Below are 55881 nucleotides of genomic sequence, written 5' to 3'. Positions count from 1 at the left end.
ACCATCACGACCCGTTCCGAGGCCCACTGCGTGCGCGTCGGCGGGTCGGGCACCCGCTTCACGGTCCGCGTGCTGAGCGACGACCCCGACGGCCGGCCGGTGCTCGAGCAGTACGTGACCATGTTCATCCGCGGCATGGCCGACGGCGAGAGCGGCGGGCCCGACGCCCCCGACCACACCTTCCCGGAGGCGGCTCGGGCGCATCCCGTGGGCGAGCTGGCGGTGCACGTCGACGACGACCAGACGTACCGCTACCGCGACGCCTCCGGCGACCTGATGCCGATCCACGTCGACGACGCCGTCGCCAGGAGCGTCGGGCTGCCCGGGATCATCGCCCACGGGCTGTGCACCATGGCGATGTGCAGCCAGGCCGTCCTCACCCTGACGGCCGACGGCGATCCCGGCCGGCTGGCGCGCCTGGCCGTGCGGTTCGCGGCCAACGTGTTCCCCGGGAACGACGTCGTCACCACCGTGTTCGACGCCGGCGACGGGCGGTACCCGTTCGAGGCGTCGAGCGCAGGGGCCGTGGTCATCAAGAACGGTCTCGCGGTCCTGCGGCCGTGACCGGCTGACCGACGTGGCCGTCCTCCGCCTGTTCGCGTCGGCTCGCGAAGCCGCGGGTCGAGCGCGTGACGACGTGGGGGGCGCCACCGTCGACGAGGTGCTGGCCGAGGCGCGGATCCGCTACGGCGACGGCTTCGGCGCGGTGCTCGGGCTCTGCCGTGTGTGGGTCAACGGTGAGCCGGCCGACGGGGCCACGCCCGTGGGCGACGGCGACGAGGTGGCGGTGCTGCCACCGGTCTCGGGCGGGTGACCGCACCCCCCGCGCCGCGCCGCCGCGACCCCGAGGGTGCGGCGACACCGACGCGCCGCCGGCCGGTGGAGGGTGCGCCGACGCCGACGCGCCGGCGGCCGGTGGAGGGTGCGCCGACGCCGACGCGCCGGCGGCCGGTGGAGGGTGCGCCGACACCGACGCGCCGGCGGGTGACCGACGCGCCCGCCACCTCGGTCGGCCTCCAGCGGTCCGGAGCCGTCCCGGCAGTTCGTTGGCCCGCCGAGCGGTCTCGGCGGGCGGGGGCGGCGCCCGCTCCCCCCGCGCCGCCACCCTGGCGTCGGGGCCGAGGTGGGCGGCGGGTCGCCCCGCCGGCCCCGGCCCCGGCCCCGGCCCCGGTACCGGCCGCGGCCCCGGTACCGCGCGCAGCCCCCGCGCCGGGCCGTGCCGGCGATCCCCTCGCCCGGCTGCTGCCGCCGTACGACGTCGACGGACCGCGCGTGCGGCTCGGGGTCCTGTGGTTCCTCGGGGTCATCGGCGCGCTCGTCCTCGGCCCGCCCGCCCTCGCGCTCCTCTACGGGGTGACCGCGGCAGGCGCCGGGGCCCAGGCCGCGGGGGCCTGGCCCCCGCTGGCCGGGCGCCCCCTGCGGCTGGCCGCGGGCGCCCTGGCGGCCGCCATGGCCGCGGCCGCGCTGCTGAGCGCCCCGGCCGTGGGCCTGGTGGTGCTCGTGGGCGCCGTGGCCACGGTGGTGCTGGCGGCGAGCGCTCGACCGGCGCCGGCCGCGCTCGGCGTGACCGGTCTGCTGCTGCCCTGCTGGCTGGCGACGGGCCTGGCCGCGGCGGCGGTGGTGCTCATCGACCGCCTCGACACCGGCGCCGCGGTCACGCTCGTCCTCTTGGTGAGTGCCTACGAGTCGGGCGACTTCCTGATCGGCTCGGGCGCCACGAACCGCTTCGAGGGGCCGGTGGTCGGGATGGTCGCGGTGCTGGTGGTGGGCTTCGCCACGTCGGTGGTGGGCATCCCGCCGTTCGAGCTGCGCGACACCGTCGCCTTCGCGTGCATGGCCGCCCTGCTGGCGCCGGTCGGCCAGTGGGTCGCCTCGCTGGTGCTGCCGACCCCGTCCAGCCGGGCCCCGGCACTGCGGCGGCTGGACTCGCTCCTGGTGCTGGCGCCGGCGTGGCTGCTGGCCGTCGATCTGTACGTCCGGAGCCACTGAGCGGGCCGCGACCGCCCGGCGCGGACGGTGCCGTGGCCGGATAGCCTCCGACCAGGGTCCTCATCATCGACCGTCACGAAGGAGACGAGATGGCGCAGTACACGCTGCCCGACCTCCCGTACGACTACGGCGCGCTCGAGCCCCACTACTCGGGCCAGATCGTCGAGCTCCACCACGGCAAGCACCACGCCGCGTACGTCACGGGCACCAACACCACCCTCGAGAAGCTGGAGGCGGCCCGGGCGTCGGGCGACTTCGCCGCGATCGTCGGCCTCGAGAAGACCCTGGCGTTCAACCTGTCGGGCCACGTGCTCCACTCGATCTTCTGGACGAACATGAGCCCCGACGGCGGGGGCACGCCCGACGGCGAGCTCGCCGCGGCCATCGACGAGTCGTTCGGCTCCTTCGACGCCTTCAAGGCCCAGCTGTCGCAGGCCACGACGCTCGTCCAAGGGTCCGGCTGGGGCGTGCTGGCGTGGGAGCCGCTCGGCGGGATCCTCACCGTCCAGCAGGTCTACGACCACCACGGCAACGTAGGGAACGGCTCGGTGCCGCTGCTCGTGATCGACGCCTGGGAGCACGCCTACTACCTGCAGTACAAGAACGTCCGTCCCGACTGGGTCGCCGCGTTCTGGAACATCGTGAACTGGCCCGACGTCTCCCGCCGCCTCTCGGCGGCCCGGGCACTCAGCCTGGCGTAGCGGTGCCGGCGGGGGCGGCCCGACCGGTCGCCTCCGGCCCCGCCCCCGCCCCCGCCCCCGCCCCGGGTCGGCTCATCCGGAGGTGCCATGCACGCCGACGACATCGACGTGATCCTCGCTCCCGACTACCTCGACCACCTCGCCGAGTGCCCCCTCGACGAGGTGCGGGCGAAGCGGGCGCACTGCGTGCGGGCGGGTGACACCCTGTCGTACGTGCGCCGGCTCATCCACGGGCGCATCGACATCCTCGAAGCGGAGCGGATGCGCCGCGTCGAGGGCGGCGACCCCGGGGACCTCTCGGAGCTGGTGGGCCGCCTGGCCGAGGCCCTCGGCGAGGGTGGACGGCCTCACGGCCCGGGCCGCCTGCCGCAGCGGGTCGCCCCGCCCGATCACGACCCGTCGTTCACGGCCGAGCTCGACGAGATCGTCGATGCCGTGGCCGGACAGCTCCCCGACATGTCCGAACCGGAGCTCGAGCACGTCCTCGGCGATCTCCGGGAGCTGGAGCGGAGCGTGTCGGGCCGGCGGCGGGCGGTCCACGATCGGGTCGACGCGCTGCAGGCCGAGCTCACCAGGCGCTACCGGACGGGCGAGGCGACCGTCGATTCGCTCCTCGGGTGACCGCGCTCGCGCCCGCACGCCGCGCGCTCGCGGGTGTTGCGTACCCTGAGGGCGTGAAGGAAGAGCTCGAGAGCCGGTGGAACGACGTGGGGCAGTTCATCCGCGAGCAGCGGCACCTCGGTCACCTGTCGCTGCGGAAGCTCTCCGAGATGGCCGGGGTGTCCAACCCGTACCTCAGCCAGATCGAGCGGGGCCTCCGCAATCCGTCGGCCGAGATCCTCCAGCAGATCGCCCGGGCCCTGCGCATCTCGGCCGAGAGCCTCTACGTCAAGGCCGGCATCCTCGATCCGCGTGACGAGCCGGTGAGCCTGGTCGACCACATCCTGGGCGCCCCCGAGCTCTCCGACGACCAGAAGCACACGCTGGTGCGCGTCTACCGCTCCTTCTGCCTCGAGAACGCCCCGGACCAGCCGGCGCCGGAGCCGGAGCCGGAGCCGGAGCCGGAACTGGAGGCGGAACTGGAGCCGGAGCCGGAGCGTGCGGGCCCCTCGGCGGAATCACCGCCCGCCGGTGGGCGTTGACCCGCCCGTGCGCCGCATCGCCGTCCTCTCCCTCCACACCTCCCCGCTGATCCAACCGGGCACGGGTGACGCCGGCGGGATGAACGTGTACGTGCGAGAGCTGGTGGCCGCACTGGCGCAGGCCGGGGTCGACTCCAGCGTCTATGTGCGCCGGTGGCGCGACGATCTGCCCGACGTGGTCACCGTCGAGCCTGGCTTCACGGTGGTGCACGTGCCGGCCGGCCCCGTCGACCTCCCCAAGGAGGCGCTCCCGCGGTGGTGGATCGCTTCGCCGACGGGGTGCGCGACCACCTGCAGGTCACCGGCGGCGTCGACGTCCTCCACGCCAACTACTGGCTCTCGGGCGTTGCCGCCCACCGCCTGAAGCACGAGCTGGGCCTGCCGCTCGTGTCCACGTTCCACACCCTCGCCCGGGTGAAGGCCGAGACCGGCGACCCCGAGCCGCAGGGTCGTGATCGGGCCGAGGCCGAGGTGATCGGCTGCGCCGACGCCATCCTCGCCAGCTGCACCGAGGAGGCCGCCCAGCTCGAGCGCCTGTACGCGGCGGCGCCCGGCCGGGTCGAGATCGTGCCCCCGGGTGTCGACCATGCCTTCTTCTCGCCCGGTGACCGCCGTGGGGCGCGTGCCGCCCTCGGTCTCGGCGACCACCCGGTGCTGCTGTTCGTGGGCCGGATCCAGCCCCTGAAGGGCCTCGACGTGGCGGTCCGGGCCCTCGACGCGCTCGGCCGGACCGACGCCGTGCTGCTGGTGGTGGGTGGGCCGAGCGGCCCTCAGGGGAGGGCCGAGGAGGACCGCGTGCGCGGCCTGGTCGCCGGGCTCGGGCTGGCGGACCGGGTGCGCTTCGTGCCGCCGCAGCCCCACCACCTGCTCTCGACGTTCTACCGCTCGGCCGACGTGGTGCTCGTGCCCAGTCGCTCGGAGTCGTTCGGGCTGGTCGCCCTGGAGGCGGCCGCCTGCGGGGTCCCCGTGGTGGCCGCCGCCGTGGGCGGGTTGCGCACCCTGGTCGATCACGGCCACACCGGCTTCCTGGTGGAGGAGCGCGACCCGGCCGTCTTCGCGTCCCACGTCGGCGAGCTCCTCGACGAGCCGGCCGTGGCGGCCGCCATGGGTGCCACCGCCGCGGTGCGGGCCCGCCGCTACACCTGGTCCACCACCGCCGCCCGCCTGCGGCGCCTCTACGCCGATCTCACCACCGCGGCCCTGGTGGAGTGCCGGGCGGCATGAGCGCCGAGCCGGCCAGCCCCGCCGAGCTGGACGTCGTCGAGGCCCGCATCTCGGCGTGGCTGGGCCAGCAGCTGGCCGACAACCCGGTGGTCGCCGCCGTCGATCGGGGCGAGCCCGGCGAGCGCCGCTGGTACGTGCGGCTCCGGGGCGAGGAGAAGGACGTCTCGACCATCTGGCTCACGCTGGGCCAGCGCACCCTCCACCACGAGACGTACGTGCTGCCGGCGCCGATGGAGCAGCACGCCCGGTTCTACGAGCACCTGCTCCGGCGGAACTACCGGCTCTACGGCGTGCAGTTCGCGATCGGGCCCGAGGACGCCGTGTACCTCGTGGGGCAGGTGCCGGTGGCGTCGCTCGACGAGGCCGAGCTCGACCGGGTGGTCGGCACGGTCTATGCCACCGTCGAGCAGACCTTCCGCCCGGCCCTGCGGATCGGGTTCGGCTCCCACCTACCCGGCCGGTGAGCACCTTCGGTCAATCTCGGTAATTCTCGGTCATCTCTGATCCCTTTCGGGTACGTTGCCGGTCGAGCCCGGGGAGCGGCTCGGGCGCACCCGATCGGGGAAGTGCGGGAGCGCCGGGTTCGCCCCCCGGGCTCGACCGCGGCGGCGAGCCCTCGAGCCGACCTCGTCCTTTCGAGCCCGGCGCGTCTCTGGTACGGTCCGCCGACCGTCACGTGGTCGTCACGCCACGGCCACGATCCCGTCATGCGCTCCCTCCGGTTGACCCGACCTCGATGACCACGCCGACCCCGCTCCCATGACCGACCGCTCCGTCCGAGGGGCGCGCCTGCGGCGAGCCGGGGTCGCGGCCTTCGTCGGTGTGGCCCTGGCCGCGTCCCCGGCCTGGGTCCGGGCCGACAGCGTCGGCGACGCGCGGGCCCGGCGGGAGCAGGTCCGCCAGGAGCGGGCCCAGGCCGCGGCCCGGCTCGATCCCCTCCGCTCCTCCGACCTCGAGCTCGAGGCCGCCATCGGCCAGCTCGACGGGCTCATCGCCGTCCAGGAGGCCCAGGTGGCCGACGCCCGCCAGGCCGCCGGCGCCGCCGGGCGCGAGGCCGAAGTGGTCGACGCCCGGCTGGCCGAGACCGAGGCTCGGGTCGCCGAGCTCCGGGCGGCGGCGGTCGACCGGGCGGTCCAGGCCTACGTGTTCCCCGTCTCGGATCTCGTCGGCGACCTGGCGACCAGCGCCGACTGGAACGCGGTCACCCGGCGTGAGGCGCTGCTCGACCACGTCAGCGGCCGCCAGCGCGGCACGCTCGACGAGCTGCGTGCCGCCGAGGAGGACGCCACCTGGCTGCGAGCCGCCGCCACCGAGGCCGCGGCCCGAGCCGAGGAGCGGCGGGCCCTCGAGGAGCAGCGCCTCGTCGACCTGCAGGCCAGCCGGGATCGCCAGGCGCAGCTGCGGGCCGACCTCGAGGTGCGGATCCAGGAGCTCCTGGCCGAGATCGACGAGCTGGAGCGATCGGACGCGGCCCTCGCCCTGCTCATCCGCGAGGCGCAGGCCGCCGCCCGGCCGGCGGCCACGGGCGCCGCGGCCTCGCCGGGGGGTGCGGTGGCCCCGTCGGGCGGCCGAGGCACGTCGGCCGGGCCCGGCGGCGCCGTGTCCTCGGTGGGCCTCCAGTGGCCGACGAGCGGCCCCGTCACCTCCGAGTACGGCCAGCGCTGGGGCCGCTTGCACGCCGGGATCGACATCGCGCCGCCGGCGGGCACGCCGATCTACGCCGCCGCCGCCGGCACCGTGATCCTGTCCGGCTGGCAGGACGGCTACGGCAACGTGATCATCATCGACCACGGCGGGGGCATCAGCACCCTCTACGGCCACCAGAGCGAGCGGGTGGCGCAGCAGGGCCAGCAGGTGAGCCGAGGCCAGCTGATCGGCTACGTCGGCTCGACCGGGCGCGTCACCGGACCCCATCTCCACTTCGAGGTGCGGGCCGGCGGCACGGCCCAGAACCCGCGCAACTACCTCCCCTGACGGCCCCCGCCCCGGTACCCTCCCGGCCATGACGACCCGGCTCCTGCTCGTCGGCGGTGGACGCATGGGGGAGGCGCTCCTCGGCGGCCTGCTCGCCAGTGGCTGGTCGGCCGGCGAGCTCGCCGTGGCCGACCTCGTGGAGGAGCGCCGCCACCAGCTGGCTGGCCGGTATCCCGGCGTCACGGTCACCGACGCCCCGGTTGCCGCCGAGGCGGCCGTGCTCGCCGTGAAGCCGGGCGACGTCCCCGGTGCCTGCGCCGGCCTCGCCGCGGTGGGCGTGCCGCGCGTGCTGTCGATCGCGGCGGGCGTCACGCTCGCCGCGCTGGAGGCGGCCCTCGGCCCCGGTGTGGCCGTGCTGCGGGCCATGCCCAACACCCCTGCCCTGATCCGCAGCGGGGTGTCGGCGCTCGCCGCGGGCTCGGCCGCCGGCCCCGGCGATCTGGCCTGGGCCGAGGAGATCCTCGACGCGGTCGGCGTGGTCGTGCGGGTGCCCGAGCACCTGCTCGACGCCGTCACCGGGCTCTCGGGATCGGGCCCCGCGTACGTCTTCCTGGTGGCCGAGGCCCTGATCGAGGCCGGGGTGCTGGTCGGCCTGCCCCACGACACCAGCCGCACCCTGGTCGTCCAGACGCTGCTGGGCTCCGCCCGCCTCCTCGCCGAGTCGGGTGAGCCGCTCTCGGTCCTGCGCGCCGGGGTCACGTCGCCGGGCGGCACCACCGCCGCCGGGTTGCGGGCCCTCGAGTCGGGCGGGGTGCGGGCCGCGATCCTCGACGCCGTCGTGGCCGCCACCGAGCGCTCGCGCCAGCTCGGCCAGGGCTGACGGCGCCGCCCACCCCGGCCGTCCCCTCTGGCACCACTTTCCCCACCAGCAACGTTGGCGTACAGTCCCCCCTCGCGGAGGAAGGGGTGGTTCCCTTGGCGTTGTCGCAGCACGCCCGGTTCCTGACCGTGGCCGAGGTCGCCGAGATCATGCGGGTGTCGACCATGACGGTGTACCGGCTCATCAAGGCCGGCGACCTGGCCGCCACGCGGGTCGGCAAGTCGTACCGGATCGAGGAGGACGAGGTGCACCGGTACCTGTCCAGCCGGTACACGGAGGCCGGGTAGCGCCGCCGGCGCCGCGCAGGGTCGCCGGCCGGAGGCGGCCGGTAGCGTGGCCCTCGCATGTCCCACCGCTACGACACCGTCTCGTTCCTGTCCGACTACGGCACGGCCGACGAGTTCGTCGGCGTGGTGAAGGCGGTCCTGCGCGACCTGGCCCGCCACGCGGTGGTGATCGACCTCACCCACGAGATCGCCCCCCACGACGTGCGCGCCGGCTCGCTCGCGCTCGCCCGCTGCGTGCAGTACGTGCCCGCCGGGGTGGTCCTCGCGGTGGTGGATCCGGGCGTGGGCACCGACCGCCGGGCGGTCGCCGTCGAGGTGGGGGACGGGGTGGGCGTGTTCGTCGGCCCCGACAACGGGCTGCTCGCGCCGGCGGTGGCCATGGCCGGTGGGGCGACCCGGGCGGTGGCGCTCACCGACGCCGAGTACCACCTCCCCGCGGTGGGGGCCACCTTCGCCGGTCGGGACGTGTTCGCGCCGGTGGCCGCGCACCTGTGCAACGGCGTCCCCCTCGGGGCGTTCGGGCCCGAGATCGACCCGGCGGGCCTCCTGCCCGGGGTGGTCCCCCTCCTGCGCGCCGAGGGCGGCGAGCTGCACGCCGAGGTGCTCTGGGTCGACCGGTACGGCAACGCACAGCTCAACGTGGGCCCCGAGGACGTGGCCGACCTGGGGGAGCGGATCGCCGTGCGGTCCGGCTCCCAGCTGCGCACCGCCCGGCTGGCGGTCACGTACGGCGAGCTCGAGCCGGGCCAGCTCGGGCTGGTGGTCGACTCGTACGGGTTGCTGTCGCTCGCCTTCGATCGCCAGCCCGCAGCCGGTGAGCTGGGGATCCGGGCCGGCGACGCCGTGCGCCTGTCCGAGCCCGAGGGCCCCGAGCCGGGCGTCACCACCAGGGTCGCCTTCCCCGGGGGCTCCGGCGCGCCTCGCCGCTAGGGTGGCCGGGTGCGGCCCGCCACGACCATCGCCATCGCGGCCCTCCTGCTGCTGATCCTGGGCGCGGCGGTGCTCCAGCTGTTCGTCCTGGCCCGCTGACCGGCCTCGGTGGCGTGGCCCGCCGGTCAGACCCGCACCGTGCAACTGGGGCTGGGCGTACGAGCGGCGCAGCCACGAGTCACCGCGTGAGCACCCGGTAACGCGACCCTGGCATCTCCGACCGGCCCAGCGCGCCCACCGCATATCCGCCCATACCGGGCGCCCCATACCGCTCACGGCGAGACGAGCGGGGAGTGCCCTCTGCCGCCGGATAGGCGCCGCTTTCGGCCGTCATTTCGGTACCGGCTCCCGTCGCGCACCAGCTGCTCGGCATCCGCTGTTCTCGTGGCCGTGCCACCGTGCCCAGCCGCGGTTGCCAGACCGGCTTTCAAGATGCTATCTGTAGCACATGACGAGTGTGGGAGTGCGGGAGCTGCGACAGCGAGCCAGCGAGCTGCTCCGACTGGTGGAGCGCGGCGAGACGATCGAGATCACCGACCGGGGTCGGCCGGTCGCCTTGCTCAGCCCGCTCCCCGAGGGGAGTCCGCTCGAACGCCTGCGCGCGGCGGGCGACGTGGAGGCGGCCACTGGCGATCTCGGCGACCTTCCCCCACCGCTCCCATCGCGCGGAGCCGTGTTGCCATCAGCCGTCCTGGGCCGCCTACGACAAGACGAGCGCTGATGCCAGCGGCGTACCTGGACTCCTCGGCCCTGGTGAAGCTGGCCGTCGAAGAACCCGAGTCTCGAGCACTGCGCCATCACCTGCGCCGGCGGCGGCCGGTGGTGTCGAGCTCGCTGGCCCGTACCGAGGTCCTTCGTGCACTTCTCGACGAGGGGGACGAGGCGCTGGCCCGAGGCCGGGCCCTGCTCGCCCGGGTGGAGCTCGTGCGCGTGAACGACCGGGTGCTCAACGCAGCAGCGGTGCTGTTGCCCTCGGATCTTCGCTCCCTCGATGCCATCCATCTCGCCACCGCCCAGCTGCTCGGTGGGGACCTCAGCCACGTCGTCACCTACGACGAGCGGATGCTCGCCGCTGCCACCCACCTCGGGCTCAGGACCGCCACCCCCACCTGAGACGGCCAGATAGGCGCCGCTATCGGCGGCCTCAGTCGGCCGCGGAGTCACTCGGTATCGACGCCAGCCGGCCCGTCCCCGACCAGTGGCCCGCCGATCAGAGGCTGGCAGCCAGCTGGTCGCGTGAGAAGCGGCGCAGGCCGCCCCTGAGCAGCCAGAGCGCCACCACCCACACCACCGCGCCCACCGCCACGGCCACCGGTACGGCCACCAGGAGGAGCCCGGTGGCCTGGGCCAGCGCCAGGAAGATCAGCGGCAGGATCACCGCGCCGCCCAGCTGGTTGGCCTCCTGGGTGGTGCGGGCGCGGGCCGACACGCGCACCATCACGCCCAGCCCGAGCAGGGCGACCGCTGGTGCGACCCAGAGGATGACCACCAGCCAGAGCATCGTGGGCACGAACACCCGGTGCAGCAGCGGCCAGGCGACCGTGTTCGACACGACGGCGAAGCACGCGAACCCCAGCCACGACACGACCAGGGCCGGGAGGAGGGCGGCGAGCATCTTGGCGACGAACAGGTCGCGGTCGGTGATCGGCAGGTGCAGCAGCCCCTCGAGGGTCCGGCGCTCCTTCTCGCCCGCGAACGCGTCGGCAGCCAGGACGGCCGACACCATGAGCGGGACGATCAGGAACAGCGGGGCCAGCAGGTAGCCGTTGACGAGCACGATGAGCTGCTGGCGTTCGGGCAGCTCGAGGATCGGCCGAGCCAGGTCGCCGGGCATCGAGCCGAGGAGGCGATCGAGGTCGGTGGGCCCCGCGCTCCTCGCTGCCAGCCCGATCACGAGGGGCAGCACCACCAGCAGGAGCACCGGCACCAGGAGCATCGGCAGCACCACGGCCTTGGAACGCTTGACGGCGACCAGGTCCTTCCAGAGGACGAAGCGGATGGCGCCCCAGTCGGGCGCCCGGCCCCTCACGCCGCCCCCTCGCCCACGTCCTCGAGGACCGCGAAGTACACGTCCTCGAGGGTCGGGGGCCGGGGCGTCACGGCGTACACGTGCTCGCCCGCGCCCACCAGGGCGGCGACGAGGGTGGGGAGCACCTCGCGATCCTCCACCCGCACCCGGGCGCCCTCCCCGCTGGGCGCGACCTCGAGCACGCCCCGCACCCGGCGCACGGTGGTCAGCGCCTCGGCGCCGGCCGGCGCCCCCAGGTCGAGCACGGTGTCGAGCCCCTTCCAGTAGCCGGTGGCGATCTCTGCCGGCGTGCCGAACGCGTGCAGCCGCCCGCGGTGCAGCACCGCCATCCGGTTGGCGAGCCGCCCGGCCTCGCCGAGGAAGTGGGTGCACAGCAGGATCGTGCGGCCGTGCTCGGTGGCGAGCGACGCGATCAGATCGACGACGTCGCGTGTGGCGGCCGGGTCGAGGCCCGACGTCGGCTCGTCGAGGAACAGCACCTCGGGCTCGTGGAGCAGCGCCCGGGCCAGCGCGATCCGCTTGCGCTGGCCGGTGGAGAACCCCTGCACCTGCCGGTCGGCCCGATCGGCCATGCCGAAGCGCTCGAGGAGGCCGTCGACCCGGCTCCGGGCGGCGGCGCCCCGCATGCCCCGGATGCCGGCGACCGCGAGCAGGTTCTCGCGGGCGGTCAGGCGATCGTCCAGGCCGGCGTTCTCGGTGAGCACGCCGGTGCGGCGGCGCACGTCGTCGCCCTCGGCGGCCGGATCGAGGCCGAGCACGGTGGCCCGGCCCCTGTCGGGTCGCAGCACCCCGTTCAGCAGCCGCACGGTGGTGGTCTTGCCGGCGCCGTTCGGTCCGAGCAGCGCGAGCACCTCGCCCGCCCGTACATCGAGGCTCAGCCCGTCGACGGCCAGCTGGCCGCGGAACCCGCGGGTCAGCTCCTCCGTCTCGATCACGGCCGGCACGCCACCAGCCTCCCCGACGGGGCCCGCCGCCGCACCGTCACCCTGGTGCCGTCCCGCTCATCCGCGGGGGTCGAGGCGGCGCAGCTGGTCGAGCACCGCCGGCACCACCGAGGGTGCGGCGGGGCCGGCGTCGCCCGTCGAGGGGGGCCCGGCGGTGGCGTCGGTGCCGCCCGGGGCGGTACCGGAGGTGCTGGGCCCGGCGGCGGGGGTCGTGCTCGTGCCGCCTGCCGCGGTCGTCGCGGTGGTGCCGCCCGGGGCCGTGGCGGTGGTGCCGGTGGTGGTGGGTGGGGCCGGGGTCGGCGCGCTGGGCGCCGGGGTCGTCGGCGGGTTGGTGGGCGGCGCGGTGGCCGCCGGGGTCGTGGGTGGCGCCGTGGGGGTGGGGGCGGGGGCGGGTGCGGTGGGCGGTGGCGCCGTGGGTGCGGGTGCGGTAGGCGGCGGCGGGGCCGCCGTGGTGGGGGGCGGGGAGCCCGCCTGCAGGAAGCGGTGGGTCGTGTACAGCAGGTCACCGGCGCGGATCACGCACACGCCGACCTCATCGAAGGCGGGGTCGACCAGGTTCGCGAGGTGGGTCGGGCTGGCCACGAAGGCCTCGAACAGCGCCTGGACGTCGGGGCCCTTGCCCACGTTCTCACCCGCCCGGCGCCAGCCGGGGTCGGCCGCAGCCGCGGCGGCGGCCAGGTTCGGGTCGTGGGAGATGGCCCCGTCGGCCACCATCCTGCGGGTCCAGTCGCACGCCGTCGCCGCCAGGGTGGCGTTCACGCGGAGCGCGCCCGCGCCCCTCGAGGCGCGCAGCTGGTCGATCAGCTCGACGAACCGCTGCTCCTCGGCCGGCGAGTCGGCCGCTGCCGCCCTCGCGCCCAGACCCGCCGAGGCGGCGAGCAGGGCCAGGGTGAGCAGCATCCGGGCCGCGCGTCCGGTGACCGACATCGAACCTCCCCCCAGCAGATCGGCCCCGACCCGACGCGCCTTGAGCCGTGCTCGTCGGTTGCGGGCCCATGGCGCGAGGTAGGGTCTGCCCGAGGGGGCGCAGGCCGACGGCGGGTCGTCTCCGCGCCCTCGACGAGCAAGGAGCGTTCGGGGTGAACCTGGCCACGATCATCGAGCCCCACCCGGGCGAGGCCGTCGCGGTGGTGAGCCGGGGCCACACGATCACCTACGGCGCGCTCCGCGACCAGGTGGCCGGGCTGCGGGGCTCGCTGGTGAGCCTGGGCATCGAACCGGGCGACCGGGTCGGGATGCTCTGCGCCAACAACCCCTACTTCGTGCTCTCGTACCTCGCCATCCTCGGCGCGGGGGCCGTCGCCGTCCCGATCAACCCGCTGAGCCCGGCCGCCGAGATGGCCCAGGAGCTGGCCACGGTGGGTGCCCGCGCCGTCGTGGTGGGCCCCCGGGCCCGGGCCGCCTGGTCGACGGTCGACCGGTCGTCGCTGCCGGTGCTCGAGCACGTCATCGCCAGCCAGGGTCACGGCCTGCGCGACGCGCTCACCTTCGAGGACCTCCTCGCCGGCTCCCCGACGCCGCTGGTGGAGCGCCACGACGACGACGTGGCCGTGCTGATGTTCACCAGCGGCACGGCCGGGTCGCCGCGGGCGGCCATGCTGAGCCACGGCAACCTCCGGGCGAACCTCGAGCAGACCCAGCTGGCCCCGGGCCGGGCGCTCGTCCCCGGAGACGTCGTGCTGGGTGTCCTGCCGCTGTTCCACATCTTCGGGCTGAACGTGGTGCTCGGCCTCACGCTGTTCGTGGGGGCGTCGGTGGTGCTGGTGGAGCGCTTCGACCCCTCGTCGTCGGTCGACACCATCCGCGAGTGGGGGGTCACGGCCGTCTCGGGGGCACCCCCCATGTGGACGGCGTGGGCCGGCCTGCCCGATGTCGACCCCGCGGCCTTCGCCGGCCTGCGGATCGCGGCCTCCGGCGCAGCCAAGCTCCCCGAGGACGTGGCCGAGCGCTTCGAGGCCCGGTTCGGCGTCGCCATCTCGGAGGGCTACGGGCTCACCGAGGCCGCACCCGTCGTCACGTCGGCGGCCGGGCTCACGACCCGGCACGGATCGATCGGCGTGCCCCTGCCCGGCGTCGAGCTGCGGCTGGTCGACGAGCAGGGCGACGACGTCCTCGTCGGCGATGCCGGCGAGATCTGGGTGCGCGGACCCGGCGTGTTCAAGGGGTACTGGAACGATCCCGAGGCCACGCGCGCGGCCCTCACGGCCGACGGCTGGCTCCGCACCGGCGACATCGCCGTGGTCGCCGACGACGGCCGCCTCTTCCTCGTCGACCGGATCAAGGACCTCATCATCGTCTCGGGCTTCAACGTGTTCCCCGCCGAGGTCGAAGAGGTGCTCCTCGAGCATCCCGACGTGCGCGAGGCGGCCGTGGTGGGCGTCGCCCACCCGTACACGGGCGAGGCGGTGAAGGCCTACGTGGTGGTGGAGGGCGGCGCCTCGGTCGAGGAGGACGAGCTCATCGAGTTCTGCGCCGACCGGCTGGCCCGCTACAAGTGCCCGTCGAAGATCATGTTCGTCGACGAGCTGCCCCGCGGCCTCGGGGGCAAGGTGCTGCGCCGGGTCCTGCGCTAGACGGCTGCGGGCTCGCGGGCCGGCCGGGTCGGCGGGACCGTGGCCGTGGGGCCGGTGGCCGGTCGCGCCGCCGAGGTCGCCAGCAGGAAGCCCGCGAACAGGATCGACACGCCGACGACCAGCGTCACCGAGAAGGCGGTCATCTCCCCGAGCCGGGCGTTGAGCGTGCCGCTCAGCGACAAGGTGATCGTGCCGGTGGCGATCAGCACGTTGCCGAGCGCGAGGCGACCGCGGGGCACCGGCGCCCGCCCGGACGGGCCCGGCCGAACCGGGCCGCGCGCCAGCCGCACGGCGCTGGTCAGCGAGCCCACGATCACCACCAGGCCGCCCACGCCCGAGGCCACCGCGGCCAGGATGCGGGGCCCGGCTCCGAACAGGTCGGACGCGTGGGGAAGGCCGTCGACCGGCACCGGACCGACGAAGGGCGCGGCGACCACGACGCCGGTGGCGAAGGCCGCGAACAGGGTGACGGCGACCGCCCAGCGGTCGCCGGTGCGGGGCCCGAACATGAGGTACAGCTGGCCGAGGGCCAGGTAGGGCACGTTCAGCACCGCGCCGAAGAGGAAGAACAGGCGGAAGGTGGGCCCGTCCCACCCCAGCGACGCGCCGGCCCACAGGGCGGCCGAGGCCGCGGCGAACATCGCCAGCGACACGGTCCAGGCGCCCTCGTGGCGTCGCCGACGGGCGAGCCAGCGGTCGAGCAGCGAGCCGGCGAAGGCCAGCGCGACCAGCGTCGCCGCCGCGGCCAGCGCGGACTCGACGGTGAGCACGGCGTCCAAGCGTAGAGGAGCCGGGGACGATCTCGTGAAGCCGGGCACGGGGGCGCCCGAGCGCCCGGCGCCGGGTGGCGGGCCGGTTCGTGAACGCGTGCACGAGCGGGATAGCCTGCGGCCGCCATGGGCGAGCAGACCCGTCGCCGGATCCCGGAGGCCACGGTGGCGCGTCTGCCCGTGTACCTGCGGGCGCTGCTCGAGCTGGCCGAGGCCAAGACGCCGACGATCTCGTCCGAGCGCCTGGCCGAGCTGGCGGGCGTGAACGCCGCGAAGGTCCGAAAGGACCTCTCCCACCTGGGGTCGTACGGCACGCGGGGGGTCGGGTACGACGTCGAGTACCTCCTCTACCAGATCGGCCGCGCCCTGGGCCTGCCCACCGACGCCCCGGTCGTCATCGTCGGTCTCGGCAACCTGGGGCAGGCGCTCGCCAACTACGGGGGGTTCTCCGCCCGTGGCTTCCCGGTGGCAGCCCTGGTCGACGCCGACCCGGCCAAGGTCGGCGGCCGGGTCGGTGACCTGGTGGTGCGCCACATCGACGAGCTCCCCGAGATCGTCGCCGGTGACCGCGCCGCCATCGGGATCATCGCCACCCCCGCCTCGGTGGCCCAGGAGGTGGCCGACCGGCTGGTCGCGGCCGGCGTCACCTCGATCCTGAACTTCGCCCCGTCGGTGATCACCGTCCCGGCCGGCGTGTCGCTGCGGAAGGTCGACCTCTCGGTCGAGCTGCAGATCCTCCGCTTCTACCAGCAGCACCCGGTCGGTGCGGCCACGCAGGGCGGCGCGGGGGAGGCTGCGGCACGGGCCTGAGCCGCACCTCCCGCCGCCCCCGGCCGGGGCGACCCTGGTCGCTCGACTGGCGGTGCGGCGCCGATTCGGAGATGCTGGTCCGGCTCGTGGGGGCGCACGGTCGCCGAACGAGGAGCTCTGACCCGCGTGTCCATCGTCGTCATCGGCTTGAACCACCGCACGGCGCCCCTCGACCTGCTGGAGCGCACGAACGTCGACGACGCGCACCTGCCCAAGGCCCTCCACGACCTCCGCACACGCCCCAACGTGAGCGAGGCGGTGGTGCTCAGCACCTGCAACCGCACCGAGGTCTACGTGGTCGCCGACCGCTTCCACGGTGCCACCCACGACGTGCGCCTCTTCCTCGGCGAGCTGGCCGACCTGGCCCCCGACGGCCTGGGTGACCACCTCTACACCCACTACGACGAGTCGGCGGTGGCCCACCTGTTCTCGGTGGCGTCGGGGCTCGACTCGGCGGTGCTGGGGGAGAGCGAGATCCTCGGCCAGATGAAGGCTGCGTGGGAGCTGGCGCGCGGAGAGGGCGCGAGCCGATCCGGCCTGAACCTGCTGTTCCGCCACGCGGTCGAGGTGGGGAAGCGGGTGCGCACCGAGACCGGGATCGCCCGCAACATCACCTCGATCTCGCAGGCCGCGGTGGCCCTCGCCGCGGAGCGGCTCGGCACCCTCCGGGGGCGGCGGGTCCTCGTGCTCGGCGCCGGCGACATGGGCGAGGGGATGGCCACGGCCCTGGCCGGTGCCGGGGTGGCCGGGGTGGTCGTCGCCAACCGCACCCTGGAGCGGGCCGAGGCGCTGGCCGATCGGGTGGGAGGCGAGGCGGTGGCCCTGGGTGACGTCGGTGACGCCCTGGCCGGCGTCGACGTGCTCCTCACCTCCACCGGCGCCACCTCGATCATGCTCGAGCACGCCGACCTCGCACCCATCCTCGCCCGGCGACCGGACCGGCCGCTGCTGATCGTCGATGTGGCCGTGCCGCGTGACGTCGACCGGGCGGTGGGCGAGCTGCCGGGCGTCACCCTGCTGGACATGGACGACCTGCGCGCCTTCGCCCAGGCGGGGGTGGCCGAGCGGTCGCGCGAGGTCGGCCGGGTGCGGGCGCTGATCGACCTGGAGGTCGAGCGCTACCTCGACACGCGCACCGCCCGCGAGGCGGCACCCCTGGTGGCCGGGCTCCGATCGCACGCCGAGCAGGTCCGCCGGGCCGAGCTCGAGCGGCTGCGCGGCCGCCTCGACGGCCTCGACGAGCGCCAGCGCGAGGCCGTCGAGGCGCTCACCAAGGGCATCCTGGCCAAGCTGCTCCACGGGCCGACGGTCCGCCTCAAGGAGGTGGCCGGCAGCCCGCGCGGCGAGCTCCTCGCCGAGGCGCTGCGCGACCTGTTCGATCTGTGAGGGTGCCGTGAGGCTGCGCGCCGCCACGCGCGGCAGCGCCCTGGCGCGCTGGCAGACCGACCACGTGGCCGCGCTGCTGGCGGCCGCGCACCCTGGCCTCGAGGTGGAGCCGGTGGTGGTGGAGACCACCGGGGACCGCCGCACCGACCAGCCGATCTGGGAGCTCGGCGGGCAGGGCGTGTTCGTCAAGGAGGTGCAGGCCGCCGTCCTCGACGGACGGGCCGACGTGGCCGTGCACTCGGCCAAGGATCTCCCCTCCGGGCCGGCCGCCGGTCTGGTGCTGGGGGCGGTGCCGGAGCGTGGCGACCCGCGGGACGCCCTCGTCGGCTGCACCCTCGGGGCCCTGGCACCGGGCGCCACCGTGGCCACGGGCTCGGTGCGGCGGCGAGCCCAGCTGGCCTCGCTGCGGCCCGACCTCACCTTCGTCGGCCTGCGGGGCAACATCGCGACCCGCCTCGAGAAGGTGCCCGACGGCGGCGCCATCCTGATGGCCGTCGCCGCGCTGGCGCGCCTCGGCCTGGCCGACCGGATCGACGAGGCGCTGGCCGTCGACGTGCTCGTGCCGCAGGTGGCGCAGGGTGCCCTCGCGGTCGAGTGCCGGGCCGACGACGGCTCGGTCCGGGCCCTCCTGGCCCCCATCGAGCACGACGCCTCGCGGCGGGCCGTCGACGCCGAGCGATCCTTCCTCGCCACCCTCGGCGGGGGGTGCGAGGCGCCGGTGGGCGCCCACGCGGTGGTCGACGAGCGCGGGTCCGTGGTCCTCGAGGCGATGGTGGCGGCCCTCGACGGCAGCCGCATCCTCCGGGAGCACGTGCAGGGGGTCGACGCCGTCGCCGTCGGGGTGGAGGCGGGCGAGCGCCTCGGCCTGACGGCGGGCGCCCTGGGCCTGCTCGATGCGGGCCTTCGCGGTCGATGACCGCGCCGCCGCCGCTCGCCGGGCGACGGGTCGTGCTCACGCGCGCCGCCGACCGGATCGAGCCGCTCGCGACGCGCCTCGCCCGGCTCGGGGCCGCGGTGGTCGAGGTGCCCGTGCTCGCGATCGCCGATCCCGTCGACGGCGGCGAGGCCCTGCGGGCCGCGGTGGCGGGTCTCGACGGCTTCGACTGGGTGGTCGTGACGTCGGCCAACGGCGCCCGGCGCCTGCTGGCGGCCGGACCGGTGGCCGGCCGGCGCGCCCGCGTGGCGGCCGTGGGCCCGGCCACCGCGGCCGTGCTGGAGGCGGCCGGTGTCACGGTCGACCTGGTGCCCGACCGGGCCGTGGGCGAGGCGTTGCTGGCGGCGCTGCCGGCCCCGCCCCCGTCGGGGGGTCGGGTGCTGCTGGCGCGGGCTGCGGTCGCCCGCGAGGTGCTGCCCGACGGTTTGCGGGCGGCGGGGTGGGAGGTCGAGGTGGTGGACGCCTACCGCACCGTCGCCGTCGTCCCCACCGCCGAGCAGCTGGCGCGGGCCCGCCGGGCCGACGCCATCGCCTTCACGTCGTCGTCGACGGTCGAGCACTTCCTGGCGGCCGCGGGCCCGGCGGGCGTGCCCCCGACCGTGGTGTGCATCGGGCCGATCACGGCGGCCACGGCCCGCCGGCTCGGCCTGTCGGTGGACGCGGTGGCCGCCGAGCACACGGCCGAGGGCCTGGTGGCGGCCCTGGTCGGGGCGCTCGGCCGGTCCGGGCCCCCGTAGGCTGGCCGGCGTGAGCTTCCCCGAGCGCCGGATGCGCCGGCTTCGGCGAACGCCGGCCCTGCGCCGGCTGGTGGCCGAGACCCGCCTGGGCGTCGACGACCTGGTCGCGCCCCTCTTCGTGCGCGACGGGATCGACCGCCCGGCCCCGATCGCGTCGCTGCCGGGCGTCGTCCAGCACTCGGTGGCCTCGCTCCGGGCCGAGGCGAGGGTGCTCGCCGATCTGGGCGTGCCGGCCCTGATCCTGTTCGGCGTCCCCGCCACCAGGGACGCCGAGGGCTCCCAGGCGTGGCATCCCGACGGCATCGTGCAGGTCGCCCTGAACGAGCTGCGCGACGACCTCGGCGACCGCATGGTGCTGATGGCCGACCTCTGCCTCGACGAGTACACCGACCACGGGCACTGCGGCGTGCTCACCCGCTCGGGCGAGGTCGACAACGACGCCACCGTGGAGCGCTACGCCCGGGTGGCGGTGGCCCAGGCCGAGGCCGGCGCCGACATCGTCGCCCCCTCGGGGATGATGGACGGCCAGGTGCGGGCGATCCGTGCCGCGCTCGACGCGTCGGGCTTCCCCTCGGTCGCCATCTGCGCCTATGCGGCCAAGTACGCCTCGGCGCTCTACGGGCCCTTCCGCGACGCCGTCGACGTCGCCATCGCGGGTGGTGGCGACCGCAAGGGCTACCAGCAGGACTGGCGCAACGCCCGCGAGGCGCTCGAGGAGATCCGCCTCGACGTGGCCGAGGGGGCCGACATCGTGATGGTGAAGCCGGCGGTCACCTACCTCGACGTGCTGGCGCGGGCCCGGTCGGAGGTCGACGTGCCCCTCGCGGCCTACCACGTGTCGGGCGAGTACTCCATGATCAAGGCCGCCGCCGAGCGGGGCTGGATCGACGGCACGGCCGTCGCCATCGAGCAGCTGACCGCCATCAAGCGGGCCGGCGCCGACCTGATCCTGACCTACCTGGCCGCCGAGGTGGCGGCCTTCCTGTGAGGCGAGCGTGACGGCTGCTGCCCTCCCCCCCTGCGATCCCCTGTTCTGCTCGCCGGCGCGTGGCTGCTCCCCCGGTTCGTGCGGCAACGCCGTGCTCTACCAGCGGGCCTGCACCTCGATCCCGGGCGGGGTGAACTCGCCCGTCCGCGCCTTCCGCTCGGTGGGGGGGTCGCCGTACTTCGTCGCTCGGGCCGAGGGTGCCCACGTGTGGGACGTCGAGGGGAAGCGCTACACCGACTTCGTCCAGAGCTACGGGGCGATCATCCTCGGCCACGCCCACCCGAAGGTGGTGGAGGCGATCGCCAGGGCCGCGGCCGACGGCACCTCCTACGGCGCGCCGACGGCTCGCGAGGTGCTGCTGGCCGAGGAGATCTGCCGGCGGGTGCCGTCGGTGGAGCAGGTCCGCCTGGTCAACAGCGGCACCGAGGCCACCATGACGGCGGTCCGCCTGGCTCGGGGCTTCACCGGCCGGCCCCGGGTGCTGAAGTTCGCCGGCAACTACCACGGCCACGGCGACGCGCTGCTCGCGGCCGGGGGCAGCGGGGTCGCCACCCTCGGCCTGTCGGGCTCGGCCGGCGTGCCCCAGCACGCGGTGGCCGACACGATCGTGGCGCCGTACAACGTGGTGCCCGAGGTGGGGTCGGACGTGGCGTGCGTGATCGTCGAGCCCGTGGCCGCCAACATGGGCCTCGTCCCCCCTGCGCCCGGCTTCCTCCAGGGCCTGCGGAAGGCCTGCGACGACGCCGGGGCCCTGCTCGTGTTCGACGAGGTGATCACCGGCTTCCGCCTGGCCAGGGGCGGCGCCCAGGAGCGCTACGGCGTCCGTCCCGACCTGTCGTGCTTCGGCAAGGTGATCGGTGGCGGCCTCCCGATCGGGGCCTTCGGGGGCCGCGCCGATGTGATGGGGGCCCTGGCTCCGCTGGGGCCCGTCTACCAGGCGGGCACCCTCTCGGGGAACCCGCTCGCCACCGCGGCCGGGCTGGCCACCCTCGACCTGCTCGACGAGGGCGCCTACCTGATGCTCGAGGGCCGGGCCGCGCAGCTGGCCGAGTGGCTCCGGGAGGTGATCGCCGAGGCCGGGCTGCCCGTGCAGATCCCGGTCGTGGGCCCGCTGCTGGGCCTGTTCTTCGGCGACGAGGCACCGGTGGACCTCGATGGGGCCCAGCGGACCGACGAGGTGCTCTACGGCCGGTTCTTCCACGCCATGCTCGACCGGGGCGTGGCCTTCGCCCCGGGGCCCTACGAGGTGGCGTTCCCGAGCCTGGCCCACACCAAGGACGAGCTGGAGCGGGTGACCGACCTGGCCTCGGCGGCGGCGCAGGCCGTGGCCGCGTCCGGCTGACGTCGCTGCGGGGGGAGAGGGGGAGAGGTGCCCGACGCACCGACCAGCGACGTCCTGGTGCTGTTCGGCGCCACGGGCGACCTGGCCAGCAAGATGATCTACCCGGGCGTGTACCGCCTGGCCCGGACCGGCCGGTTCGACGGCCCCGTGGTCGGGGTGGCGTCGTCGGAGTGGACGGTGGACGACCTGCGGACCCGCATCCGGGAGTCGGTCCTCGCCCACGACCCCGACTGCGACCGCTCGCTGCTCGACGCCCTGGCGGGCCGCACCGCCTACGTGAGCGGCGACTACCGGGACCCGTCGACGTTCGACCGGCTGAGCGAGGTGCTCCGGGGCCACCAGCGGCCCATCTTCTACCTCGCCATCCCGCCGGCCCTCTTCGACGACGTGGTGCAGGGGCTCGGCCGGGTCGGGCTGAACGCCGGTGGCCGGGTCGTGGTCGAGAAGCCCTTCGGGCGCGACCTGCCCTCGGCCCGGGAGCTGAACCGCTGCCTCCACGAGGTGTTCCCTGAGGACGCGGTGTTCCGCATCGACCACTACCTGGGGAAGGAGGCGGTCGAGAACCTGCTGGTGTTCCGCTTCGCCAACGAGCTGTTCGAGCCGGTGTGGAACCGCCACCACGTCTCGAGCGTGCAGCTCACCATGGCCGAGAGCTTCGGGGTGGAGGGGCGGGCCCGCTTCTACGAGACGGCGGGCGCGCTGCGAGACGTGGTGCAGAACCACCTCCTGCAGCTCGTCGCCCTGTTGGCCGGCGAGGCGCCCATCGGTCCGGGTGCCGACCTCCTCGCCGACGAGAAGGTGCGGATCTTCCGCCAGATGCGCCCGGTGGCCCCCCACGAGGTGGTGCGGGGCCAGTACCGGGGCTATGTCGACGAGCCAGGGGTGACGCCCGGCTCCGACACCGAGACGTTCGTGGCCCTCCGCCTGTGGATCGACTCCAACCGGTGGTCGGGCGTGCCCTTCCTGCTCCGGACGGGCAAGAACCTGGCGGCCACGGCCACCGAGGCCGTGGTCGAGTTCCGGGTGCCGCCGCGGGCCTGGTGGTCGCCGGCCGGCACCACGTCCCTCGCGCCGAACCGGCTGCGGTTCCGGCTGGGCCGCGGCGACGGCGTGACCCTACAGCTCCAGGCCAAGGCGCCGGGCGACCGCATCGTCACCCGCCAGGTCGATCTGGACGTGTCGTTCCAGCGCGTGTTCGGCGACCGCCAGGGCGCGTACCAACGCCTGCTCGACGACGCCATCCACGGCGAGCGCATCCGCTTCGGCCGCCAGGACGCCCTCGAGGAGCAGTGGCGGGTCGTCGAGCCCGTCCTCGAGGACCACGCCCCCGTGGTGCTCTACCGCCGGGGCACGTGGGGGCCCGAGGAGGCGGCGCGGCTCATGCCGGAGGGCACGTCGTGGCTGGAGCCGATCGTCGACCACGGTGAGCCCGCCGCCGGCCGTCCCGGGGAGCGCGGGGCCGAAGCAGCGCCGGGGTGAGCGGCGCGCCCGGGGTCAGGCGGCCGGGTCGGGGACCAGCTTCACCAGGCCGGCCACGGCCCGGTAGGCGGCCTCGGCCGGGCCCAGCTCGTCGTCGCGGAGCAGGTTGGCCATGATCCGCAGCACCCACTCCATGAGGCTCCGGCTCTGCATGCCGACCCGGGTGAGCTCGCGCATGAGGGCAGGCTTGCCGATGATCACCGCGAACAGGCGGGCGACCTTGTAGTACAGGGCGAACCGCCGGTCGAGCTCCTCGGGGTAGCGCTGCAGCGCCATGCCGTCACCGGTCACCAACGCCTCGTGCAGCACGTCGGCGGCCAGCCGGCCGGTCTCGTACGCGTAGTCGATGCCCTCCCCGTTGAAGGGGTTGATCGACCCGGCCGCGTCGCCGACCACGAGGAACGTGGGCCCCGCCTTCGGGCCGACCGAGCCGGCCATGGGCAGGCGTCCCCCGGTGGGCTCGCAGGTCGCCGTCTCGGGAGAGATCCCCCAGTACGCCGGAGCGGTCGCGGCGAACTCGTTCATGAGGTGTGTGGTGTTGACGTTCTTGAAGTCGCGGAACGTCGACAGCAGGCCGACGCCCACGTTCACGGTGCCGTCGCCGACGGGGAAGATCCAGCCGTACCCCGGGAGCGAGCTGCCGCTGCGGTCGCGCAGGTCGAGTGCGCTCTCGATCCACGGGTCGTCGTGGCGGGGGCTCTCGTAGTAGCCGCGGATCGCCATGCCCTGCGGGTACCGGCGATCCCGAGCGGTGCCGAGGGCGCGGCCGAAGCGGGAGTTGGCACCGTCGGCGACCACCACGTAGCGGGCCCGCACCTCCTCGGTGACGGCCGGGCCGCCGTCGGCGGGCTGGCGGCGGAGCACGGCGCCCCGCACGAGCCCCCGCTCGACGATCGGCGCCACCGCCTCGGTGCCGGTCCACAGGGCCGCGCCCGCCTTCACCGTGTTGTCGGCCACCAACTGGTCGAGGTCGCGACGGCGGACGACGTAGCCGTAGGGCGGGAACTCGGGATGGTCGGGCCACCGCAGCTCGAGGGTGATGCCGTGGGCGACCGCCCGCAGCCCGTCGTAGCGGTGGTAGTCGTCGAGCCGGTCGCCCAGGCCCATGTCCTGCAGCTGGCGCACGGCACGGGGCGTGAGGCCGTCGCCGCAGGTCTTCTCGCGGGGGAAGTGCTTCTTCTCGACGACGAGCACGTCGTGGCCGGCCTCGGCCAGCCAGTAGCCGGTGGCCGAGCCGGCCGGTCCTCCACCGACCACCAGCACGTCACGGGGGGACGACGACATCACAGCTCCTCTCGTCCCTCCCGGGTCGACAACCGGCGAAGCGGCCGGTGTGTTCCCGCCGGTGGCTGGGCTCAGCCCCCGGCCGCGACCTCGCCGGTGCACTCGGGCGTCGGCTCGGCACCGGAGAGCGTGATGCGCTCGTAGCAGGTGACGGCCACGATCTCCTCGTCGGTGAGCACGCCCTCGAAGGCGGGCATGCCTCCCCGGGCGACGTGCTGGCCGCCGGGGCGGTCGGCCGCGCCGTAGGGCTCGCCGACCGGGGACGAGCCGGCCTTGATGTAGGTCTCCTGCTCGAGCGCGTCGGGGAAGGTGAGCAGCACCTGCCCGTCGCTGAGCTGGCGGCCGACGCCGCCCTCGGCGTCGCCGGCGCCGTTGCCCAGGTGGCAGGCGACGCAGTTGGCGGTGTAGAGGGTTTCGCCGAGGCCCAGCGGCCCCTGGGCGGCGGGTGGCTCGGAGTCGAGCGTGGCCGCGTACAGGAAGGCCCACACCGGCAGCAGCACCAGCACCGGGATGGCCCAGAAGGGGATCCGCACCCGTCGGTTGGCAGCCTGGACGTAGGGCGGCAGGGGGGTCGGCGCCGCGGGCTCGGCGGGAACGGCCGCAGCGGCGGCGGGAGCCGCCGGCGGTGCGGCCGTGGCGGCGACGGGCGCGGGCGCGGCCGGCGCTGCGGACGCCGGGGCGGGGCTCTCGCCACCCTCGGTCGTCGGGAGGCCCAGGGCCTCCCGACGGTCCCGGGAGCGCCGGAGCAGATGCTCGGGAATCTCGGTCAACGCAGCCTCCGCGGGGGATCCGGTGCGTGTCGGGCCCACCTTAGGCCGCGCCGGACCGACGACGTGAAGTCCGTGCCGGGGCGGTGCGCGGCATCGCTGACGGACTGACAGCAGGATGTGCCACCCCCCGGGTCGCGTGCTAGAAAACGATACGTGGATCAGGGCGCCGCCCCGGTCCGCAGTGGCGAGTTTGTGATTCCGCTCACGAGAGAGGTTCCCGCCACGTGGTTGCCTTCGTGGTCTCCCTTCTGGTCACCGCGCTGATGGCAGGCGGCGTCGTCTGGTATGCGCGGCGTCGCCCACCCGGCGCGCCCCTCACCTGGGGCGAGGCCATGCTCGGCGCGGTGTACGTCTTCGCACTGATGTTCGTGGCGTACGGCGTCGTCCCCAACCAGTGGCTGCTCTGGGCCGACAACGAGCTGAAGTGGCGCGCCGACCGGGTCCTGCTCGACACCTACCCCATCACGGTGTCGTACCTGGTGCTGCGCGACCTGATCGCCGTTGCGATCTACGCCGTCTTCCTCGGCGGCCAGATCGCCTTGTGGGCGGTCTGGCAGGGGAGGGGCAAGCAGAAGCGAGCGGCCGAGCTCCCCACGTCGACCTTCGGCCGGCCGCTGGTGAAGAAGGCCTAGGAACCGTGGCCCGCACCGACGCCAACCCGCCCATGCCCGAGTTCCGCGACGACTACGTGCTGGTCGAGGTCGACGCCGACTACCTGGCCAAGGCGGTCAAGCCGAAGCAGTTCATCCACATCGACCAGTCCGAGTGCATCATGTGCGAGGGTTGCGTCGACATCTGCCCGTGGAAGTGCATCCACATGGTGGCGCCCGACGCCATCGACGAAGCGGTCAACACCGAGCAGCCGGGTGCCGACCCGCGCGACCACGTCGTGTTCCTCATCGACGACGACGTGTGCACGCGCTGCGCCCTGTGCGTCGACCGGTGCCCCACGGGGGTCATCATCCTCGGCAAGGCCGGGGCTGCGGTGGCGACGGGCGATCGCCACCAGCGCACGAACAACCACGGGTACGCCTACGGGATGCGGTTCTAGAGGAGATCTGCGTGGCCAAGACGATGAACGACGGGTCCGGCGGCGTCGGCGCCAAGCTCGGGCAGCTCGCCGAGAAGGTGCAGGGCTCGCAGGCCTGGAACTCGATCTTCCGGCCGGGCTCCATCTTCCGGAAGGGCTACAGCGACAGCCCGCGGAACCGGTCCTACGTGGTCATGAACAGCGTGCTCTACCACCTCCACCCGGTGAAGGTGAAGCGGCACGCGGTGAAGGTGAGCTACACGCTGTGCCTCGGCGGGCTGAGCTTCTTCCTGTTCATCCTGCTCACCGTCACCGGCATCTTCCTGATGTTCTTCTACCGGCCCACCACGACCCAGGCGTGGAACGACATCTACACCCTGCAGACGTCGGTCACCTTCGGGCTGCTGGTGCGGAACATGCACCGATGGGCCGCGCACCTGATGGTGCTCTCGGTGTTCCTCCACATGGCCCGAGTCTTCTACCACGGGGCCTACAAGCCCCCCCGGGAGTTCAACTGGGTGATCGGCGTGATCCTGCTCACGCTCACCCTGCTGCTCTCCTTCACCGGTTACCTGCTCCCCTGGGACCAGCTGGCCCTGTGGGCCGTGGCGGTGGGCACGAACATGATGGGCTACACGCCGGTGTTCGGCGACCAGGTCCGCTTCGTGCTGCTCGGCGGCAAGGAGATCGGGGCCGAGACGCTCCTGCGGTGGTACGTGCTCCACGTGCTCATGCTCCCGTTCGTCATCGTCATCTTCATGGCCATCCACTTCTGGCGGGTCCGCAAGGACGGCGGCATCTCCGGGCCGCTGTAGGCCGTCCCGGCGTGGATCGAGAGGGGTAGAGACCACATGACCGAGATCCCGGAGCACCTCCGGAAGCGCGCGGAGGAGGCGAAGGCGAAGGCTGCGGCCAAGTCGGCCGGCAGCGCCGAGGAGCCGGCCGCCGAGGCGGCTGCCGCCCCCTCGGCCGCCCCCTCGGCCGAGGCGCCGTCGGCCGCGGAGTCGAAGATCCCCGCCCACCTCCTCGAGCGCTCCAAGGCGGCCAAGGCCAAGGCGGGCGGTGGCGGGGGTGGCGAACAGGCTCCCGCAGCCGCCGCCACGCGGGCCCCGGCCGCGACCGCGGGCGGGGTGGCCACGGCCGCCCCCCCGGTCGCCACCGGCCCGGGCGGTCACACCCAGCGGCTGTTGACGGTGGTCAGGGCCGGGTCCATCCAGGACGTCAAGGCCACGCCGGTCGACAAGGTCCACACCTGGCCGCACCTCCTGGTGGTCGAGTTCGTCGCCGCCCTCGGCGTGACCGCCTTCCTGCTCGTGTTCTCCACCTTCGTGAACGCACCCCTGCTCGAGCTGGCCAACGACAACCAGACCCCGAACCCGTCGAAGGCGCCCTGGTACTTCCTCGGCCTGCAGGAGCTGCTCACCATGTTCCACCCGATGGTCGCGGGCGTGACCATCCCCGGCATGGGCCTCTTCGCGCTGATGCTGGCCCCCTACATCGACCGCAACCCCAGCAACAAGCCGGAGGACCGCAAGTTCGCCGTGTCGATCTTCACGGTCTTCCTGATGTTCTGGGCGGTGCTGGTGATCATCGGGTCGTTCTTCCGGGGTCCCGGGTTCAACTTCGTCTTCCCGTGGCGCGACGGGCTGTTCTTCGAGCTGTGAGGCGAGAGAAGACATGAGCACCACCGCCATCCTGGCCATCGTCATCCCCGTCCTCGTGGTGCTGGCCGCAGCCGTGCTCTTCACGGCCGCTCGCCGGCGCGACGCACGCGGTGCCACCGGCGCCCTGTCGCGCGAGACGGTCAAGCGCGACCGCGGCGACAGCGCGGCCCTCCCCGAGGCCGAGGAGGTGGCGCTGCGCGGCAAGGACTACGAGAAGGCCGCGGTCGAGGTCGGCGGCACCGGAACTGCCCTCGCCGTGGCCGAGAAGGCCTCGGTCCCGGTCGCGTACGTACCGCCGGCCGACGACGAGACCGTCGGCGTGAGCCGCCGGCAGTTCTTCAACCGCAGCATCGTGGCGCTCATGATCCTCGGCCTGTCCGGGTTCGGGACGGCCGTGATCGCCTTCCTCTGGCCGCAGCTGAAGGGGGGCTTCGGCTCGAAGATCCGCGTCGGCAAGCTCGAGGACGTCCAGCAGGCCATCGAGGCCGGGGGCGGCTTCTACTACGTGCCCGAGGGCCGGGCCTGGCTCACCGCCTACCCGGCGGAGGCCCTGCCCAAGGCCGAGGCGGTGTACCCCCCGCCGGTGCTGGCCGGCATGAGGGAGGGCATCAACGCCCTCTACCAGAAGTGCCCGCACCTCGGCTGCCGGGTGCCCGAGTGCGCCACCTCCAAGTGGTTCGAGTGCCCGTGCCACGGCTCGCAGTACAACGCCGCCGGTGAGAAGAAGGCCGGCCCGGCCCCTCGGGGGATGGACCACTTCGCGGTGTCGGTCGACGGTGGCGTGGTCACGGTCGACACCGGCGCGATCTTCGGCGGCGCCCCGATCGGCGTCAACACCACGGGCCAGGAGGCCGAGGGCCCGCACTGCGTCGGCGGCGGGGGTGGCCACTGATGGTCTTCGCCAACGCCGCCCGCAACATCGGCATCGTCGTCGCCGTCCTGGCCCTGCTCGGCTGGCTGGTCTACGTCTTCGCCAACCTGCGCAGGGCCAAGCCCGAGGTCGGGTCCGAGATCGAGCTGGCCCCCAACCGCAAGCCCTTCTACGACGACGACAAGCTCGAGACGAAGCGCCTCGACCGGGCCCTCGGCTGGGGCGTGGCCCTCCTCGTGGTGGTGGGCGTGGGGCTGCCGCTGTACTGGCTGGCCGAGCCGGGCCGCCAGTCGGGCGCCATCACCAACTTCGACGCCACGATCGCCGGCTGGGGCGAGGAGCTGTTCGCCACCACCGCCGCCGGTGGCTTCAACTGCGCCGGGTGCCACGGCGCCGAGGGCATCGGCGGTGTCGCCAACTACACCTTCACCGACCCGCTCACCGGCGAGGTGCGCACGGTGCCGTGGAGCGCCCCGGCGCTCCAGACCGTCCTCTACAAGTTCAGCGAGGACGAGCTGCGCTACATCTTGGTCTACGGCCGGCCGTTCTCGCCGATGTCGGCGTGGGGCCTGGCCGGCGGCGGCCCCATGAACGACCAGCAGATCGACAGCCTGATCGAGTACATCAAGTCGTTCCAGATCACCCCCGAAGAGGCCCAGGCCGAGGTGCAGGCCGCCCTCGACACGGCCATGGCCTCGGGCCAGTACGACAGCGAGGGCGAGGCGCTGTTCAACCTCACCGCCGGGCAGGGCGCGTACAACTGCGCCCGCTGCCACACCCGGGGCTGGTCGTTCGGCGAGCCGCAGGTGTCGGGGGGCGGGGCGTTCGGCCCGAACCTCACGGGCGGCTCCACCGTGCGCCAGTTCCCCGACGTGTCGAGCCAGGTGCAGTTCATCCAGAACGGCTCGGAGAACGGCAAGGTCTACGGGGTCAACGGCCAGGGCAGCGGGCGCATGCCCGGCTTCGGCCAGATCCTCACCGAGGAGCAGGTCCAGGCCATCGTCGACTACGAGCGGGGGCTCTGATGCTGCTCGGCGCCATGTCCAACGTCCTCGCCTTCGGGTGGGAGCCCGAGATCCGGGGCATCACGGCGGTGCTGATCGCCGTCCTGGTGCTGATGGGGTCCACCTGGCTGCTGCTGGCCACCAACAGCGGCGCCCGCCTGGGCATGCTGATCGCCCTGGCCGGGCTGTTCGGCTGGATGACCATCCTCGGCGGCATCTGGTGGGTGTACGGCATCGGGCTCAAGGGCACCGAGCCGAGCTGGCAGGCCGAGGAGATCGTGTCCGGCGGTTTCGAGAACGCGTCCTCGGACCTGCTGATCAGCGACCCCGACCTCACCGCGTGGGAGGCGCTGCCCGCCGACGACCCGGGCCGCGGCCAGGCCGTGGCGGCCGCCGACGCCTTCTTCATCGACCCCGACACCGGCGTGTTCGAGGCGACCGGCGACTACGTGGTCGCCAACGTGTACCGCAAGGGCGGCGAGACCTACTTCCTCTCCCTCCTGCACCGGCCCCACTACGCCCTGGTCCAGGTGTACCCGGCCGTGCCCCAGATCACCGAGCCGGGCAAGGCCCCGCCGGCGCCCGTCGCCGACACGTCGCAGCCGGCCACCTACATGCTCATGGTCCGCGACCTGGGCGACAAGCGCTTCCCGTCGGCCATGATCACCCTCGGCTCCCTCGCCATCTTCCTGGTTCTCGCGTACACCCTCCACCGGCGCGATCAACTGGCCGAGCAGCACCGGTCGGCGGCGCTGGAGAAGGCGTGAGGTCGTAGCGATGGACCAGTACCTGCCGGTCCTGGCGCTCGTCGTGCTGGCGGGACTCTTCGGCGGGATCAGCCGGGTGGCGAGCCACCTGCTCGCGCCGCGCAAGCCGACGGCGGCCAAGGAGGCTCCGTACGAGTGCGGCATCGTCCCCGGCCGGGAGGCGCCCGAGCGCTTCCCGGTGAAGTTCTACCTGGTGGCGATGCTGTTCATCATGTTCGACATCGAGATCATCTTCCTCTACCCCTACGCGGTGCTCCACCGCGAGCTGGGGTGGTTCGGTCTGGCTGCGATGCTGTTCTTCAGCGCGGTGTTCTTCCTGTCGTTCGTCTACGAGCTGGCCAAGGGCGGTCTCGACTGGGGCCCCGTGAAGCGGGTGGTCCCCGCCCTCGGTGCGGTCTCCTCGGGCCGCACCGCGGCCACCACGGTGCGCCGGGTCGGCCTCGAGGGGCGCGAGGCCGGGGAGCCCGGGGTCGCGGCCTGATGGCCGACAAGCCCGGCCTGCTGTCGGACGGCCTCGAGGGCCTCCAGCACAACTTCCTCACCGGCACCCTCGAGGGCCTCGTCAAGTGGGCCCGGTCGCACAGCACCTGGCCGGCCACCTTCGGCCTGGCCTGCTGCGCCATCGAGATGATGGCCGCCGGTGGGGCGCACTACGACCTGGCCCGGTTCGGCATGGAGGTCTTCCGCGCCTCGCCCCGCCAGGCCGACCTCATGATCGTCGCCGGCCGGGTCTCGCAGAAGATGGCGCCGGTGCTGCGCCAGATCTACGACCAGATGATGGAGCCCAAGTGGGTCATCTCGATGGGCGTGTGCGCATCGAGCGGCGGCATGTTCAACAACTACGCCATCGTCCAGGGCGTCGACCAGGTCGTGCCCGTCGACGTGTACGCCCCGGGGTGCCCGCCCGGCCCCGAGACCCTCCTCCACGCCATCGTGACGCTGCACGGCCTGATCGACAGCGGTGAGCTCACCCGCCGCCGCGGGGCGAGCGGCGCCGGCGCCGGGGTGCACGTGGTGCCCCCTGCGCCGTCCGGGGTCACGCCGGTCCGGCTCGGCAGCCCGGCCTGACGACGCCATGACCGACGCCCGCACCGACGACCGCGGAGCGGCCGCCGACGTCAACCCCGAGCGCCAGCCCGAGCCCGAGCAGGTCCACGGCGCCCCGGTGACGTGGTCACGCGGCCAGCGTGTGGTCCACCCCACCGGCGCCACCTACCTGGACGTGATCCGTGGCCTGATCGACGACGGGTTCCACGTGTGCGTCGACCTGACGGCCGTCGACTACCTCACGGCCGCCGGTCGCGCCCTGCCCGACGGCGTTGCCCCGGAGCGCTTCGAGGTGGTCGTGAACCTCCTGTCGATGCAGCGGCGGGAGCGCGTCCGGGTCCGGGTCCAGGTGCCCGAGGACGACGCTTCGCTGCCGTCGCTGTTCGACCTGTTCCCCGGCACCGAGGCCCCCGAGCGCGAGGTCTTCGACATGTTCGGCATCTCCTTCGAGGGGCACCCCGACCTCACCCGCATCCTCATGCCCGAGGACTGGATCGGCCATCCGCTCCGCAAGGACTACGACATCGGCCGGATCCCGGTGCAGTTCAAGGGCGCCCCCGAGGCCCGGTGAGACCCCCGACCGCGGTGGTGCAGCCATGACCGTCGTGCACGAGCCCCACGCCGACACCTCCGAGGGCGCCCAGGAGATGGTGCCCCGCAGCCAGCTGGGCGCGGCCGAGCTGATGCGAGAGCTCGGCTCGGTCCTGCGGCTGTCCGAGGCCGAGGCCGCGGCCGCCGCCGAGGAGGAGCCGGGCGAGGACCAGACGATGCTCATCAACATGGGCCCGCAGCACCCGAGCACCCACGGCGTGCTGCGGCTCATGCTCGAGCTCCAGGGCGAGACGGTGCTGCGGACCAAGCCCATCGTGGGCTACCTCCACACCGGCATGGAGAAGACGGCCGAGTCCCTCACCTTCCTCCAGGGCGGGACCAACGTCACCCGCATGGACTACGCCTCGCCGCTGTTCAACGAGCTGGTGTTCTCCACCGCGGTGGAGACCCTGCTGGAGATCGAGGTGCCGGAGCGGGCCGTCTGGATCCGGATGCTGCTGAGCGAGATGAACCGCGTCTCGTCGCACCTGCTCTTCATGGCCACCAACGGCATGGACATCGGAGCGGTGTCGATGATGCTGTTCGGCTGGCGCGACCGCGAGGAGGCGCTCCGGTTCCTGGAGCAGGTGACCGGCCTGCGGATGAACCACAACTTCATCCGCCCCGGCGGGGTGGCCGCCGACCTGCCCGACGGCTGGCGCGACGGGCTCGCCCGGGCGCTCGACCTGCTCCCGGATCACCTCGAGGAGTACGACACGCTCCTCACCGGCCAGCCGATCTACCGCGAGCGGCTGCAGGGGGTGGGCATCATCACCGCCCAGGAAGCGCTGGCCCTCGGGGCCACGGGCCCGATCCTGCGCTCCACCGGCGTCCCCTGGGACCTCCGGCGCGACCTGCCGTACCTCGCCTACGACCAGGTCGAGTTCGACGTCATCGTCGGCACCTACGGCGACTGCTTCGACCGCTACGCCATCCGCCTCAACGAGATCCGCGAGTCGATGGGCATCATCCGCCAGATCGTCGATCGCATGCCCCGCGGCGACTACCGGATCCAGGACAAGAAGGTCACGCCGCCGCCGCGGGCCCGCATCGACGAGTCGATGGAGGCCCTGATCCACCACTTCAAGATCTTCACCGAGGGCTTCAAGGTGCCCGAGGGGGAGGTGTACGTGGCCGTGGAGTCGCCCCGGGGCGAGCTCGGCTGCTACCTGGTCTCGGACGGGTCGTCCACGCCGTATCGCATGCACATCCGACCGCCGAGCTTCGTGAACCTCCAGTGCCTGCCCCACATGATGCGGGGCGGGTTGATGGCCGACGGCGTGGCCGTGATCAGCTCGGTCGACCCGATCATGGGTGAGGTGGATCGCTGATGCCGCGTCTCACGCCCGACAACGTGAAGATCGCCGAGGAGCTCGTCGCCCGCTACCCGCGCCCCAAGTCGGCGCTCATCCCGCTGCTGCACCTGGCCCAGGAGCAGGACGGCTGGATCACCGACGAGGCGATGGAGCACATCGCCGAGCTCCTCGGGGTCACGCCGGCCGAGGTGCTGGGGACGTGCAGCTTCTACGAGATGTTCAAGCGTGAACCCGTCGGGCGGTACCTCGTGAACGTGTGCACGAACATCTCGTGCCTGCTCCTCGGCGGCGAGGAGCTGCTCGAGCACGCCGAGGAGCGCCTGGGTGTGAAGCCCGGCGGCACCACGCCCGACGGGATGTTCACCCTCGAGGACGTGGAGTGCATCGCGGCCTGCACCGAGGCGCCCTGCCTGCAGGTGAACTACCGCTACTTCACCAACCTGACGCCCGAGGCTCTCGACCAGCTGCTCGACGACCTGCGCGCCGGGCGGCTCGAGGCCGAGGTGCCCCGGCACGGCATCCTCGCCCGCGTCCGCCAGAAGGTGGGCCCGGGCCGCTGGGCGGGCACGGGGATCGCCGCCCAGGCCGAGGTCGACAAGAGGATCTGATGGCCGTCACCAACGCCCCCAAGATCATCACCTCGCGCTTCGACGACCCGGCGGCGCACACGCTGCGGGGCTACGAGGCGTCGGGCGGGTACCAGTCGCTGCGGCGAGCCGTCACCGCGATGACCCCCGAGCAGGTCACCGCCGAGGTGAAGACCGCGTCGCTGCTCGGGCGGGGCGGCGCCGGGTTCCCCGCCGGGGTCAAGTGGGGCTTCTGCCCGCCCGGCGTCTTCCCCCGCTACCTCGTCGTCAACGGCGACGAGAGCGAGCCGGGCACGTTCAAGGACCGGCTCCTGATGGAGCGCGATCCCCACCAGCTGATCGAGGGTGTGGTGATCGCGGCCTATGCCGTCGGCGCGGCCCAGGCGTTCCTCTACGTGCGGGGTGAGATGGCGCTGGCGCAGGAGCGCCTGGCGTCGGCGCTCAACGAGGCCTACGCCGCCGGCTACGCCGGCGCGAACGTGTGCGGCACCGACTTCTCGGTCGACGTGGTGCTCCACTGGGGCGCGGGGGCCTACATCGTGGGGGAGGAGACGGCGCTGATCGAGAGCCTCGAGGGCAACCGGGGCATGCCGCGACTCAAGCCGCCGTACTTCCCCGCGGCCAAGGGCCTGTACCTCCAGCCCACGGTCGTGAACAACGTGGAGACGCTGTCCAACCTCCCGTGGATCGTCGCCAACGGCGGTCAGGCCTTCGCCGACCTGGGCGAGGGCGCCTCGGCCGGCACCCGGATGTTCGCGCTGTCCGGCCACGTGAACCGACCCGGGGTGTACGAGGTCGAGCTGGGGAAGACCACCTTCCGCGACCTGTTCGAGGCACCCGTGTACGGCGCCGGGATCAGAGGGGGGCGGGCCCTCAAGGCCTTCATCCCCGGTGGCGCCTCGGCGCCGTGGTTCTTCGAGGAGCACGTCGACCTGCCGCTCGACAAGGAGACCGTCGACAAGGCCGGCTCGATGCTCGGCTCGGGCGCGATCGTCGTGATGGACGACACGACCGACGCGGTGCGGGCCTGCCTGCGGGTGGTGCGCTTCTTCGCCCGGGAGTCCTGCGGCAAGTGCACGCCGTGCCGCGAGGGCACCACGTGGCTCGAGAAGATCCTCGAGCGCATCGTCATCGGCGCAGGGAGGCCCGAGGACCTCGACCTGCTGATGGACGTGTGCGACAACATCAGCCCGGGCATCGCCTGGCCGCCGCGCCAGACGACCATCTGCCCCCTCGGGCCGTCGGCCGTGTCGCCGATCGCGTCGGCGGTGCGCCGGTTCCCCGGCGAGTTCGAGGCCTACATCAGTCGCGGCACGCGGGCGGAGGTGGGTGTCCATGCCTGACACCTCGCGGCCGAAGACCGTCACCATCATCGTCGACGGCAAGGAACTCGAGGCGGAGCCGGGCGAGCTGGTGATCGCGGCGGCCGAGCGCCACGGCATCTACATCCCGCACTTCTGCTACCACGCCCGGATGTCGCCGGTGGGCATGTGCCGCATGTGCCTGGTCGACATCGACACGGGCCGGGGTCCCATGCTCGGCGTGTCCTGCATGGTCTCGGTCTCCGAGGGCATGCAGGTGACCACCGACTCGCCGACGGTCAAGAAGGCCCAGGACGGCGTGCTCGAGTTCCTCCTGGTGAACCACCCGCTCGACTGCCCGGTGTGCGACAAGGGCGGCGAGTGCCCCCTGCAGGACCAGACCGTGGCGTACGGCCCGGGCGAGAGCCGCTTCGTGGAGGAGAAGCGCCACTACGAGAAGCCCATCCCGATCAGCGATCTCGTCTACCTCGATCGGGAGCGCTGCATCCTCTGCGACCGCTGCACGCGCTTCGCGTCCGAGGTGGCCGGGGATCCGCTCATCTCGTTCACGGAGCGGGGGAACCAGACCCAGGTCCTGACCTTCCCCGACCATCCGTTCGCCAGCTACTTCAGCGGCAACACCGTGCAGATCTGCCCGGTCGGCGCGCTCACCGCCGCGCCGTACCGGTTCCGGGCTCGGCCCTGGGATCTCGAGCAGCGTGAGAGCACGTGCACGACCTGTTCGGTGGGCTGCCGGGTCACGGTGCAGACGTCGCGCGACCGCGTGCTGCGCTACCAGGGGGTCGACCTCGACCCGGTGAACTGGGGCTGGCTGTGCGACAAGGGCCGGTTCGACTTCGAGGCGATCCACAGCGACGACCGGCTCGGCGCCCCGCTGGTGCGCTCCGAGGCGGACGAGCTGGTCGAGGCGTCCTGGTCGGAGGCGCTCGACCGCGCCGCGGCGGCCATCGCCACGGCCGTCGAGCGGGGCGGGCCGTCGTCGGTGGCGGTGCTCGGCGGTGCCCGCCTCACCAACGAGGACGCGTACGCCTGGGCCAAGCTGGCCAAGGGCGTGATCGGCACCGACAACGTCGACTGCCAGCTGGGCGACGGCCTTCCCGCCGAGGCGCTCCTGGGCCTCCCCGCCGCCACCATCGACGATGCCTGCGGTGCCGACGCGGTGGTGCTGCTGGGGCCCGACCTCAAAGAAGAGCTCCCGGTGCTGTTCCTCCGCCTGCGCCAGGCGGCCGACATCCGTCGCGTCGCGCTGCTCGAGCTCGCCCCCACGGCCACGGGCATCACCCCGTCGACCGCGGCGTCGCTGCGCTACCGGCCCGGCGAGGCGGCCATGGCGGTGCGGGCCCTGCTGGGTGATGCGCCGGGATCCGCCGCCGGCCTCTCTCCCGACGACCTCTCGGCCGGCCGGGCCGTGTTGGAGCGGGCACGCGACGGCCGCCTGGTGGTGGTGCTCGGCCGGGCGTCGCTTGCCGAGTCGCCCGAGCCCCTCGTCGACGCTGCGGCCGCGCTCCTGGCCGCCTTCCCGCAGGCGCGGTTCCTCACGACGGTGCGGCGGGGCAACGTGCGGGGCGCCCTCGACCTGGGCCTGGCGCCCGGCCTGCTGCCGGGGAGGGTCACGCTCGAGTCAGGGGGCGAGTGGTTCCGCGAGGCCTGGGGGTCGGTGCCGGCTGCTCGGGGGCTCGACGCGGCCGGGGTGCTCGGGGCCGCCGCGCAGGGCCGCATCGGCTGCCTGGTGCTGCTCGGTGCCGATCCGCTGAACGACTTCCCCGACCGGTCGCTGGCCGAGCGCGGGCTGGCCGGTGCGGCCACGGTGGTCGCCGTCGACCTCTTCCTCACCGAGTCGTCGCGCCGGGCCGACGTGGTGCTGGCCGCGGCCGGCTATGCGGAGAAGGCCGGATCCACCACCAACCTCGAAGGGCGGATCAGCACGCTCGGCCAGGCGATCACCCCGCCGGGCACCGCCCGGGCCGACTGGATGCTCGCCGCCGAGCTGTCCCACCGCCTGGGGGCCGATCTGGGCATCGAGTCGGTCGGGGCCGCGTGGGACGAGATCGGACGGGTCTCGCCGGCTCACCGCGGGCTGTCCTGGGCCGTCCTGCAGTCGCCGGCCGCGTCCGACGGCATGCTCGTGCCGCTCCCGTCGGCACCCGTGGCCGTCGGCGCTGCGGGCGAGGGCGTCGACGCCGGGCCTGAGGCGGTCGGCGGGCCCGAGCCGGAGGCCCCGGAGGGGCTGGAGGGCGTCGAGGTCGCCGACGTGCCCGAGGCCGACCAGCCGGAGCCCGAGGCGCCCCCCGCAGCTGCGCTGCCCGAGGTGCTCTCGTTCTCGGCGCCGCCGGCCGGGGGGCAGGTGCCGCCGCCCGACTCGTACTCGTTGCGCCTCGTCGCGGGCCGCACCCTCTACGACCGGGGCACGTCGCTGCGCCACTCGCCGTCGCTGGCGGCGTTGGCGCGCCCCACCGTGCTGCGCCTGAACCCCTACGACCACGAACGCATCGGCGTCTCCGGGGGTCGGCTGCGGGTGAGCTCCTCCCGCGGGAGCGTGGTGGTGGCCGCGGTGGCCGACGCGGCAGTGCCGCGCGGCGCCGCGGTGCTGGCGTTCGGGCAGCCCGACGTCGCCGCCGCCGAGCTCATCGACGTGGCGGCCCCCGTGACCGACGTCCGCGTGGAGACGCTGTAGCCATGGATCCGCTCTTCATCGACGGGGTCGACGGCACGGTCGTGCTCGTGGTCCTCATCAAGGTCGTCGTCGCCTTCGTGCTGCTGATGCTGTCGGTGCTGTTCATGGTGTGGTTCGAGCGCAAGCTCATCGGCGACATGCAGAACCGCATCGGCCCCAACCGGGCCGGACCGTGGGGCCTCCTCCAGACGCTGGCCGACGGCATCAAGCTGTTCTTCAAGGAAGACCTCCAGCCGGCCCGGGCCGACCGGTTCGTGTTCAAGCTGGCGCCCTTCCTGTCGTTGATCCCGGCGTTCGTCACGTTCGCCGTCGTGCCCGTCGGAGGCTCCTTCGTCGACGGCGGCAACGGCACGGTGACGATCCTCGGGCAGGAGACCTACCTCCAGGTGGCCGATCCGCCGATCGGCATCCTGCTGGTGCTGGCCATGTCGTCGATCGCCGTCTACGGCGTGATGCTGGCCGGCTGGTCGTCGGGCTCGAAGTATCCGCTGCTGGGCTCGGTGCGCGCCTCGGCCCAGATGGTGTCGTACGAGGCCGCCCTGGGCATGGCGGTCGCCGCCGTGGTGCTCGTGGCCAGCTCGCTGTCGACGCACACCATGGTGGTCGAGCAGTCCCCGTGGAGCTGGAACCTCTGGGTCACGGGCGTCGTGCCGTTCGTGATCTTCATCATCGCCGCGACCGCCGAGCTGAACCGTCCGCCCTTCGACCTGGTCGAGGCCGAGCAGGAGCTCGTGGGCGGGTTCCACACCGAGTACTCGTCGATCCGCTTCGCCCTCTTCTACCTGGCCGAGTTCATGAACACCGTCACCATGTCGGCGATCGTGGTCACCCTGTTCCTCGGCGGCCCCACGGGCCCCCAGCCCGGCTTCGGTCCCCCGTGGCTCTGGGGCGTCTTCTGGTTCGTGCTGAAGCTGTTCATCTTCCTCTTCATGTTCGTGTGGTTCCGCGCCACGCTCCCCCGGTTCCGCTACGACCAGCTGATGGACCTGGGCTGGAAGCTGCTGATCCCGCTGGCCTTCGGCTGGCTGCTGCTGCTGGCCGCGATCCGCGTCGCCCGCGAGGAGGACTGGAGCCTGGCCCTCGTCACCGGCATCGGGTTCGTGGTCCTGGTGGCGTGCTGGTGGCTCATCGGTGCGGCCCTGCGGGCCGCGGCCAAGCTCCGCGAGAGCGGGGAGGTCACCCTCTGATGGGCTACCTGCAGGGCTTCGTCGTCACGTTCAAGAAGCTCTGGGACACGCGGGTCACGACCCAGTACCCGGAGCAGAAGCGGCCGAAGCCCGAGCGCTTCCACGGCCGGCACGTCCTCAACCGCTACGAGGACGGCATGGAGAAGTGCATCGGGTGCGAGCTGTGCGCCGGCGTGTGCCCGGCCCGCTGCATCTACGTGCGCGGTGCCGACAACCCCCAGGACGAGCCGGTCTCCCCCGGCGAGCGCTACGGGTTCGTGTACGAGATCAACTACCTCCGCTGCATCCACTGCGACCTGTGCGTCGAGGCGTGCCCCACGGAGGCGATCACCGAGTCGAAGCTCTTCGAGTTCTCGTTCACCAGCCGCGCCGACGCCATCTACACCAAGGCGGAGCTGCTCGTCGACGACGAGGGCAGGCCGAGGCAGCTCCCCTGGGAGGACTGGCGGCCCGGCGACGACCTGCACACCTCGGGCTGGATGCGAGCCACCGCCCCGGGGGGTGACGCCTCGTTCGAGGGCCAGGTGGCCTGGTCCGGGGAGCTGGGCTACGGGGTGCGGGCGCCCGAGCAGGGCCAGTCCGCCGACGAACCGGCCGGAGGGCAGGGCTGATGGACGTCGCCGTCTTCGTCGTCTGCGCCGTCATCGTGCTCACCGGGGCGTTCGGCGTCATCCTGTCCCGGAACCCGGTTCACGCCGCGCTGATGCTCGTGATGACCCTCTTCGGCATCGCCGTGCTCTTCATCGCCCAGGACGCGCAGTTCCTCGCGGCGGTGCAGGTGATCGTGTACGCGGGCGCGATCGTCGTGCTGTTCCTGTTCGTGATCATGCTGCTCGGGGTCGACCGGAGCGAGAACCTGCTCTCCGAGCCCATCAAGCTGCAGCGCCCGGTCGCGCTGCTCGCGGTCGGGGCGGTGCTGGCCCTGCTGGTCGCCGCGATCTTCAGCGGGTCCACGTCGGCCACCGGGGCCGAGGGCGTCGGTGGTGCCAACGCCGGCGGCGCCGGCAACACCGCCGACCTGGCCCGGTCGCTGTTCACCGACTACGTGTTCGCCTTCGAGGTCACCTCGGTCCTGCTGGTCATCGCCGTGATCGGCGCCGTGGTGCTGGCTCGTCGACCGGAACGGCCCCGGGACGGCGACGAGGTCGACGAGACCTCGTCGCCGTCGTGACGGGGCCCCGGGCGCGGGGCGGGAGGGGAGTCTGAGGTGAGGGTCACCGAGAACTGGTATCTGCTGCTGGGCGCCGTGCTGTTCTGCGTCGGCGCGTTCGGGCTGCTGGTGCGCCGCAACCCGCTCGTGATGTTCATGTGCGTCGAGCTGATGCTCAACGCGGTGACCCTCACCTTCGTGGCCTTCTCGAGAGCGCTCGACGACGTCGGTGGCCAGACGGTCGTGTTCTTCGTGCTGGTTGTGGCCGCGGCCGAGGTGGTGGTGGGCCTCGGGATCATCGTGGCCATCATGCGGCGCCGCCCGGGGGCCACGGCCGACGACATCGCCCTCCTCAAGGGCTGAGGGAGGCCAGCGTGCTCGACGTCGCGTGGTTGGTGCCGGCCCTGCCCCTCGCCGGGTTCATCGTGCTCCTGCTGTTCGGCAGGCGCATGGGTGAGCCCTGGGCCGGGTGGTTCGCCACCGCCATCATCGCCGCCGCCTTCTTCGTGTCGCTGGTGGTCTTCGCCGGCCTCGTGGGCGAGCCCGCCGAGGAGCGCATCTTCACCCAGACGCTCTTCACGTGGATGCCGGTCGGGGGCTTCTCGGTCGACCTCGCCTTCCTCGTCGATCCGCTCTCCGTCACCTGGATGCTGCTCGTCACGGGCGTCGGGGCGCTGATCCACATGTTCTCCATCGGGTACATGCACGGCGACGAGAAGTTCCACACCTTCTTCACGTACCTGAACCTGTTCGTCCTGGCGATGCTCGTGCTGGTCATGGGCGACAACCTCGTGGTCACGTTCCTCGGGTGGGAGGGCGTGGGGGTCTGCTCCTACCTGCTCATCGCCTTCTGGTTCACCCGCGACGACCCGCCGGTGGCGGGCAAGAAGGCCTTCGTCACCAACCGGATCGGTGACGCGGGCTTCATGCTGGCGATCTTCCTGGTGTTCGCCACCATCGGATCGGTGCGGTACCTCGACCTGAACGAGGCGGCCGGCCAGATGGCCACCGTGACCGCGGCGGCGATCTGCCTGCTCCTGATGGTGGGCGCCATCGGCAAGTCGGCCCAGATCCCGCTGTTCGTGTGGCTTCCCGACGCCATGCAGGGCCCCACCCCCGTCTCGGCCCTCATCCACGCGGCCACCATGGTGACCGCCGGCGTCTACCTGATGTGCCGCGTCGCCCCGGTGCTGGCCGAGGTGCCCGACGTGGGCATGGCGATCGCCTGGATCGGTGCCCTCACCGCGCTGGTGGGTGCGCTCATCGCCACCTCCCAGCAGGACATCAAGAAGGTGCTCGCCTTCTGCACCGTCAGCCAGCTGGGCTACATGTTCATCGCCGTCGGCTCGGCCGAGTACGTCTTCGCGGTCTTCCACGTGCTCACCCACGCCTTCATGAAGGGGGCGCTGTTCCTCGGCGCCGGCTCCGTGATCGTCCACGGCATGCACCACGACCAGGACATGCGGCACATGGGCGGGCTGCGCAAGTACATGCCCATCACCGCCCTGTGCTTCATCGTCGCCGCGCTGGCCATCTCGGGCGTGCCGCCGCTGGCCGGCTTCTGGTCGAAGGACGAGATCCTCCTGTACTCGTGGGGCAAGAGCCCGGCCCTGTACCTCGTCGGGCTGACCGCGGCCTTCTTCACCGCCTACTACATGAGCCGGCAGGTCTTCCTGGTGTTCTACGGCAAGCCACGGTGGGAGGGCACGGAGGAGGCCCCCGAGCCGGCCGTCGTGGGCGCCGCCGCCGGCGGGTCGGCCGCCGCCCCGGCGCCCGACGCCCCGGCGCCCGACGTCCACGGCGAGGGGCACGGCGAGGGGCACGGCGGCGGCCCGCACGAGTCGCCGTGGGTGATGTGGGTCCCGCTGGCCGTGCTGGCCGTGCTGGCCGCCGTCGGCGGGGTGCTCGAGCTGCCGTTCAGCTCCGCCACCGAGCACCTCTCCCGGTGGCTCGACCCGGTGTTCGAGTCGGCGCTCAGCTCCTACCACCCGTCGACCGCATGGAAGTGGGCCGGGCCGATCATCTCGGCCGTGGTCGCGTTCGCGGGCATCGGCACGGCCGCGCTGATCTTCCTGAAGCAGCGCGTCCCGGCCAGCAAGGTGGAGCCGAAGGTGCTCGAGCGCGGCTTCTACTACGACGAGAGCATCGCCTGGACGGTCGACCACCCCGGCCGGGCCAGCTGGGACTTCGTGGCGTGGGAGGTCGACGCCAAGGGCGTCGACGGCGTCGTCAACGGGGCCGGCGTGGCCACACTCGCCACCGGGCGGGTGCTGCGGAGGCTGCAGAGCGGCTACGTGCGCGGGTACGCCCTGGGCATCGCGGTGGGAGCGGCGCTGCTGCTCGGCTGGTTCGTGATCGCCGGGGGGGTCTGACGTGGAGCCGTCGTTCCCGCTCCTCACCGCGATCATCGCCACGCCGGCCATCGGCGCGCTGGTGGTGCTGCTGATCTCGAAGCGCTACCCGGGCATCATCCGGCTGGTCGGCTTCGCCTTCTCCATCGCCACGCTGGCCCTGTGCATCTACCTGCTGACCCAGTTCGACCAGTCCGACCCCGGGTTCCAGTTCGTGTCGCGGCACGTGTGGATCGAACCGTTCGGGATCTCGTGGTACGTCGGCGTCGACGGCATCTCGCTGTTCATGGTGGTGCTCACCGGCCTGATGTTCCCGATCCTGATGGCCGGCTCCGACCCGGTGAAGCAGGAGAAGCCCTACACGGTGTGGCTGCTCCTGAGCGAGGCCTCGGCGCTGGGGGTGTTCCTCGCGCTCGACCTGTTCCTGTTCTTCGTCTTCTTCGAGCTCACGATCATCCCGCTGTACTTCCTGATCGCGGGCTGGGGCTACAAGCGGCGGCTGTACGCCGCCACCAAGTTCATCCTCTACACGCTGTTCGGGTCGGCCTTCATGCTCGTCGGCCTGATCGCCCTGGTGGCGCTGAACGCTCGGGCGACCGGCGTGGTCTCGTTCGACATGGTCGCCCTGGCCGAGAGCCAGAACGTGATCGGCAACGCCGGCCGCTGGATCTTCCTCGCCTTCGGCATCGCCTTCGCGGTGAAGACGCCGCTCTTCCCGGTGCACACCTGGCTGCCCGACGCCCACACCGAGGCCCCCACCGCGGGCTCGGTCGACCTGGCCGCCGTCATGCTCAAGCTGGGCAGCTACGGCATGGTGCGCTTCGGGCTCTACCTGTTCCCCGAGGCGTCGGTGTTCTTCGCCCCCCTCATGATGACCCTCGGCACCGTCGGCATCGTCTACGGCGGGGTCGTCGCCGCGATGCAGCACAACATCAAGCGTCTGGTGGCGTACTCGTCGGTCGCCCACATGGGCTTCGTCGTGCTCGGCATCTTCGCCCTCACCACCCAGGGCCTCACCGGCGGGGTGCTGGTGATGGTGAACCACGGCATCACCACGGGCGCCCTCTTCATCCTGCTGCACTACCTGTACGAGCGCCGGCACAGCTACGAGATGGCCGACCTCAAGGGCCTGCAGACGTCGATCCCGATCATCGCGGGCGTGTTCACCGTGTCGATGCTGGCCTCGATCGGGGTGCCCGGGCTCAACGGCTTCGTGGGCGAGTTCCTGGTGCTGGTCGGCACGTTCGTCTCGGCCCGGTGGTGGGCCGTCGTCGCCGTCGTCGGGGTGATCGTGGCGGCGGTCTACATGCTCTGGGCCTACCAACGGGTGTTCCACGGCGAGCCCGACGAGGCCAACCGCAACCTCCCCGACCTGAAGCTGAAGGAGGGGCTCGTGATCGCGCCGCTCGTGGCGCTGATGGTCTTCATCGGCCTCTACCCGAAGCCGGTGCTCGACCGGATCGAGCCCTCGGTGAAGAAGCTCCTCGAGCACGTCGAGCTCAACTCCGACTACCGCCAACCCGAGGTCTCGCTGAAGGGGGGTGACTGACGTGGCCGCCCTCCACCTGCTGGCCCAGACCGCCGGCCGCGTCGACGTGCCCGACATCCCCTGGTTCGACATCTCGCCCATGCTCGTGCTGCTGGGCGGCGCCCTGCTGGTGATCGTGGCGTCGGCGCTGGTGCGGGACCGGGCCGCTCCGGGCACCTGGGCGATCCTCACGGTCGCCACCGCGGCGGCGTCGCTCGTGCTCTCGTTCGCCCTGTGGGACGACGTTCTCGACGAGGGGCCCCGTTCCGTCGTCGCGGGCGCCGTCGGCATCGACGGCTTCTCGACCTTCTTCTGGATCCTGTTCTCCGGAGCGGTGATCCTCGCCTCGTTGTTCGCCGACGACTACCTGCGGCGCGAGCGGCTGGCCGGCCCCGAGTTCTACGCGCTGCTGATGCTCGCCGCGATCGGCGCCATGGTCATGGCGTCGGCCGACGACCTGATCGTGCTGTTCCTCGGCCTCGAGACCCTCTCGCTGGCGCTGTACGTGCTCGCCGGCTTCCACGTCCGGCGCCTCCAGTCGCAGGAGGCCGCCCTCAAGTACTTCGTGCTCGGCGCCTTCTCGTCGGCCTTCCTCCTGTACGGCATCGCCCTCACCTACGGGGCCACCGGCTCCACCAACCTCGCGTTCATCGCCGACTTCCTGGCCAAGAACGTGCTGCTCGACAACGGCGTGCTCCTGGCCGGCATGGCCCTGATGCTGGTGGGCTTCGGGTTCAAGGTGTCAGCCGTGCCGTTCCAGGCGTGGACGCCCGACGTGTACCAGGGCTCGCCGTCACCGGTCACCGGCTTCATGGCGTCGGCGGCCAAGGCCGCCGGGTTCGCGGCGCTGCTGCGCGTCTTCTACCTGACCCTCGAGCCGTACCGCGTCGACTGGCGGCCGATCATCTGGGTGCTCGCCGTCCTCACGCTGCTGGTCGGCTCCACCCTCGCGGTCGTCCAGACGAACGTGAAGCGGATGCTGGCCTACTCGTCGATCAGCCACGCCGGCTTCGTGCTGGTGGCCGTGCAGGCCGGCACCCCCACGGGCACGGCGGCAGCGCTGTTCTACCTGCTCACCTATGCGGTGATGGTGCTCGGGACGTTCGGCGTGGTCACCCTCATCGGTCGAGCGGGCGACTCGCACCACCGCGTCGACGACTACCGGGGCCTGGCCCGGCGCAGCCCGGTGCTGGCCGTCGGCTTCCTCATCCTGCTGCTGTCGCAGGCCGGCATCCCCGGGACGGCGGGCTTCCTCGCCAAGTTCTACGTGATCGACTCGGCGGTCGAGGTGGAGTCCTACTCCCTGGCCGTGGTCGCCATGCTCTCGGCCGTGATCGCGTCGTTCCTGTACCTGCGGATCGTGGTCGCCATGTTCTTCCCGGCCGACGACGAGACCGCGTTCTTCCCCGACGTGGGCGAGGCGGCACCGACGACGAAGCCGCGCATCCCCTGGGCCGTGGGCGTGGGGCTGGCGTTCACCGTGGGCTTCACCGTGGTGGTCGGCGTGGCCCCCACCGCGGTGATCGACTTCGCCCGCGACGCCGTGCCCGTGCTGGTGGCCGGCCGCTAGCGGCCGGCGGCCCGGCGCACCAGCTCGGCGAACAGGCCGTGCTGCGCCGGGTCGGTGGCGGCCGTGTCCTCGGGGTGCCACTGCACCCCCACGACCCACGCCGCGCCGTCCAGCTGGACCGCCTCGACGACCCCGTCGGGGGCCCGGCCGGTGACGGTGAGGCCCTCGCCGATGCGGTCGAGGGCCTGGTGGTGATGGCACGACCCCACCACGTCGGTGGCGCCGGCCGCCACGGCCGCCAGCGAGCCCGGCTCCAGTCTCACCGGCGTGCGGGAGCCGCCCCCGGCCACGCCGGGCGCGCCGTGGTCGCCCAGGCCGGGCCGCCCGCCGATGTGCTGGTGGAGCGAGCCCCCGAGGGCCACGTTCAGCACCTGGATCCCACGGCACACGGCGAGGGTCGGAACCCCTGCGGCGATGGCCGCCCGCACCAGCGCCAGCTCGAAGACGTCGGTGGGGTCGTCGACGCCGTAGACGGTCTCGATCGCCTCCTGGCCGTAAGTGGCCGGGTTCAGGTCGCCCCCGCCCTGGAGCACCAGGCCGTCGAGGTGCGCGACCAGGTCGGCGACGGCCTCCGGGGCCACGGCCGGCAGCAGCGCGACGGCGGCGCCGGCCCGATCGAGGGCGTCCACGTAGAGCCGGCCTCCGGCCGCGGCGTCGGTGCGCCAGCCGCCGAGCCGGGTGACCGGCACGTGGCGGGCGGAGAGCCCGACGAGGGGGCGGGCCACGGCCTCGCTCAGATCCGCTCGAAGTTGCGGCGGAGCTCCCAGTCGGTGACCGCCCGATTGAAGGTGGCCCACTCCTGGTAGGCGGTGTTGAGCAGGTGGTGGTGCACGTCGGGGCCGAACGCGGCCGCCGCCACCTCGCTGCGCTCCAGCTCGCCGATGGCCTCGACGAGGTTCCACGGCACGCGCGGCACGCCCTCGGCGGTGTAGCCGTTGCCCTCGAAGATGGCGGGCGGCTCGACGCGCTGCTCGATGCCCCAGAGCCCGCCGGCGATGGTCGCCGCGAAGGCCAGGTAGGGGTTGGCGTCGGCGCCGGGGATGCGGGACTCGACGCGCAGCCCGGAGCCGTGGCCGACGACACGCAGGCCCACGGTGCGGTTGTCGCGGGCCCATGCGACCGCCGTGGGCGCCCAGGAGTCGGGCTGGTAGCGCTTGTACGAGTTCACGTACGGGGCGAAGCACCAGGCGAACTGGCGGGCGGTGGCGAGCAGGCCGCCCAGGTACCAGCGGAAGGTGTCGCTCAGGTGGTGGGGGGCGGCCTCGTCGGAGGTGAGCGACCGCTCGCCGGCCGCGTCCCAGATGCTGGAGTGGACGTGGCAGCTGGATCCCACCTCGGCGAAGTCGTACTTGGCCATGAAGGTGATCGAGCGGCCGTTGAGCGCCGCGATCTCCTTGGCGCCGTTCTTGTAGATGGTGTGGCGGTCGGCCATGGTCAGGGCGTCCGCGTAGCGCAGGTTGATCTCGTGCTGGCCGTTGCCGGCCTCGCCCTTCGAGAACTCGACCGGCACGCCAGCGGCGTCCATGCCGTTGCGGATCTGGCGGATGAGGTACTCGTCCTTCGTCGTCTGGAGGATGTGGTAGTCCTCGATGTAGTCGGCGTGGGGCGAGAGGCCGCGGTACCCCTTGGCGCTGGCCTCCTCGAAGCTCTCACGGAACAGGAAGAACTCGACCTCGGAGCCGCACATCACCGACAGGCCGAGAGCCCGGGCCCGCTCCACCTGGCGGCGCAGGATCTGGCGGGGCGACACCTCCACCGGCTCGCCGCTCTCGGTGTCGACCAGGTCGCAGACGACCAGGGCGGTCTTCTCGAGCCAGGGGACCAGGCGGAGGGTGGACAGGTCGGGGACGGCCTTGAAGTCGCCGTAGCCCAGGTCCCAGTTGGCGTAGCGGTAGCCCGGCAGCGGGGTCATGTCGACGTCGACGGCGAGCAGGTAGTTGCAGTTCTCGGTCCCCTCCCCGACGACGTGGTCGCAGAAGAAGTGGCCCATGACCCGCTTCCCCATGAAGCGGCCCTGGAGGTCGGGGAACACCACCAGCACCGTGTCGACGTCGCCCCGGTCGACGAGGTCGGCGAGGGTGGGCAGGTCGAGCAGTCCTCGGGCCATCGGGAGGTCTCCTGCGGTCGTCGCGGCGGGGCGTGGTGGAGCGTACGCGCCCGCGCCCGGGGGTGTTCCGGGCGATCGGGTCCGGGCCGGGAGCGGGTGGTCGTCGCGGGCGGCCCCCGGGGGGGCAGAATGCGGGGGCTCGACCGGGAGGGGAGGTCGCCGTGGGCAGGATCGTCGTCGGGGTCGACGGGTCGGAGGGCTCCTTGGCCGCGCTGCGGTGGGCGCACCAGGAGGCGAAGCTGCGGGGTGACGAGCTCGACGTGGTGATGGTGTGGACCTACCCGTACCGGGGTCGGCGCACCGGGATGTCGGAGCCATCCGACGACATGGAGCTCGAGGCGGCCCAGGCCCTCGAGGCGGCGATGGACCGGTTCCGCGCCGAGCTGGGCGACGACCACAGCGTGGCCGTCCACGGCCGGCTCGTCGAGGGCGGCCCCGCGGCGGCGCTCCTCGAGGCGGCCGACGGCGCCGACCTGCTGGTCGTGGGATCCCGGGGGCACGGCGGCTTCGCCTCGCTGCTCCTGGGCTCGGTGAGCCACCAGGTGGCGCACCACGCCGTGTGCCCGGTGGCCATCATCCGAGGCTGACGCCCGATCGCCCGCGTTCTGTGCACGCGGGGCGCCGTCGAACGGCCTCCCGCGTGCTCAGGACGATCGCGGGGACCGACCGCCGGGCCGCTCAGGCGATGCTCTCGAGCTCGTGCTCGATGGCCTCCAGCTCCTCCCGGGTGCCCTGCACCTTCGGCCCGGTGAACCACCTCCGGGCCGACACGACCCACCAGACCCCTGCGAACAGGGCGACGACGCCCACGGCCACCGGCGCGTAGTTGAACGTGTCCACCGTGACCGGGCTGAACTGCGGGAGGCAGAAGAGCACGCTGATGAACAGCACCCACACGACCGCGGCCCATCCCACGGGCTTGCTCCACCGGCCGAGGTGCCAGGGGCCCCTCTGGAAGCTGTCGCCCGCCCGGAGCCGCAGGAAGATCGGGATGATGTAGGCGATGTAGAGCCCGATCACCGCGATGGAGGTGACCGCGAAGTAGGCGGTGGGGCTGTACAGGTAGGGCAGGCCGAGCACGAAGGCGAAGACCGCGCAGAACCAGATCGAGTTGGTGGGCGTGCGGGTCCGCGGGTTGATCCGGTGCCAGAGCCGGTGGGCCGGCACGGCGCCGTCACGGGCGAAGGCGTAGAGCATGCGGCTGTTGGCGGTGACCGAGGCCATGCCGCAGAAGAACTGGGCGCCGATCACGATCAGCAGGAGCACCTCGCCGAAGTTGCGCCCGAGCGCATCGATGAAGATCTGGACGGGGGGAACGCCCGTGGGGGAGTTCAGCGCCGACTGGTAGCCCGAGCCGTCGAGGCCGAGCTGCCCCGGGATCGCCATCGTGATGCCGACGAGCAGGACCCAGCCGGCGAGGAGGGACACGACGATCGACATGACGATCCCGCGGGGTCCGGCCACGTCGGCGGCCCTGGTCTCCTCGGTCATGTGGGCCGAGGCGTCGTAGCCGGTGAACGTGTACTGGGCGAGCAGGAGCCCGATCAGGAAGACGTACAGCCCGGAGCCCTTGAATTCCCAGCCGGTGTTGTTGACGAAGGTGGTGAACACCGCCTTCGGCGACTGCAGGTCGTCGGAGAAGAGCAGGAGCGACCCGACGATGACCACCACGCCGAGGATGTGCCACCAGACGCTCACGTCGTTGAACAGCGCCACCAGCCGCACGCCGAAGGTGTTGAGCAGCCCGTGGAGCAGAAGGACCACCCCGTAGATGATGATGATGCGGGGCCGCGTGATCTCCATCCCGAAGGCCAGGTTCAGGTAGGCGCCAAGGAAGCTGGCGAGCCCGAAGTCGATGCCGGCGGTGACCGCCACCTGCCCGAGCAGGTTGAACCAGCCGGTGAACCAGCTCCATGCCGGTGCGTTGCGCTTGGCCAGCTTGGCCGACCAGTAGTAGAGGCCGCCGGCGGTGGGGTAGCTGGAGCACACCTCGGCCATCGACAGGCCGACGAGCGTGACGAGCAGGCCGACGAGCGGCCAGCCGATGGCCATGACCACGGGTCCGCCGGCGTTCATGCCGAACCCGTAGAGGGTGAGGCAGCCCGACAGGATCGAGATGATCGTGAACGAGACCGCGAAGTTGGAGAAGCCACCCATCTTGCGGAGCAGCTCCTGGGCGTAGCCCATCTCGTGGAGCCGCTGCCGATCCCGGTCGTCGGTGCGCTCGGCAGGCACGTGGGCCATGGCCCCTCCCTCGGCCGGGCTCCCCCGAGCCCGGTCTCCGCGAGGGGATTCTTACTCAGGCGTGGTGTAGGCCGCCGTGATTCCTCCATCGACGACGAGGGCCGCCCCGGTCATGAACGAGGAGTCGTCGCACGCCAGGAAGAGCGCCGCCCGCGCGATCTCCTCGGCCCGGCCCAGCCTGCCCATGGGGATGTGCACGAGCCGACGCTGGCGACGGGCCGGGTCGGACATCAGCTCGGCGAGCAGCGGCGTCTCCACCGGGCCGGGGCACAGGGCGTTGGCCCGGATGCCGGAGCGGCCGTACTCGACCGCGATCTCGCGTGTCATGGCCAGCACGCCCCCCTTGCTCGACGTGTAGGCGATCTGCGGCGTGGCCGCTCCCACCAGCGCGACGAACGACGCCACGTTCACGATCGATCCGCCGCCCGAGGCCAGCATCGCCGGGATGCCGTACCGGCAGCCGAGCCACACGCCCTTCAGGTTGACGGCCATCACGCGGTCCCACGTCTCCTCGGGGGTGGTGGTGGGGCCGTCGTCGTCGGCCGGGAAGATGCCGGCGTTGTTGTAGAGCACGTGCAGGGCGCCGAACGCCTGGAGCGCGCCGGCCACCATGGCCTCGGCCTCGTCGGCCCGCGACACGTCGGCCCGGACGAAGGCGGCCTCGTGCCCGGCGGCGCGGAGCTCGGCCACCGTGGCCTGGCCCGGCTCGACGACCACGTCCGACACCACGACCCGTGCGCCCTCGGCGGCGAACAGGTGCGCCGCCACCCGGCCCATGCCGCTGGCCGCGCCCGTGATCAAGGCCACCTTGCCGGCCAGCCTGTCGCCCATCTGCGCCTCCCGTCGTCGCCGCGCGGCTCGCGCGGACCGCTGCGACCGGACCTCCCGGGGCCCCGGGCCCGCTCGCGGTGGCTCCGTATGATGCCCCCATGGGCCCGGCGCTGGTGACCGACCTGCTCATCGGTGGCACGACCAGGCCGGCGGCCGACGGTGCCACCTCCACCGTGCACGAGCCGGCCACGGGGGGCGCCCTGGCCGAGGTGGCGCGGGCCGGCCTCCCCGACGTGGAGGCCGCGGTCGCCGCGGCCACCCGGGCGTTCGAGCAGGGGCCGTGGCCGCGGCTCACGGCGACGGGGCGCGGCCGGGTGCTCCACCGCGTGGCCACCCTGCTGCGGGAGCGGCTCGACGACATCGCCGAGGTCGAGGCCCGCAACGCCGGCAAGCCGATCGGCTCGGCGCGGTGGGAGGTCGAGGCCTGCGCACGCACCTTCGAGTACTTCGCGGGCGCCGCCGACAAGCTGCTGGGCGACGTGGTCCCGATCTCCAAGCCCGGCCTCGACGTCGTGCTGCGCGACCCCATCGGCCCCTGCGGGCTGATCGTGCCGTGGAACTTCCCGCTGATGATCGCCGGCTGGAAGGCCGCCCCGGCCCTGGCGGCCGGCAACCCGATCGTGCTGAAGCCGGCGTCGTACACGCCGCTGTCGGCGCTCCTGCTCGGCCAGGTGCTGCTCGACGCGGGCGTGCCCCCCGAGTGCGTCAGCGTGATCCCGGGGCCCGGGGCGCAGGTGGGCGACGCGCTGGTGGCCGACCCGCGGATCGCCAAGGTGTCGTTCACCGGCGAGACCGCGACGGGGGCGCAGATCCTGCGCTCGTCGTCCGACAACATCACGCGCGTGTCGCTCGAGCTGGGCGGCAAGTCGGCGTGCATCGTCTTCGCCGACGCCGACCTGGAGCGAGCCCTCGACGCCCTGCCGGGGGCGGTGTTCGACAACGCCGGCCAGGACTGCTGTGCGCGCAGCCGGGTGCTGGTGGAGCGCCCGGCCTACGACGCCTTCGTGGCCGGGTTCGCGTCGCGGGCCGCGTCCCTGCGGGTCGGGCTGCCGCTCGACGAGACCACCGAGATGGGGCCGCTCATCTCCGAGCGCCAGCGGGCCACGGTGTCGGGCTACATCGAGGTGGGCGTCGACGAGGGAGCCGAGCTCGTCACCGGCGGCGTCGCCCCCACCCGGGGCCCGCTGGCCGCCGGCTCGTTCCTCACCCCGGCCGTGCTGGCCGGCGTCGGCAACGACATGCGGGTGGCGCAGGAGGAGATCTTCGGCCCGGTGGCCTGCGTCATCCCGTTCGACGACGAGGCCGACGCGATCCGCATCGCGAACGACAGCCCGTACGGTCTCTCCGGTTCGCTCTGGACCCGCGATCTCGGGCGCGCCCTGCGCGTCAGCCGGGCGTTGCGCACGGGCGTGCTGTCGGTGAACTCCAACGCCAGCGTCCACGTCGAGGCGCCCTTCGGGGGGTTCAAGCGGAGCGGCCTCGGGCGTGAGCTCGGCCTCCAGGCGCTGCACCACTACACCGAGGTGAAGAACGTCTACTTCTGCTCGGAGTAGCCGCCCCGACCCGCCGGTCCCTTCGCCCGTGCGGGTTTGGCCTCGGCGTCGCGGGCTTCTGTAGGGTTGGCCCCGATGTCGGACTTCTTGCGGTCCTACCTCACCGTGGCGTTCCTGGGCCTCGCGGCCGCCGCCCTGGTGTTCGGTCTCCTGGGGCTCGGACGCCTGCTGCGGCCGACGCGTCCGCAGCCGCAGAAGTACATCAACTACGAGAGCGGCGTGGACCCGGTGGGCACCGGCTGGTCGCAGAGCCAGATCCGCTACTACGTGTTCGCCCTCATGTTCCTGCTGTTCGACATCGAGGCCGTCTTCATCGTGCCCTGGGCCGTGCAGCTGAACGAGCTGGGCGTGTTCGGGTTCGTGAACATGGCGGTGTTCGTCGTCGTGCTCGACCTCGGGCTGCTCTACGCCTGGCGCAAGGGAGTCCTGCGGTGGATCTGAGCGGAGCGGTCGCCTGATGGGGCTGGTCGAGAAGGGGCGCATCCCCAAGCCCCTCACGCACCTGCTCAACCTCAGCCGGAAGTACTCGCTGTGGGTCTACCAGTGGGGTCTGGCCTGCTGCGCCATCGAGATGGGGGCGGCGTTCGGGTCGCCCCGCTACGACGTGATGCGCCTCGGGGTGATCCCCTTCCCGGCCAGCCCCCGCCAGGCCGACCTGGTGTGCATCTCCGGCACGGTGACCGACAAGATGGCTCCGGCGATCAGGCGGCTCTACGAGCAGATGCCCGATCCCAAGTACGTGATCTCGATGGGCTCCTGCGCGAACTGCGGCGGCCCCTACTGGGACTCGTACTCGGTCACCAAGGGAGTCGACCAGATCATCCCCGTCGACGTGTACGTCCCGGGCTGCCCGCCCCGGCCCGAGGCGCTCCTCGAGGGCATCGTCATGCTGCAACAGCGGATCCAGGGCGAGGACATGGCGGAGCGCTGGCGGGGCGACCCCATCGTGGTCAACGGCTGAGTCGGGGAGACGACGACTGGTGTCCACCGAGACGGAGGCGACCGGAGCGGAGGTCACGCCCACCGACCACCTGCGCCAGGGCGTGCTCGACACCCTCGCCGGCGAGCTCGGCGCCGACCTGCTCGACGCCCACCTCGTCGCCGGCGACGACCTGTGGGTCCGGGTGGCGACCACGGCCTGGCGCCGCGCCGCCGAGGTCTGCCGCTCGCGGCTCGGCATGCACTACTTCTGCTTCTTGTCGGCCATCGACTGGCAGCCGTCGCCCTGGGGGCGGGGTGAGGACGACCCCACCGCGCCGCCTCCCGAGCGCCCCACCGAGGTGGTCCAGGGCGTGGCCGGCGGCGACACCCGGTTCCAGGTCTTCGCGCGCGTGTACTCGGTCACCAGCAAGGTCGGGCTCACCCTGAAGGCCGACGTCGACGACGCCCACCCGGCCATCGAGACGTGGACGGGCGTCTACGCCGGCGCCAACTGGCACGAGCGCGAGACGTGGGAGATGTTCGGCGTGGAGTTCACCGGGCATCCCGCCCTCCGGAACCTCTACCTGCCGTCGGACTTCGAGGGCCATCCGCTCCGCAAGGACTTCCCGCTCCTCGCCCGCATGGTCAAGCCGTGGCCGGGCATCGTCGACGTCGAGCCCATGCCCGGCGGCGACGAGGAGGAGACCGCCGAGGGGGAGGGCGCGTGACCGCCATCACCGACCGCCAGCAGCTGGCCTACATCGCCGGCCAGGCCGCCGATGCCCGCGTGAACGTCGAGGTCGAGACCGAGGGCATGACCCTCAACATCGGTCCGCAGCACCCGGCCACGCACGGCACGCTGCGCATCATCGCCCGTCTCGACGGCGAGCAGGTCGTGTCGGTCGACCCGGTCATGGGCTACATGCACCGGGGCTACGAGAAGCTGACCGAGGTCCGGAGCTACCCGCAGGTCACCACCCTGGTGAACCGCATCGACTGGCTCGGCAGCTTCGCCAACGAGGTGCCGTTCATCCTCGCGGCCGAGAAGCTGATGGGCGTCGAGGCGCCGCCCCGCGCCCAGTGGATCCGCACGGTGCTGTTCGAGTTGAGCCGCGTCGCCAACGTGATCCTGTTCCTCGGCGACATGGGCGTGCAGCTGGGTGCGCTCACGCCGGTCTTCTACGCCTTCCGCGACCGCGAGCACGTCCTCAACCAGATCGAGGCGGCCACCGGCGGGCGCTTCCACCCGAACTTCGATCGGATCGGCGGGCTCAAGGACGACCTCCCGAAGGGCTGGATCGCCGAGACCAGGGCCGTGATGGTGAAGGTCCGGTCGTTCTGCGACGAGATGGAAGACCTCCTCATGGGGAGCGAGATCTTCGAGGCCCGGTGCCGGGGCGTGGGGGTGATCCCGCCCGACGTCGGACTCGCCTACGGCCTGTCGGGGGCCAACATCCGCGCCAGCGGGGTCGACTGGGACCTGCGCCGCGACGGCGACACCCCGCTGGTCTGGAACGAGGTCGACTGGAAGGTCTGGACGCACCCCGACGGCGACTCGTTCGCCCGCTACTGGGTGCGCCTGCAGGAGACCCGTGAGGCGTCCAAGATCGTCGACCAGCTCCTCGACGGCATCCCCAGCGGGCCGATCATGGCCAAGGTGCCCCGCATCATCAAGGTGCCCGAGGGCGAGGCCTGGGTGTCGACGGAGAACCCGCTCGGCGAGATGGGCTACTACGTCGTGAGCAAGGGCGACACCGGTCCGTTCCGGGTGAAGATCCGGTCGGCCTCGTTCAACAACATCTCGATCCTGCCCTGGGTGCTGAGAGGCGTGTACGTGCCCGACATCATCACGATCATGGCGAGCCTCTACTTCATCCTCGGGGACATCGACCGGTGAGCGGCGTGCTGAGCCCCGTGCTGGCGGTCGAGCTGGCCTACTGGCAGGCCACGATCATCAAGATGCTCGTGGTGGTGGTCATCGTGCCCACCGCGGCCCTGATCTTCGGCTACGTGTTCCTCTTCAAGATGATGAGCCACATGCAGAGCCGGCTCGGCCCCATGGAGGCCGGCCCGCACGGCACCCTGCAGCTGCTCGCCGACGGCGTGAAGTTCCTCCAGAAGGAGGACGTCTTCCCCGACCAGGCCGACCGGCGGGTGTTCGCGCTGGCGCCGCTGGTCGTGATGATGGGCACGTTCCTGCTGTTCGCGGTGATCCCGGCCGGCCCCGACCTGGTGATCGAGAGCCTCGACACCGGCGTGTTCTTCGCGCTCGCGGCCACCTCGATCTCGGTGATCGGCGTGCTCATGGCCGGGTGGGCCTCGGCGAACAAGTACTCGCTGCTCGGCGGCCTGCGCGCCGCCGGCCAGCTGATCGCCTACGAGCTGCCCCTCGTGTTCGCCGTGATCGGCGTCGTCATCCAGGCCGGGTCCCTGAACCTCCAGACCATCGTGAC

General features: G+C 72.8%; 59 protein-coding genes and 1 pseudogene (2 of these 60 running past the window's edge). 50 read left to right on the top strand and 10 right to left on the bottom strand.

The annotated features are described in order from the left end of the window. The 14 genes and pseudogenes from IPM45_09135 to IPM45_09070 form a co-directional block, all read left to right on the top strand. Positions 1–564: the 3' portion of a MaoC family dehydratase N-terminal domain-containing protein gene (locus IPM45_09135; protein ID MBK9179716.1), read on the top strand. The gene continues 270 nt to the left of window position 1, outside the view; 564 of the gene's 834 nt are visible here — the last part of the coding sequence; the start codon falls outside the window, past its left edge; its stop codon occupies positions 562–564. A gap of 13 nt (positions 565–577) precedes the next feature. Beyond that, positions 578–814 carry a MoaD/ThiS family protein gene (locus IPM45_09130; GenBank protein MBK9179715.1) on the top strand — a complete coding sequence of 79 codons (237 nt, stop codon included), beginning with the start codon at positions 578–580 and terminating at the stop codon, positions 812–814. Positions 815–1272: 458 nt separating this feature from the next. Then, positions 1273–1989 carry a hypothetical protein gene (locus tag IPM45_09125; GenBank protein ID MBK9179714.1) on the top strand — a complete coding sequence of 239 codons (717 nt, stop codon included), beginning with the start codon at positions 1273–1275 and terminating at the stop codon, positions 1987–1989. 89 nt (positions 1990–2078) lie between these two features. Further along, the gene (locus IPM45_09120) at positions 2079–2690 is read left to right on the top strand and encodes a superoxide dismutase (GenBank protein ID MBK9179713.1); all 612 of its coding nucleotides are present in this window, start codon (positions 2079–2081) and stop codon (positions 2688–2690) included. Positions 2691–2777: 87 nt separating this feature from the next. After that, positions 2778–3311, top strand: coding sequence for an aerial mycelium formation protein (locus IPM45_09115; GenBank protein MBK9179712.1), 534 nt, complete (start codon positions 2778–2780; stop codon positions 3309–3311). Between the two features lie 86 nt (positions 3312–3397). Next, entirely contained in the window at positions 3398–3832 is a 435-nt protein-coding gene (locus IPM45_09110) for a helix-turn-helix transcriptional regulator (GenBank protein ID MBK9179711.1), read from the top strand. A gap of 79 nt (positions 3833–3911) precedes the next feature. Continuing rightward, a pseudogene (locus IPM45_09105) lies at positions 3912–5056 on the top strand (glycosyltransferase). Continuing rightward, on the top strand, positions 5053–5520 hold the full coding sequence (locus tag IPM45_09100; protein MBK9179710.1) for a YbjN domain-containing protein: 468 nt from the start codon (positions 5053–5055) through the stop codon (positions 5518–5520). The pseudogene IPM45_09105 and the gene IPM45_09100 overlap by 4 nt, the downstream one beginning before the upstream one ends. Before the next feature lie 295 nt (positions 5521–5815). Then, entirely contained in the window at positions 5816–7030 is a 1215-nt protein-coding gene (locus IPM45_09095) for a peptidoglycan DD-metalloendopeptidase family protein (GenBank protein ID MBK9179709.1), read from the top strand. A 28-nt stretch (positions 7031–7058) separates the two neighbouring features. Next, positions 7059–7850, top strand: a complete 792-nt coding sequence (locus IPM45_09090) for a pyrroline-5-carboxylate reductase (protein MBK9179708.1) — start codon at positions 7059–7061, stop codon at positions 7848–7850. Further along, a complete protein-coding gene (locus IPM45_09085; GenBank protein ID MBK9179707.1) occupies positions 7847–8137 on the top strand; it encodes a helix-turn-helix domain-containing protein in 291 nt (96 codons plus the stop codon). The genes IPM45_09090 and IPM45_09085 overlap by 4 nt, the downstream gene beginning before the upstream one ends. A 57-nt stretch (positions 8138–8194) precedes the next feature. Next, complete coding sequence (locus tag IPM45_09080) at positions 8195–9067, top strand: SAM-dependent chlorinase/fluorinase (GenBank protein MBK9179706.1); 873 nt, start codon at positions 8195–8197, stop codon at positions 9065–9067. A gap of 448 nt (positions 9068–9515) precedes the next feature. Then, complete coding sequence (locus IPM45_09075; protein MBK9179705.1) at positions 9516–9788, top strand: type II toxin-antitoxin system prevent-host-death family antitoxin; 273 nt, start codon at positions 9516–9518, stop codon at positions 9786–9788. Beyond that, positions 9788–10180, top strand: coding sequence for a type II toxin-antitoxin system VapC family toxin (locus IPM45_09070; GenBank protein ID MBK9179704.1), 393 nt, complete (start codon positions 9788–9790; stop codon positions 10178–10180). Before IPM45_09075 ends, IPM45_09070 begins: the two co-directional genes overlap by 1 nt. A gap of 97 nt (positions 10181–10277) precedes the next feature. On the opposite strand, the gene IPM45_09065 is transcribed toward IPM45_09070, so the two are convergent. The 3 genes from IPM45_09065 to IPM45_09055 all read right to left on the bottom strand — a co-directional run bounded on the left by IPM45_09065 (position 10278) and on the right by IPM45_09055 (position 12967). Continuing rightward, positions 10278–11096 carry an ABC transporter permease gene (locus IPM45_09065; protein ID MBK9179703.1) on the bottom strand — a complete coding sequence of 273 codons (819 nt, stop codon included), beginning with the start codon at positions 11094–11096 and terminating at the stop codon, positions 10278–10280. Next, positions 11093–12028, bottom strand: coding sequence for an ABC transporter ATP-binding protein (locus tag IPM45_09060; GenBank protein ID MBK9179702.1), 936 nt, complete (start codon positions 12026–12028; stop codon positions 11093–11095). Before IPM45_09060 ends, IPM45_09065 begins: the two co-directional genes overlap by 4 nt. Positions 12029–12097: 69 nt before the next feature. Then, positions 12098–12967 carry a hypothetical protein gene (locus IPM45_09055; protein MBK9179701.1) on the bottom strand — a complete coding sequence of 290 codons (870 nt, stop codon included), beginning with the start codon at positions 12965–12967 and terminating at the stop codon, positions 12098–12100. A 152-nt stretch (positions 12968–13119) separates the two neighbouring features. On the opposite strand from IPM45_09055, the gene IPM45_09050 reads away from it, so the two are divergent. Continuing rightward, positions 13120–14613, top strand: coding sequence for a long-chain fatty acid--CoA ligase (locus tag IPM45_09050; protein ID MBK9179700.1), 1494 nt, complete (start codon positions 13120–13122; stop codon positions 14611–14613). Here the strand turns inward: IPM45_09050 and IPM45_09045 are convergent. After that, positions 14610–15383, bottom strand: coding sequence for a hypothetical protein (locus IPM45_09045; protein MBK9179699.1), 774 nt, complete (start codon positions 15381–15383; stop codon positions 14610–14612). The two genes, IPM45_09050 and IPM45_09045, sit on opposite strands and share 4 nt — an antisense overlap. Positions 15384–15509: 126 nt before the next feature. Between IPM45_09045 and IPM45_09040 the strand changes: the two genes are divergently transcribed. From IPM45_09040 to zwf, 7 genes are all read left to right on the top strand, one after another. Beyond that, positions 15510–16193: a redox-sensing transcriptional repressor Rex gene (locus IPM45_09040; GenBank protein MBK9179698.1), complete on the top strand. Its 684-nt coding sequence runs from the start codon at positions 15510–15512 to the stop codon at positions 16191–16193. Between the two features lie 126 nt (positions 16194–16319). Further along, positions 16320–17579 (top strand): glutamyl-tRNA reductase, encoded by a 1260-nt coding sequence (locus IPM45_09035; GenBank protein ID MBK9179697.1) that lies wholly within the window; start codon positions 16320–16322, stop codon positions 17577–17579. Positions 17580–17586: 7 nt separating this feature from the next. Further along, entirely contained in the window at positions 17587–18495 is a 909-nt protein-coding gene (hemC, locus tag IPM45_09030) for a hydroxymethylbilane synthase (GenBank protein ID MBK9179696.1), read from the top strand. Positions 18496–18527: 32 nt separating this feature from the next. Then, the gene (locus IPM45_09025; protein ID MBK9179695.1) at positions 18528–19250 is read left to right on the top strand and encodes a uroporphyrinogen-III synthase; all 723 of its coding nucleotides are present in this window, start codon (positions 18528–18530) and stop codon (positions 19248–19250) included. A 31-nt stretch (positions 19251–19281) separates the two neighbouring features. Then, positions 19282–20238 carry a porphobilinogen synthase gene (gene hemB, locus IPM45_09020; GenBank protein MBK9179694.1) on the top strand — a complete coding sequence of 319 codons (957 nt, stop codon included), beginning with the start codon at positions 19282–19284 and terminating at the stop codon, positions 20236–20238. A 40-nt stretch (positions 20239–20278) separates the two neighbouring features. After that, entirely contained in the window at positions 20279–21580 is a 1302-nt protein-coding gene (hemL, locus tag IPM45_09015; protein ID MBK9179693.1) for a glutamate-1-semialdehyde 2,1-aminomutase, read from the top strand. 27 nt (positions 21581–21607) lie between these two features. Next, complete coding sequence (gene zwf / locus IPM45_09010; GenBank protein MBK9179692.1) at positions 21608–23059, top strand: glucose-6-phosphate dehydrogenase; 1452 nt, start codon at positions 21608–21610, stop codon at positions 23057–23059. 15 nt (positions 23060–23074) lie between these two features. Here zwf and IPM45_09005 read toward each other — a convergent pair whose 3' ends face one another. After that, positions 23075–24343: a geranylgeranyl reductase family protein gene (locus tag IPM45_09005; GenBank protein MBK9179691.1), complete on the bottom strand. Its 1269-nt coding sequence runs from the start codon at positions 24341–24343 to the stop codon at positions 23075–23077. Between the two features lie 71 nt (positions 24344–24414). Next, positions 24415–25113: a cytochrome c gene (locus tag IPM45_09000; protein MBK9179690.1), complete on the bottom strand. Its 699-nt coding sequence runs from the start codon at positions 25111–25113 to the stop codon at positions 24415–24417. 224 nt (positions 25114–25337) lie between these two features. On the opposite strand from IPM45_09000, the gene IPM45_08995 reads away from it, so the two are divergent. From IPM45_08995 to IPM45_08895, 21 genes are all read left to right on the top strand, one after another. After that, entirely contained in the window at positions 25338–25745 is a 408-nt protein-coding gene (locus tag IPM45_08995; protein MBK9179689.1) for a hypothetical protein, read from the top strand. A 5-nt stretch (positions 25746–25750) separates the two neighbouring features. After that, the gene (locus tag IPM45_08990) at positions 25751–26164 is read left to right on the top strand and encodes a 4Fe-4S dicluster domain-containing protein (protein MBK9179688.1); all 414 of its coding nucleotides are present in this window, start codon (positions 25751–25753) and stop codon (positions 26162–26164) included. 23 nt (positions 26165–26187) lie between these two features. Continuing rightward, entirely contained in the window at positions 26188–26958 is a 771-nt protein-coding gene (locus tag IPM45_08985; protein ID MBK9179687.1) for a cytochrome b N-terminal domain-containing protein, read from the top strand. A gap of 36 nt (positions 26959–26994) precedes the next feature. Next, entirely contained in the window at positions 26995–27807 is an 813-nt protein-coding gene (locus tag IPM45_08980) for a menaquinol-cytochrome c reductase cytochrome b subunit (protein MBK9179686.1), read from the top strand. A 361-nt stretch (positions 27808–28168) separates the two neighbouring features. After that, complete coding sequence (locus IPM45_08975) at positions 28169–28699, top strand: Rieske 2Fe-2S domain-containing protein (GenBank protein ID MBK9179685.1); 531 nt, start codon at positions 28169–28171, stop codon at positions 28697–28699. Beyond that, a complete protein-coding gene (locus tag IPM45_08970) occupies positions 28699–29703 on the top strand; it encodes a c-type cytochrome (protein ID MBK9179684.1) in 1005 nt (334 codons plus the stop codon). The genes IPM45_08975 and IPM45_08970 overlap by 1 nt, the downstream gene beginning before the upstream one ends. Then, positions 29703–30449 carry a hypothetical protein gene (locus tag IPM45_08965; GenBank protein ID MBK9179683.1) on the top strand — a complete coding sequence of 249 codons (747 nt, stop codon included), beginning with the start codon at positions 29703–29705 and terminating at the stop codon, positions 30447–30449. The genes IPM45_08970 and IPM45_08965 overlap by 1 nt, the downstream gene beginning before the upstream one ends. Positions 30450–30459: 10 nt before the next feature. Next, positions 30460–30930 carry an NADH-quinone oxidoreductase subunit A gene (locus IPM45_08960; GenBank protein ID MBK9179682.1) on the top strand — a complete coding sequence of 157 codons (471 nt, stop codon included), beginning with the start codon at positions 30460–30462 and terminating at the stop codon, positions 30928–30930. Beyond that, on the top strand, positions 30930–31517 hold the full coding sequence (locus tag IPM45_08955; GenBank protein ID MBK9179681.1) for an NADH-quinone oxidoreductase subunit B: 588 nt from the start codon (positions 30930–30932) through the stop codon (positions 31515–31517). The genes IPM45_08960 and IPM45_08955 overlap by 1 nt, the downstream gene beginning before the upstream one ends. A 7-nt stretch (positions 31518–31524) precedes the next feature. Then, positions 31525–32067, top strand: coding sequence for an NADH-quinone oxidoreductase subunit C (locus IPM45_08950; GenBank protein ID MBK9179680.1), 543 nt, complete (start codon positions 31525–31527; stop codon positions 32065–32067). Between the two features lie 25 nt (positions 32068–32092). Further along, complete coding sequence (locus IPM45_08945) at positions 32093–33418, top strand: NADH-quinone oxidoreductase subunit D (protein ID MBK9179679.1); 1326 nt, start codon at positions 32093–32095, stop codon at positions 33416–33418. Continuing rightward, positions 33418–34011 (top strand): NADH-quinone oxidoreductase subunit NuoE, encoded by a 594-nt coding sequence (gene nuoE / locus IPM45_08940; protein MBK9179678.1) that lies wholly within the window; start codon positions 33418–33420, stop codon positions 34009–34011. Before IPM45_08945 ends, nuoE begins: the two co-directional genes overlap by 1 nt. Next, complete coding sequence (gene nuoF, locus IPM45_08935; GenBank protein ID MBK9179677.1) at positions 34011–35333, top strand: NADH-quinone oxidoreductase subunit NuoF; 1323 nt, start codon at positions 34011–34013, stop codon at positions 35331–35333. The genes nuoE and nuoF overlap by 1 nt, the downstream gene beginning before the upstream one ends. Further along, a complete protein-coding gene (gene nuoG / locus IPM45_08930) occupies positions 35326–37986 on the top strand; it encodes an NADH-quinone oxidoreductase subunit NuoG (GenBank protein ID MBK9179676.1) in 2661 nt (886 codons plus the stop codon). The genes nuoF and nuoG overlap by 8 nt, the downstream gene beginning before the upstream one ends. Before the next feature lie 2 nt (positions 37987–37988). Further along, positions 37989–39173, top strand: a complete 1185-nt coding sequence (gene nuoH, locus IPM45_08925) for an NADH-quinone oxidoreductase subunit NuoH (GenBank protein ID MBK9179675.1) — start codon at positions 37989–37991, stop codon at positions 39171–39173. Continuing rightward, positions 39173–39784: an NADH-quinone oxidoreductase subunit NuoI gene (gene nuoI / locus IPM45_08920; protein MBK9179674.1), complete on the top strand. Its 612-nt coding sequence runs from the start codon at positions 39173–39175 to the stop codon at positions 39782–39784. The genes nuoH and nuoI overlap by 1 nt, the downstream gene beginning before the upstream one ends. Continuing rightward, entirely contained in the window at positions 39784–40344 is a 561-nt protein-coding gene (locus IPM45_08915; GenBank protein ID MBK9179673.1) for an NADH-quinone oxidoreductase subunit J, read from the top strand. The genes nuoI and IPM45_08915 overlap by 1 nt, the downstream gene beginning before the upstream one ends. Before the next feature lie 36 nt (positions 40345–40380). Continuing rightward, the gene (gene nuoK / locus IPM45_08910; protein ID MBK9179672.1) at positions 40381–40686 is read left to right on the top strand and encodes an NADH-quinone oxidoreductase subunit NuoK; all 306 of its coding nucleotides are present in this window, start codon (positions 40381–40383) and stop codon (positions 40684–40686) included. Between the two features lie 11 nt (positions 40687–40697). After that, on the top strand, positions 40698–42695 hold the full coding sequence (gene nuoL / locus IPM45_08905) for an NADH-quinone oxidoreductase subunit L (protein MBK9179671.1): 1998 nt from the start codon (positions 40698–40700) through the stop codon (positions 42693–42695). Between the two features lies 1 nt (position 42696). Next, positions 42697–44223 carry an NADH-quinone oxidoreductase subunit M gene (locus IPM45_08900; GenBank protein MBK9179670.1) on the top strand — a complete coding sequence of 509 codons (1527 nt, stop codon included), beginning with the start codon at positions 42697–42699 and terminating at the stop codon, positions 44221–44223. Continuing rightward, entirely contained in the window at positions 44216–45772 is a 1557-nt protein-coding gene (locus tag IPM45_08895; GenBank protein MBK9179669.1) for an NADH-quinone oxidoreductase subunit N, read from the top strand. Before IPM45_08900 ends, IPM45_08895 begins: the two co-directional genes overlap by 8 nt. On the opposite strand, the gene IPM45_08890 is transcribed toward IPM45_08895, so the two are convergent. Together IPM45_08890 and IPM45_08885 are read right to left on the bottom strand one after the other, a co-directional pair. Further along, positions 45769–46509 carry a gamma-glutamyl-gamma-aminobutyrate hydrolase family protein gene (locus tag IPM45_08890; protein MBK9179668.1) on the bottom strand — a complete coding sequence of 247 codons (741 nt, stop codon included), beginning with the start codon at positions 46507–46509 and terminating at the stop codon, positions 45769–45771. The two genes, IPM45_08895 and IPM45_08890, sit on opposite strands and share 4 nt — an antisense overlap. Continuing rightward, positions 46506–47879: a glutamine synthetase gene (locus IPM45_08885; GenBank protein ID MBK9179667.1), complete on the bottom strand. Its 1374-nt coding sequence runs from the start codon at positions 47877–47879 to the stop codon at positions 46506–46508. The genes IPM45_08890 and IPM45_08885 overlap by 4 nt, the downstream gene beginning before the upstream one ends. Before the next feature lie 170 nt (positions 47880–48049). Between IPM45_08885 and IPM45_08880 the strand changes: the two genes are divergently transcribed. After that, on the top strand, positions 48050–48466 hold the full coding sequence (locus tag IPM45_08880) for a universal stress protein (protein MBK9179666.1): 417 nt from the start codon (positions 48050–48052) through the stop codon (positions 48464–48466). Between the two features lie 91 nt (positions 48467–48557). Here the strand turns inward: IPM45_08880 and IPM45_08875 are convergent, their stop codons facing one another. Both IPM45_08875 and IPM45_08870 read right to left on the bottom strand, forming a co-directional pair. After that, positions 48558–50036 (bottom strand): amino acid permease, encoded by a 1479-nt coding sequence (locus IPM45_08875; protein ID MBK9179665.1) that lies wholly within the window; start codon positions 50034–50036, stop codon positions 48558–48560. Between the two features lie 138 nt (positions 50037–50174). Then, positions 50175–50954 (bottom strand): glucose 1-dehydrogenase, encoded by a 780-nt coding sequence (locus IPM45_08870; GenBank protein MBK9179664.1) that lies wholly within the window; start codon positions 50952–50954, stop codon positions 50175–50177. A 98-nt stretch (positions 50955–51052) separates the two neighbouring features. On the opposite strand from IPM45_08870, the gene IPM45_08865 reads away from it, so the two are divergent. The 6 genes from IPM45_08865 to IPM45_08840 form a co-directional block, all read left to right on the top strand. Continuing rightward, complete coding sequence (locus IPM45_08865) at positions 51053–52507, top strand: aldehyde dehydrogenase (GenBank protein ID MBK9179663.1); 1455 nt, start codon at positions 51053–51055, stop codon at positions 52505–52507. A gap of 75 nt (positions 52508–52582) precedes the next feature. Continuing rightward, positions 52583–52948, top strand: coding sequence for an NADH-quinone oxidoreductase subunit A (locus tag IPM45_08860; protein MBK9179662.1), 366 nt, complete (start codon positions 52583–52585; stop codon positions 52946–52948). A 16-nt stretch (positions 52949–52964) separates the two neighbouring features. Next, positions 52965–53468, top strand: coding sequence for an NADH-quinone oxidoreductase subunit B (locus IPM45_08855; GenBank protein ID MBK9179661.1), 504 nt, complete (start codon positions 52965–52967; stop codon positions 53466–53468). Positions 53469–53487: 19 nt separating this feature from the next. Next, a complete protein-coding gene (locus tag IPM45_08850) occupies positions 53488–54156 on the top strand; it encodes an NADH-quinone oxidoreductase subunit C (protein MBK9179660.1) in 669 nt (222 codons plus the stop codon). Continuing rightward, on the top strand, positions 54153–55325 hold the full coding sequence (locus IPM45_08845) for an NADH-quinone oxidoreductase subunit D (protein ID MBK9179659.1): 1173 nt from the start codon (positions 54153–54155) through the stop codon (positions 55323–55325). The genes IPM45_08850 and IPM45_08845 overlap by 4 nt, the downstream gene beginning before the upstream one ends. 62 nt (positions 55326–55387) lie before the next feature. Next, positions 55388–55881 carry the 5' portion of an NADH-quinone oxidoreductase subunit H gene (locus IPM45_08840; protein MBK9179658.1) on the top strand. It continues 487 nt past the right edge of the window, so the window shows 494 of its 981 coding nt (coding positions 1–494); its start codon is at positions 55388–55390; the stop codon falls past the right edge of the window.

It is taken from the genome of Acidimicrobiales bacterium, from assembly GCA_016716005.1.
Taxonomy (GTDB): domain Bacteria; phylum Actinomycetota; class Acidimicrobiia; order Acidimicrobiales; family JADJXE01; genus JADJXE01.
This window is presented reverse-complemented; position numbering and strand designations above follow the sequence as displayed.

What these genes read in the sequence shown, in the direction of transcription:
- IPM45_09120 (MBK9179713.1), top strand. Translation starts at nt 2,079, where the DNA reads ATGGCGCAGTACACGCTGCCCGACCTCCCGTACGACTACGGCGCGCTC.
- IPM45_09115 (MBK9179712.1), top strand. Translation starts at nt 2,778, where the DNA reads ATGCACGCCGACGACATCGACGTGATCCTCGCTCCCGACTACCTCGAC.
- IPM45_09100 (MBK9179710.1), top strand. Translation starts at nt 5,053, where the DNA reads ATGAGCGCCGAGCCGGCCAGCCCCGCCGAGCTGGACGTCGTCGAGGCC.
- IPM45_09095 (MBK9179709.1), top strand. Translation starts at nt 5,816, where the DNA reads ATGACCGACCGCTCCGTCCGAGGGGCGCGCCTGCGGCGAGCCGGGGTC.
- IPM45_09090 (MBK9179708.1), top strand. Translation starts at nt 7,059, where the DNA reads ATGACGACCCGGCTCCTGCTCGTCGGCGGTGGACGCATGGGGGAGGCG.
- IPM45_09080 (MBK9179706.1), top strand. Translation starts at nt 8,195, where the DNA reads ATGTCCCACCGCTACGACACCGTCTCGTTCCTGTCCGACTACGGCACG.
- IPM45_09075 (MBK9179705.1), top strand. Translation starts at nt 9,516, where the DNA reads ATGACGAGTGTGGGAGTGCGGGAGCTGCGACAGCGAGCCAGCGAGCTG.
- IPM45_09070 (MBK9179704.1), top strand. Translation starts at nt 9,788, where the DNA reads ATGCCAGCGGCGTACCTGGACTCCTCGGCCCTGGTGAAGCTGGCCGTC.
- IPM45_09055 (MBK9179701.1), bottom strand. Translation starts at nt 12,967, where the DNA reads ATGTCGGTCACCGGACGCGCGGCCCGGATGCTGCTCACCCTGGCCCTG.
- IPM45_09040 (MBK9179698.1), top strand. Translation starts at nt 15,510, where the DNA reads ATGGGCGAGCAGACCCGTCGCCGGATCCCGGAGGCCACGGTGGCGCGT.
- hemB (MBK9179694.1), top strand. Translation starts at nt 19,282, where the DNA reads ATGCGCCGGCTTCGGCGAACGCCGGCCCTGCGCCGGCTGGTGGCCGAG.
- IPM45_09005 (MBK9179691.1), bottom strand. Translation starts at nt 24,343, where the DNA reads ATGTCGTCGTCCCCCCGTGACGTGCTGGTGGTCGGTGGAGGACCGGCC.
- IPM45_08985 (MBK9179687.1), top strand. Translation starts at nt 26,188, where the DNA reads ATGAACGACGGGTCCGGCGGCGTCGGCGCCAAGCTCGGGCAGCTCGCC.
- IPM45_08980 (MBK9179686.1), top strand. Translation starts at nt 26,995, where the DNA reads ATGACCGAGATCCCGGAGCACCTCCGGAAGCGCGCGGAGGAGGCGAAG.
- IPM45_08975 (MBK9179685.1), top strand. Translation starts at nt 28,169, where the DNA reads ATGATCCTCGGCCTGTCCGGGTTCGGGACGGCCGTGATCGCCTTCCTC.
- IPM45_08970 (MBK9179684.1), top strand. Translation starts at nt 28,699, where the DNA reads ATGGTCTTCGCCAACGCCGCCCGCAACATCGGCATCGTCGTCGCCGTC.
- IPM45_08965 (MBK9179683.1), top strand. Translation starts at nt 29,703, where the DNA reads ATGCTGCTCGGCGCCATGTCCAACGTCCTCGCCTTCGGGTGGGAGCCC.
- IPM45_08960 (MBK9179682.1), top strand. Translation starts at nt 30,460, where the DNA reads ATGGACCAGTACCTGCCGGTCCTGGCGCTCGTCGTGCTGGCGGGACTC.
- IPM45_08955 (MBK9179681.1), top strand. Translation starts at nt 30,930, where the DNA reads ATGGCCGACAAGCCCGGCCTGCTGTCGGACGGCCTCGAGGGCCTCCAG.
- IPM45_08950 (MBK9179680.1), top strand. Translation starts at nt 31,525, where the DNA reads ATGACCGACGCCCGCACCGACGACCGCGGAGCGGCCGCCGACGTCAAC.
- IPM45_08945 (MBK9179679.1), top strand. Translation starts at nt 32,093, where the DNA reads ATGACCGTCGTGCACGAGCCCCACGCCGACACCTCCGAGGGCGCCCAG.
- nuoE (MBK9179678.1), top strand. Translation starts at nt 33,418, where the DNA reads ATGCCGCGTCTCACGCCCGACAACGTGAAGATCGCCGAGGAGCTCGTC.
- nuoF (MBK9179677.1), top strand. Translation starts at nt 34,011, where the DNA reads ATGGCCGTCACCAACGCCCCCAAGATCATCACCTCGCGCTTCGACGAC.
- nuoG (MBK9179676.1), top strand. Translation starts at nt 35,326, where the DNA reads ATGCCTGACACCTCGCGGCCGAAGACCGTCACCATCATCGTCGACGGC.
- nuoH (MBK9179675.1), top strand. Translation starts at nt 37,989, where the DNA reads ATGGATCCGCTCTTCATCGACGGGGTCGACGGCACGGTCGTGCTCGTG.
- nuoI (MBK9179674.1), top strand. Translation starts at nt 39,173, where the DNA reads ATGGGCTACCTGCAGGGCTTCGTCGTCACGTTCAAGAAGCTCTGGGAC.
- IPM45_08915 (MBK9179673.1), top strand. Translation starts at nt 39,784, where the DNA reads ATGGACGTCGCCGTCTTCGTCGTCTGCGCCGTCATCGTGCTCACCGGG.
- IPM45_08885 (MBK9179667.1), bottom strand. Translation starts at nt 47,879, where the DNA reads ATGGCCCGAGGACTGCTCGACCTGCCCACCCTCGCCGACCTCGTCGAC.
- IPM45_08875 (MBK9179665.1), bottom strand. Translation starts at nt 50,036, where the DNA reads ATGGGTGGCTTCTCCAACTTCGCGGTCTCGTTCACGATCATCTCGATC.
- IPM45_08870 (MBK9179664.1), bottom strand. Translation starts at nt 50,954, where the DNA reads ATGGGCGACAGGCTGGCCGGCAAGGTGGCCTTGATCACGGGCGCGGCC.
- IPM45_08865 (MBK9179663.1), top strand. Translation starts at nt 51,053, where the DNA reads ATGGGCCCGGCGCTGGTGACCGACCTGCTCATCGGTGGCACGACCAGG.
- IPM45_08860 (MBK9179662.1), top strand. Translation starts at nt 52,583, where the DNA reads ATGTCGGACTTCTTGCGGTCCTACCTCACCGTGGCGTTCCTGGGCCTC.
- IPM45_08855 (MBK9179661.1), top strand. Translation starts at nt 52,965, where the DNA reads ATGGGGCTGGTCGAGAAGGGGCGCATCCCCAAGCCCCTCACGCACCTG.